We start from the raw sequence: 55015 nt of genomic DNA, 5'->3' as shown, positions 1-55015 counted from the left end.
TTCACGCGCAGGGCCGCGAGCTTCGGCGCGTTCTTCGGAGTCGACACGACGATCTCCGACCCGTTCCAGGCGAAGATGATGGGGATGTTGCGGGGTGTGCCGTCCGTGCCGACGTAGGCCAGGCGGGTCATGTCGCGGGCCAGCAGCTCCTGACTGAGCGGCCGGTTCAGCACCTCAGCGATCTCGTTCGGTCGCATGGCTCATCCTCCAAGGTCGCGCGGCCCCTTGCGGGCCGCTGTGCCCCTGGGACGGAGCCGCCACGACATTCTCGACATCGGCCGCGTCCTGATTTTCAAGAACTCGCTCCAGCCCCTCTGCGGTGGCCTGGGTTAGGCGCAATGCCGGGTAGTTAAGGTCCGGGCTGGGGTGTCAAGGGATCTTGTGGTGTTGTCCGGGCATGCAGAACGGAGATCCAGTAGAACGGGTGATCTCTCACAACCATCGGTTTTCAGACTGGATCTCCGTTGGCTGCTCAGTCTGCCAGGTCGGGCCTGGCTTGGGATATCGATGTGTTCACCTCGACGGTGCGGGCGGCGGCGGGGGTGTTCGCGCCGGGTCATCTGGGTGAGTTGACGTGGTGGCTGCCGTTCGAGCTGGTGGATGCGGTGCCGGCCGAGACCGGGGCGGCCGAGCGCAGGCTGCGGCGGTTGCCGTCGCGTGTCGGGGTGTACTTCGTGCTGGCGCTGGTGCTGTTCCCCGGCCTGGGATACGGGCGGGTGTGGGGGAAGCTGGTGGGGGGCCTGCCGCCGATGCCGGTGCCGTCGGTGAAGGCGCTGCGGGATCTGCGTCGCCGTCTGGGCGAGGCGCCGTTGCGGGTGTTGTTCCAGACGCTGGCCGGGCCGTTGGCGCAGCCGGCGACGGTCGGTGTCCGGTTCGGGAGATGGCGGACGGCGTCGTTCGACGGCTGCCGGTCGATCAAAACCCCCGACTCGGCCCGCAACGTCGACTGGCTGGGAAAGGCAGGCTGCGTGCGGGGCGTCACCGGCTACCCGATCCTGACGTTGATGACGCTGGTGGAGACCGGCACCCGGGCGGTGCTGGGCGCGACGTTCGGTCCCTGGGCGTCAGAGACCGACCAGGCCCGCAAGCTCACCCACCTGCTCAAGCCCGACATGCTGGTGCTGGCCGACCGGGGCCTGGACGCCACCAGGCTCTTGGAAGACATCGCCGCGACCGGCGCGGCGTTCCTGGTCCGGCAGATCTCCAGCCGCCGCCCGCCGATCGTCGCGCACCTGCCCGACGGCACCAACCTGGCCCGCCTGGGCGCCGTCCGGATCATCACCGCGACCGTCACCGTCACCTGCGCCGACGGCACCACCTGGACCCAGCCCTACCGGCTGGTCACCACCCTCACCGATCACCGCCGCCACCCCGCAGCCACGCTGATCGGCCTCTACCACGAGCGGTGGGAACACGAATGCGCCTACCTGGCCATCCGCCACACCCTCCTGCACGGGCGGGTGCTGCGCTCCACCGACCCCATCGGTGACATCGGCCGCGCCGTCCTGGCTGACCTCAACCCACCCCGCCGCCCCCGCGTCAGCGCACGCAAAGTCAAGTCCGCCCTGTCCCGCTACAACAAAGCCGACCCGCACCGGCCACTCACCAGCAAAAGGATCACCGACATCACGACAAACAGCACCCCGGCCGCCACCTTGACAGCCAGAGCAGGACCTTAACTACCCGGCATGGGGGTTAGGCGTCGCGTGTGTGTAGTAGGACGGTGCCGGCTGCGAGTGCGGCGGCGGCCCAGGCGGCGGTGACGCCGAGGCCGGCCCAGGGGCTGAGGGGCAGGTTGTGGAGATCGGTGGTGGCTTGGCCGGTGAGCCCCGCGTTCATCGGCCCGATTCGCTGGAGCAGACGCTGCCAGTACGGATCGCCGATCACCTGGGAGAGGATGGGGAGAAGGTAGGGCAGAAGCAGGCTCTTCGCCACCGAGGCGATCCTGAACGGGATGCCGCCCGACATCTGCCAACTGATCATGGGGCACGCCAACATCAACACCACGATGGGCTACAAGAAATCTCGGGAATTGCATCAGACGGGCGCGGATCCGCAGGTCGCCAGATGAAGGAGTTCTCCGGATAGGTACGGCGAAGGAGCGGTCTATGCCTTCTGGCCTGAACCGATTGCAGGATGCTCCCGTTAGATGCATGATCCGACCTTCAAGCGGTGGTGTTTGGGATGCTCCGGAAGGTCCAGAGCACCCCAAGGCCACAGGTCAACCGTGGTGCCGCGCCTGCAAGCAGCGCTGGGCCACCTGCAGCCAGTGCGGCGAGCTTGCGCCGATCCGCGGCGGCACCCGAGCCGCTCCGCTCTGCGCCCGGCGCACCAGACCCGACGAGACCTTCTGGAAGAGCTGCGCCACCTGCGGCCGGGCCGACCGGATTAACGCGGGACGATGCGTTCGCTGCGCCGTCGAACAGCGCCTTCGTGCCGAGCTCGGCGACGCGTCCGGGCAAATCGACCCGCGCTTCGACAAGCTCTTCGCCGCGCTCACCTCCTCCACGCGACCGACCACCGTCGACCGCTGGCTCAACCGCAGCGCCGCCCCGAGAATTCTCCGAGCTCTGGACGACACGGACCTCACCCACCAGGCCCTGGACGGCCTGCCGGCCGGCAAGGCCGTGCAGCATCTGCGCAGTGTCCTGGTCGCGATCGGCGTCCTGGAGCCTCGCGACGAGCAGATGGTCCGCCTGGAGAGCTGGATGACCACGGCCATCACCGCCCGACCCGACCCGGACGAGCAGCACCTGCTGCGTCGTTACGCCATCTGGCACGTTCTTCGGCGCCTTCGCCGCCGCACGGTTGCCGGTGAGACCACCCACAACCAGCTCTCGACGGCACGCCAGCAGGTCAGGGCCGCCATCGTCGTGCTCGATTGGCTCACCGCCCACGATCTCACTCTGGCCACCTGCACCCAGAAAGATCTCGAAGCCTGGATCACCAGCGACGAGGCCACGCACCGCCGCGAGGCGGGCCATTTCATCCGCTGGGCGACCAGCCAGAAGCTGACCGACCTCACCTTCCCCGCGACCAAATGGGGTGGTCCACAGCAGGCACTCGACGCCGAGAACCGCTGGGAACAGGCCCGTCGCCTCCTGCACGACGACGCCGTGAAGCTCGAAGACCGGGTCGCTGGTCTCCTCGTGCTCCTCTACGCCCAATGGCCCTCTGCCATCAGCCGTCTCACCCTCAACCACCTCGATCTCCACGGCGACCAGGTGAAGCTCCACCTCGGCCGCGAACCCCTCACCCTCCCCGAACCCCTGGCCGGCCTGACCACCCAGCTCGCGGCCACCCGCCGCGGACACGCCGCCATCGGACACCAAGAAGCATCGCCCTGGCTGTTCCCCGGAGGCCAGCCAGGCCGCCCCATCAGCGCCGCCCAGCTCACCGAGCGGCTCCGCCAGATCGGCATCCAGCCCGGTCGAGCACGCTCCACCGCCCTCTTCCAGCTCGCCACCGACCTGCCCGCCGCGCTCCTGGCCCGCCTGCTCGGCATCCACATCAGCGTCGCAGTCGCATGGCAGCGCGCCTCCGCCGGCGACTGGACCAGCTACGCAGCAGAGATCAGCCGCAGAAAGGCCACCGCCGATGAATGAGACGTGGAAGTTCGAGGAGTTCCCCTCGGCGCTGACCTCCCAGACAGCCGTCGAGCAGCTCCGCACCCGGATCAACGAGGGACAGCTCGAAACCTGGCTGACCAGTTCTTCCGGCCGCCTGCTCGCCATCGTGACCAACGGACAACGAGCAATGGTCATGCTGCTCGATGACGACGCCGACCCAGGCCAGCACGCGGTCGACCCGGCAGCCGACGGAAAGAGCGACGGCTTCGTCCTCGCCAACGGACAACACGACGAGTACGCCAACAAGGACACCATTCCGCTATCGGAAGCGCTCCGGATCGTCCGCCACCTCGTCGACGAGGGCAACCCGCCCAGCGACGTCACCTGGGCGATCGACCGGTGAGATCCGCACACCGGCAAGTCCGCCTCGCCCCTCCGAGTCCAAGGCATTCGGACAGTTGCGATATCTGACGTCGCCAGAGCACGTCACCGGCACCCACGTCGAAGATGCCTGGCTCGCCGGCCAGCAGCGCGCGGCCACCCGGTTGGAAGGACTACGGCGATGAAGTGGAACCTGCGGCTCGCGGCCGCCAACCGCGGCATTTGGAAGGCCTCCGAGCTCCAGCGGATACTCGCCGAGCACGGCCTGGTCATCAGCGCCGGGAAGATGTCTGGGCTCTGGTCGGGCGAGCCCGCCAGCATCAAGCTCGACGACCTCAACATCATCTGCGCCGTCCTCGGCTGCGGGGTCGAGGAACTCCTCCTCCCGCAGCCGGAGAAGGTCCAGCGGGTCGGCGAGCAGGAGCAGCAAGCTTCCGCAGTGGCGACGGGCGGTCCGGCCGTGACGCCCAAGCGCCGAGACGGCCGATCGCTCCCGCCGGTCTGAAGTGCCGCCGCGAGAGTTCCGGAAAGGCCCCGCCAGCTGCATCGACTGCCTGGCCTGGGGCGTCCTGAACGGTCGACGCTGCGCCGCCTGCACGCTCTGGCGGCACAACCGGCACCGTCACGAAGACGGCTGCTGCGCGGGCTGCGGACGACGGGAACTGCTCCGCAAGGGCTACTGCCGGATGTGCTGGAACCAGGCACGAGCAGAGGCCGTCGAGATCAGAGCCGCCGGAGACCGACGACAGAAGATCATCGCTTCCACCTTCCTCGATCAGGTTGGAGCCTTCCACCAGCTCTTCTTCGCCGGAATGCACCGTCAGCGGGGCTCGGCGACCACCTCCGAGCGCAAACAGGAGCGGCGCGGCCGACCCCGCCGGCAACCGCCTCCGCCAGCCGGGCAACCGGCACTCCGATGGACCCAGCCGAAACTGTTCGAGGCATCCCGCGACTTCACCCGTTTCAACGAACGCACCGATGCCGACCCCGACAACCCCTGGCTGGCCTGGGGTGTTCACCTTGCCCACCAGATCGGCGAGACCTACGGCTGGCGGCGCGGCACCCGCCTTGGCGTTCATCGCGGCCTGATCATCATGCTGTCCTCGCACACTACCGGCGATCTCGTCCGCTCCTCCGAGTTGTTCCCCGCGATGCGGGCCCTGGATATCAGCGTCGAACGCGTCGCCGAAGTCCTGACCGCAATGGGCGTCCTCCTCGACGACCGCACGTCGTCGTTCGAGACCTGGCTGGAGCGCAAGCTCGACGGCCTGACCGACGGGTTCCGGCAGACCACGAGGACTGGCTGCGCGCCATGCGCGATGGCGGCCCGCGCACCAAGCCACGCAACCAGGCCACGGTCTGGACCCACATGGGCTACATCCGTCCGACGCTTCTGACCTGGTCGCAGCGCTACGACCATCTCCGGGAAGTCACCCACGACGACGTTCTTGCTGCTCTGGACGAACTGACCGGCTCCCGCCGATCCAACCTGCTGGTCTCCGCCAGGTCCCTGTTCGCCTTCGCCAAGAAGACCGGAAAGATCTTCCGGAACCCCACGAGCGGGATCCGCGTCGGCCAGCACACCTACGGCCTCGCCCAGCGGTGGGACCAGGACGACGTCGATCAGGCCGCCGAAGCGGCCACCACCCCGGCCGCCCCGGCTGGTCCTCATGCTCGCCGCCGTTCACGCCGCCCGGACCGGCGCCATCCGCGCCCTTCTCCTGGACGACGTCGACCTCGGTAACCGGCGCCTCAACATCGCTGGCCGCTCCCGCCGGATCGATGAGTTCACCCACCGAACCCTGCTCGAATGGCTCGACCACCGGCAGACCCGCTGGCCGGGCACCGCCAACCCGCACCTGCTCATCAATCAGATGAGCGCCCACGGCACCGGCCCGGTCAGCACCATCTACTTGGCAAAGCCCACCTTCGCGGCAAGACCGCGACCTTGGAACGCCTCCGCGTCGACCGGCAACTCGAAGAAGCGCTCGCCCACGGCCCCGACCCGCTTCACCTCGCCGCCGTCTTCGGCCTCGACCCCAAGACCGCCATCCGCTACGCCGAGAACGCCCGCACCCTCCTGACCGCGGCAGCCGAGGGACAAAGCCCCACCGATGGCCCGCATGAGAAGTGAGGCGCCCAGCGGACAATCTGCTGGTCAGCCCCATCATGATGGAGGGATGAGAATCCCGTACCACAGCGCCGGGGACCAGGTCCCGTCGCCTGCTCTCGTGGCTGCTTGGTTCAAGATCGAGGACCTGGCGACAGAACAGGTTCCCCTCTGGGCCGCTCATTGGATCGCTGACGGGAAGGACGGGGAAACGCTTCGGATCTTGGCAGGACTGGACGGATCCGACCCCCATGAAGTTAGAGACACCCTCGTCGCAGCTCTCGCAGACACCGGAACGCCGATTCCCTCCGACCTCCCGGAAGCCATCACGACCGTCTATCGCGATCTCGCTCAGCTCCACCTCGCCGGAAAGATCAGCGCCGAGCAGCTGATCTTCAAAGTCGCGCGGCTCGTCTCCAGTTCCGACCTCGCCGACGAGTACTTCGACCAACCCCTGGGAGCCGCCTACGGCTTCCACTACGAATGGACCTGCGGATGCGGTCACTGCAGCACCCCCGAGGAACTGCAGGAACCCCTTCGTGAAGCATGCATGGCGCAGATCAGCCAGCACCCGAACCAGCAACCCAGCGGTTGACGGACAAGCCATATCCACCAGTTCATACGAACCCAAGGGTCAGAACCAGCCACGAAGCCTGAACGTCCCTCAGTTCATCCTGAAGAACCTTCAGTTCGCCTGAACTCTGGGACTTCAGCGCAATACCGGCTGATCTCCTCGCCGAACGCGACGATGTCGTCGTAGGTGATGGCGGAGATATCGGGGTCGCCTCGCCAGAGCAGGAGCCGCGAAAGCGCCCAGGTCAGAGACGACCTGCCGGTGACGGGCCGATACCCCAGCTCCACGATCCGCTCGATGTGCCGCTCGAACAGCCCCATGTCCAGACCCAGCCCGGCGGCCACGTTCGGGTTGAAGAGGCTGTTGAAGTTACGGCTCAGCACGTAGGCCGCGTCCAGCGGTATGCCGTGCGCCAAGCTCAGATAGACGATGTAGGGGCCGGTATCTTGAGAGGGCCCAACCCGCTTCCCGGGTTCGTGCACGACTCGATCGTGCAGGTCCAGGCGGACCAGGAGCGGTTCAGCGAACCAGGCCTCAAGGTCGGGCCAGTGCTTGAGGAACCGGTCGTAGAAGTAGCGGCGAGATTTGATCGACTTCGGCGCGCCGGCGAAGACGTCCTTCACCCAGGCGAAGTACTCCTCTCGCGGGGCATGCTCGCGCCTCCGCGGCGACGCAGGCAGCGCGGAAGCGGTCACCGGTTGTCCTCCAGCGCCTTGGTGTACTCCGCCAGCACGGCCTCGTCAGAGACCCGGGTGTAGACCTTCACCGACTCCGGCGAGGCATGCCCGAGCCGCTTTTGCAGCGACAGTTCACGCATGCCGCCTTCCCACATCGCCGTGGCGTGCGTGTGCCGCAAAGCGTGCGGGGTCGTCTCCGCGGTTCGCAGACCCAAGCTGTCCATGTGGCGGGCGAACAGCTTGACCAGGGCGTCATAGCTGAGTGGCGGCCGCCTGGACCCGTTCCCAGCCGGGCTGGCGGCGCTCGCGCATCTGGGCGGTCACCAGCTTGCGCCTCATGCCACTGGCCAAGCGAAATGATCTGTGGGTGGTCCTTGTTGACTGAACTACGTCCGGAGTTTTCGCGCGAGCCCGAGCACGCGGTCAGCCGCGATTATGAATCGTTCTTTGAGTCGACGCTATTTTGTCGGTACGTACGAAAGTCAGTATTTCCTCGGATGTATTACGCGGGGCCGCAACAGATAATTTGATCATCTTCCCGCTGAGTCAGTGGTGGATGAAGTCTTCCAGTCATGATCGATCTGTTGTTCCGGTTCACGTCGAGGAGTGAAATGATCACGATTAAGGATAAGGATCTCATTGCTACCGACGGTCCTCCTGCGACCTTCGGTCGTATTTATGCTATTCTCCAGGCCGAGTTCGAGCTAGCGGTCTTTTCTGGCGTCGACACCGTAGTGATAACGACGGGGAAGACGCTCGCGACTCTCCTGCAGGTCGACCCCGTCACGACTGAGACGCTGCCTCCCTTCGACGAGGACGGTTTCGAGGGGGTGATCCAGGATCTGCATCTGAGTCGCGTGTTCGTGGGGTGGACGACCGAGCACGGCGGCACCCTGCGGCTGCGCGTGGTGTTCGAGGGTGAGGGGGTGGAGGTGCGTGGCGGCGTGGCCGACATCGACTTCGACTACCTGCACCTGGATATTTTCATGATCCCGTCGCTGGACGCCTCGGGCACCGTCGTCTGGACCATCGACCGGGGAATCGAGATCGACTTCAAAGGTGGGCTGAGCGGTGCGCTACGCGAGCTCATCGAACGCAAAGTGCTGGAGAGCCCGTTGGCCGCTTCGCTGGCCGAATCGCTCGACGGACTGAGGCCCGAGCTCAATAGACTCCTAGAGCTTCCTTTGACCGGTGGTATTTCCTCGATCGACGTCGACGAGGGCGAGGCGCACTTCGACAATGTCCAAGTCGGACAGCGCCGCATCGATGTCGTTTTCGACGCCGTCGAAATCCATGACGACACGGACGGGAGCGGACAGGGGGAACTCACTTTCGCCGCGACGGTGGAGGGCATCGACACCGGATTCTCCGCGACCGTGAACGCGGGGAGCGGGACACTGGTGCCGCTCGAAGGCCCCGCCTGGCGGATCGGTCTCACCGTGCAGGATGAGCAGCCGGTCTCGATGCGCTTCGAAGCCTTGGACACCGACCCCAATCGGTCGGAGTCGCTGGGCGTGATCAATATCGATCTCGACACCGGCACAGTGCCGGTCGTGCTGCGCCTGGACGGGCCGGGCCGCCGCTACACGGTGCTGATGAGGTTGGTCGTGCCGGGCGTCGTAGCGCGCCCGCCGAACACTCGCCATCTCCGGGTGTCCGTGCCGAGCGCCACCGTGGAAAGAGACCTCGACACCTCCGGGAAGGGTGAGGTGCAGTTCTGGGCGCTCATCGCCGACCAGCCGACCGCGGTGAGCGTTGAGCAGAAGGTCAAGGGCACCGACAACCCGGAGGTAACCCTCAGCGCCCCTGGCGGCGGCCCTCTGGAAGTGGAGCTCTTCCTGCCCGGGGGCGAACCCCTGGAGATGCGCGTCGTCGGCTGGGACAACGACCCCGGCCAGCGCGACTGGATGGGCGATGCCAGGCTCACCATTCCTGGCGACGCGATCGTTGCGGGATCCAGTCAAGTGGAGTCGGACTCCGCGGACTTCATCGCGACGATCGAGATCGTCGATCTCGATGAGCCGGTCGAGCCGGCGTCACCCCCGACAGTACGCCGGCTGGTCATCTTCGACAGCCTGACCGTCCGCAACGGACCTGGTACGCGCCAGATCCTGGCCACGGCGACGGCCAACGGGGTCGATCTGGGCAACACGCACCTGATCGACACCTCTTCCGGGACGACGGTTCCGCTCGCCGGCAGCCAGTGGCGCGGCGTGATCGCAGTCCCCGTCGACGAGGCCCTCGACCTGGCGGCGAGAGTCGTGGACTCGGGCCAAGATCTCGGTGAGGCGCTGCTGACGCTCGGCGTCGGCGACGACTACGGCCTGGGCTCGCACACGATGGTCGGGCCGGACGGCCGCTTTGAGTTCCGGCTGCACGTCCTGGATGCCGCCGTGACCCTGCCCCGGCTGGTGGTGTTCGAGAGCCTGACCATTCCCGACGACCACGACTGGGGCAATGCGGGCGAGATCCTGGCCACGGCGACGGCCGGCGGCATCGTCATGGGTGACACAGAGCCGATCGACGTCTCCTCCGGCACGACCCTCCCGCTCGTCGGCGGCTCATGGCGCAAAGAGATCGCGGTGATCGTCGGCGGCACCCTGGACCTGACGGTCAAGGTCGTGGACGTCGACGGCGGCGATGACGACCCGCTCAGTGAGTGGGAAATGGCATGGGACGCCGACGGCGCCTACGGCCTGGGCTCGCACACGTTGGGCGACTCGGCCTTTGAGGTTCGGCTGCGCATCCTCGATCCGGCCCAGGACACCGGTGATGTCCAGGCCACGGTGCGCTTGGAGAAGGTCGAGATCCTGGACGACCACACGGCCGTCGGGCCCGGCGAGTTCTGGGGCATCGCGTCGGTCAACGACTTCCCGGTGGGCAGCGGTGACCGGTTGACCGCGGGGCGCGGTGACACGATCGTGCTGGACTCCGCCCAGTGGAGCCACTGGGCCTCGCTCGATGAAGGTGAACCGCTGGAGGTGTCCTTCGAGGTGGTCGAGGCCGCCGACGACGACCACGTCAGCCTGGGCACCGCGACCGCGCACCTGACCTACCCCTGGCCCGCGGGCACACAGGTGGCGGCCTCCGACGAGGGCGACTTCCTGCTGCACTACCGGGCCTACGACACCGTGCCGACCGGCGCGAACCAACTGAACGTGACCTTCCTGGAGATCACCGTGCTGGACGACGGCGACTCGGCGAGCGAGGGCGAACTGCGCTTCTCGGCCACGGCCAACAACGAGGAGAGCGGCCTCAGCGTGCTACAGAAAGCACGACGAGAAGAGCCGCTGCTGCTCATGGGCGAGCTGTGGACGCTGCAACCGCGACTGGCCGCCACCGACCGGCTCACGATCGGTTTCTCGGTGTACGACGAGGACGGCGACACCCTCAAGCTCCTCGACCAGATGACTCAGCGCTTCACACTCGCCGACGACTGGGGACTGGGCGACCACACCGTCACCTCACCCGACGAACGCTTCCGCATCCGCTACACAATCGCCGGAACCGATGCCGAGTCGCTGCCCGACCTTCCCCGCCGCTACCCCCTGCTGGTCGAGTTCACCTCCGTACAAGTCGACGACGACGGCGACAACGCGGACCGCGGCGAGGTGAGCTTCACCGGCCGCATCAACGGGACGACGGTCCTGCAGACCCCCGAATACAAGGTCCGCTCGGGCGACACCGTGCCCCTGGGCGAGCCACTGGCACCGCGCATGGTGTGGGCGGCGCTCGACCAAGACCTCACCATCGAACTCACCGCATCCGAACGCGACAACGGCGACGACACACTGCTGGGCACCAGCCGGCGCGTCCACCGATTCGATGACGGATGGGATATCGGCTCCCACGAAGTACGGGCACCGGGCAGCGCCATCACCTCGGCCTGGCGGATCGACGCGGCCGACGGGCCCCGCATGCGGGTGAAGTTCCTCCAGGTGGACATCCTGAAGGACCACGAGCCCGCCGGACGCGGCGAGCTGATCTGCCAGGGACAGGTCAACGACGTGTCCACCGGACCGAGCCTGGAGATGAAGGCCGGCAAAGACGACAGCCTCTTCCTCGGCGGGCCGAAGTGGCGCAAGATCGTCTCCTATTCCACCGAAACCCCCAAGGTCGACATCACCTTCACCGTCACCGACCGCGACGGCCTGTCGGGCGACGACCTGCTGGGCACCGTGCGCTACGACGCCACCGACATCCTCCACTCCGAGCACGGCTTTCCGAGCAAGGTGTACGAGGTTCCCGCCGACACCGACCGCTTCACACTGTTCTTCCTCGTCCAGAAACTGGCATGACCGAGCACCTCGACCTGGGCTTGGAGACCGGGCGCACCGCATGACCTCCGAGCCTTCGTCTTCCCCCGGCTCACCGGGGGAAGGCGCCCGGCAGGGCCGTTCCCGGGTGCGCGGGCTTGTGGCGTGAGACCATGCCACAACAAGCGTCCCGGACCTTGGTGAGGGATCGGGGGGAAGCGGAAGAGGCCCGGTTATGACCCTTTCGTCGGGCGCGGCGCCGCTGGATCCGTTGCCCGCAGGCGACCGCCCGCGTGTGCCGCTGGGGTCGCCGCTGATCACCATCACCGCCCGCCGCCAAGGCTCCTTGGTACATCTTGACCTTGCACGGTGAGCTCGACATCGCCAGCGCCAGCGACCTGCAGGACGCATTGGATCAGGCCGTGGCTGCCATGGACCTGCCCTACATCGCCCTGGACAGCTCTCCGCTCGCCGGGTAGCCCCGGTGCATTGCTGCACCGGGGCCCCCTCAGAACCGTGCGTGCCACTCGTCGCGGCACACGGCTCAGGCAAGCCCCGAAGGGCGGTTCAGGCTGACTGTGCGGTGCTCCTGCGTTGGCGGGCGCGGTGCCCGCGGTGGCAGGAGGCGTGAACGAGGCGGGTTTGGTCACCGTCCGGTGGGCCGGGTCGGCCGTGATGCACGAGATAGTCGGCGGCAATCGCGGGCTTGACGACCTGGAGCCACCACCGTTCCCACTGGTCGGGGGATTGCGGTGGTTGCTCGGCGGTCAGCAGATGGCCTCCGCAGAGTGGGCAACGTGCGTCCTGCCTGGTGAGCAGCCGCAACGTATACCTATCGACGGGCGGTTTGATTCGCTTGCGCCGCGCGGCCCAATAGTCGGCCTGGGCGGGGTCGTCGGGAGACGCCGCGCCCACGACCAGGACGTGCCGGACAATGTTGGTCCAGGCGAACTTGGGCAGATAGGCGCCGTGGTCCCGGTCGCCGACCCAGCGCCTCGGCTTGTTCGGGTGGTTGTGGCGAGCCCATTTGTAGGTGAGCCGCCACATGTAGTTGTCCAGAGCGGTAAACACCCTGGACGCCACCACACTGCGGTAGTACGCGGCCCAGCCCCGCACGATGGGATCGAGCCGGATGATGACCGCCTGCGCGTTCGAACCGCGCAGGCTGCGCATCTCGGCCGCGAGCCGCAGCTTCAACCGCCTGACCGCTGCCGCGCTCGGTTTGGTCATCAGCTTGCCGTTGGGATAGCGGCGGATGTTGACCCCCAGGAAATCGAACCCTCGCGTGAGGTGCACGATTGTGGTCTTGTCTTCGTTGAGACCAGACCCCGGGGCTTCAGCCACTCGGCGAGCCTCACCTTGACCTGCTGCGTCTGTTTCTGGCTGTGACAGAGCGCGATCATGTCGTCGGCGTATCTGACCACGATCGGGCAGCCCGCCACCGTCTCCCCGGCGTGAACGCCGTCGGTGCGGTAGCGGACTCCAGCGGCCTCCTCAAGCCCGTGCAGTGCGACGTTCAGGAGCAAAGGGCTGATGACTCCGCCCTGTGGGGACCCCTCCTCAGTGGGGGAGAATCCCTTGCCCGCTTCGAATACCCCGGCCTTCAGCCAGTCCCGGATCATGTCCCTGGCGGGGAACGATCCGAGTGCCTCAAGCAGCCGGGAGTGGTCGATGCGATCGAACGCCGCCGCCAAGTCCGCATCCAGTATCCAGGCCCGCTTCGCGGTCTTCTGGCACGTGGCCTGAAAGATGGCCTGGATCGCGTCCTGGCAGCTGCGGCCCGGCCGGAACCCATATGACCGAGGTTCGAACCGGGCCTCCCACTCGGGTTCCAGCGCGTTGCGGACCCGTGCCTGATGACACCGGTCCACGATCACCGGGATTCCGAGCGGGCGCAGCTTCGCGCGATTTCCGGCTTTCGGAATGTGCACCCGCTTGACGGCGCGGGGCTGCCAGGTGCGGATCGTGGCGTGCACGCGCCCCGCCATCTCCGCCCTGTCAGAGGAGGTCAAATTGACCACCCCGTCGATGCCCGCCGTCTTGCGGCCAGCGTTGCGCTGCGTCACCTGCCGCACGCTGATCAGCGTGTTGGCGCGGCTTCGCAGCATCAGCTTCTGCAGGTTCCTGGCCTTGGGCCAGTCGCCTTCCTGAACCGCCTTGAAGATCCTGCCTCGCAGCCGCCGTACTTGTTCCTCGGCCACCCGCCAGTCGATGGTCTCCCACCTGCTGGCGTCCAGCTCCAGGAGCAGGCCCTCCCGGTCCGTTCACCTTGTTCCGCACGCCTGAGACGCGGCTGGGATCGGGCGTCCTCTGTACCCCGAGGGCAACGGTGTCCACGCGGCCGGGTTCGGTGCCCGGACCGCCGTTCGCCGCCTTGCAACGGGCTGGCCCCTGCTCATCCCGGACTACCGTCCCGCCCCGGGATGTGGACATGACGAGGCATCAGCGAGGATTCACGGTCGTTCGCCCCTCCAGCCTTCCCCTCACCTGTGCCCCCGGACGGAACGGAGGCCCTTGGGCTTTTCCCTGAGCTTCGAACCCCGCAGTTACCCGCAGCCCACGTCAGGGCGGGAACAGGTCTCGGACACTGACCCGGACTACGGTCTCGACATCGTCGAGCCTCCTTCCTCGCAGTCACTCAAAGCGTGCGACCTCATGTCGCAACCGAACGTGTCCCCAGCCGCCAACTGGACGACCGACCGAGGTCACGGGCTGTACGCGCCGCCGGGCCTCCGGGTGGATTCCGGTTCGGGCATGGCGGGATAAGACCGGCACCAGCCGCTCGGCCACTCCCGGCTAACTGATCGGCAGTGTGAGGAAGAACGACGTCGGTTCAGGTCAGCGCGATGCGGCCGCGGGACGGCGGGTGCTCGCATCCTGAACGTTATGTGAGGTAGTCGATTACCGAGAGCTACTTTGCCTCTGGTTGCGCGGACCCGAGCGGAGGGCCAGCAACCATGCCCATGATTGCGTTGTGTACTCATTCGACCGCTGTCCGTGATACTCCGGATGTTCAGGGTGGCCTGGGTAGATGCGCGCCTCTGTCACGTTCTGGAAGGGAACGGGATGTGTCGGCTGGAGTTGTCGTCTCGCTCGGTGGAGGGACTGCTGGTGGTGCAGGCTCGTGGGCAGGTGGATGTGGCGCACTGCCGGCGGCTGGATGAGTTCCTGGCGCAGGCCCGCCGGCGTTCTGGGCCTGTGGTCCGGAGTCAGCGCGGGCGTCACTGCTGGGCTCAACCTGGCCAGGGTGGTGAACGTGCATACAGCAGTCGCCCTGGGGATCTTCGCGGGCGTTGGCACTGCCGCCCTGGTCGGGTTGATGGCCGCAGAACTTCTCAACTCGCTCGTGAAGAAGTGATCAGCCCTGGGTGACGACGATCAAGATCACCCGTCGGTCAGCATCAGGCTGCTCAGAGCCAGGTCACTCGGGTGACGACCACGCGGTGTTCGTTGATCTCGTGGTGTTCGATGATCACGTAGCTGGCGAGTCCGTGTCCGGCTCCGAACGGATGTGTCCGCACGTTCGCGCCGGCGGGGTTGTCGGGGTTGTACTGGGCGCCGCTCCAGGGCGCCAGTTCCAGTGTCGTTCTCAGTTCCAGGTAGGCGGCCAGGGCTGCGGGGGAGAGGACCGAGAGTTCGGCGAGAACGTCTTGGGTCTCCTCGACGCGGTAGATCAACGTCCGCCCTCGAGATCGGCGATACGCCGCCTGATCATCTGTGTGGCGTCGACCGTCGGCACCCGCTCGCCACGCAGCAGGGCCTCAAGGGTGTCGCGAGCGATGCGGTGCTTGTCCGGATCCATCGAGAACACCGCGATACGCCGCCAAGCCTCGATGAACTCGTGAACGGGCGCCAGATCCAGATGGTCGGCCGCGGTGTTCATCGCCCGCCGCAACCCAGAGTCGAACCCAGCACGGTCCTCAGGTAGCAGCGCCGCACGGATCGACTTCAGGTCTTTACCTGGCGGCGTGGAAGCGGGTTCCGGCGCGCTGGCGGTCATGCCCCACAGTCTATGACTCGCCCACCGAACGGATGCGACCTCGGTCGGCGGCGATGCCGCTGCCAAAGACAAACCTTCTGTGGCCAACTTGACGTAATCTCTATATCGAACAATCGACGATATATCGTCGTGCTGTCGTTACGGCTGGCGGGAGGAGCAGCCGTGCGCCTTTGCGCCTTTCTGGAGCGCGACAACGGGCTGAAGCGCGACATCGTCGGGTCGTGGCTGGTGTTCGTCTCCGCTGTGCTTGGTCAGGAACCTGGAAACAACCACTCAGAGGCACGCTAAGGCGATCTGGGAACAGCCACCCTGCGAAGTCGGAGGTAGCACGGACCATGAAGGCAATGAGTATCCCGGCGTTGACAATGCCCTTTCCGCGTCGCGGCGCATCTCCCGCGATGGACACGGTCCTTGAGGACATGTGGGCATGGCTTGACCGCTTCGGGCTACCCGGCACCCAGGCGATGCACGACCAGCTGACGCGCACGTCTCCGCAACTGACCACTGCCCTGTACTACCCGAATGCCGATGCCGCCCATCTCCGGCTCCCCGCCCGGTACATGGCCTGGGGGTTCATCGTCGATGACCTGCTCGATGACACGAACCTGGCGCATGACGCGCAAGCGGCGGCGGCGTTCATCGATGAGCTGGTCGGCGTCGCCTGGGGTACCTGTCGTCCGTCCAGACCCGCCGGGCACGCGTTCGCCGATGTCATGGCCGACTTGTGCCGCGATCGCACCCCGGGCTGGCGCACAGCGCTGGCCGAGGGGAACGCTGCCTGGCTGGCCACCTATCGTGTGGAGGCCGAGGACAGAGACCGGCAGATGAGCTTCGGGGACTACCTTCCGCACCGGCGCTCCAGCGTGGGGGAAACCATCTTCTTCCACCTTCACGAGTACGTGGCGGGCATCGAACTCCCCGCCCAGGTGCGCGAGCTTCCCGCAATGGCCCAGGCCCGGGACCGCGGCTCGGAGTGGATCGGCCTGTACAACGACTTGTACTCCGCGGGCAAAGAAGCAGTGGTCGACTACCCGTTCAACGCCGTCCACCTCCTGCGGCGCCTCCATGGCTGCTCCGCACAAGCCGCGGCCGGCATGGTCGCCGCCGTGCTGGACGGGCTGATGGACCAGTTCGAGGCGGCTTGCGCCTGCGCTGCCGCCCAAGTGCGCGCCATCACCGACGACCGGCGTGTCCTGGCCGACATCGAGGCGGTGCTGGACGGTTACAGGTGCCTGCTGAGGGGCAACTTCGACTACCACCCCAGCACCGACCGGTACAGCGATGTCGACGCCTACGCGGCCGACGGCCCCACGAACGGTGGGGCCCCCTGGAGCGCCACTGCGCTGACGCCAGGCACGACCAACAACCGCACGCGGCACGAGACGAAACCTTAGGTCACGGGTCGAGCAGCCCCGGCGCCCCGCTGTCTGCCTGAGCCCATCCAAGGTGCCTGTCCGTGCGCCTGTCTCGAGGCAGGATGGCGTCGTGGACGGCGTCGCCGTCATCCCCTTCGTAAATCACGCCGATGTCGACGGCGCTGTCGGCCCGGGTCGTGGATGTAGCTTCAGAGCGGCGTGCGGTGGACGAGGCAGGGGGCTCCCAGACATACCAGCAACAGCGCCTGACCTGCGTTCTGAGGATGCGTGAACACGGTGTGCACCGCAGTGCACCACCACCAGCCCAGAGTGGCGCACATCCAGCCGTACCAGCCTGTGACCAACTTGACGTAATCGTACTTATCGATCAATCGCCGATATATCGTTCTTCGAGAAGTGTGGGACCTGTCGGCAGCGCCGTTGGTCTGGTGACGTCCGGGATTGGCCGACATGTGCTTGATGCGGACCGCCGGTCCAGGGAGCGACGTTACGTTCGGCGCATGGGGCATGACAGGGGTCATCTGGCGCGGTGGGCTCGTGGATGGCGGCAGCGACCGAACATGGTACGGCGGGGCTGGGCAAGGCTGCGCAAGCGGCGCGCTGCCCGGCAGCGGCAGATGCAGCCACTGCAGGCGGGATTGTGGATGCTCGCGGCAGCCACGGCGGCAGCCGCGGCGATATGGGTGACCACGGCGTGGCTGCTGGGCACAGCTAACGACGCCACGGCGGGCACCGAGCGGGCCAAGGTCCGCGTCGACGCAGTGCGCACCGGCTTGGCCGCCGGCGCCGGCGCGGCCGCGGTCGTCACGTTGGGCCTGGCGTTCCGCCGTCAGGAGCACCAGGAATACGACACCGCTGAGCGCCGCGTCACCGAGCTCTACAACGCCGCCGCTGAGCAACTCGGCTCCGACAAAGCCCCGGTCCGCCTCACCGCCCTGTACACCCTGGAACGCCTGGCCAACGACAATCCCGCTCACCGGCAGACCATCGTCAACATCGTCTGCGCGTATCTCCGGATGCCCTACACCCCGCCCAAGACGTCCATCGGCCCGAGGGAGGAGCCGCACGCTGCATCGCGCCGCTACCACACCGCCCGCGCCGCCACCCGCGCCGGCACCTGGCCCGCTGCCCCACAGCCGCCTACCGCTGGACCCGACCCACACGAGGAACACCAGGTCCGCCTCACCGCCCAGCGCATCCTGCACACCCACCTGCACTGCGACGCCCCCGAGCACTGGACCGGCCTCAACCTGGACCTCACCGGCGCGACCCTCATTGACTTCGCCCTGACCGAGTGCACCCTGACCCACGCCGACTTCCGCGCGGCGGTGTTCTCCGGGTACGCCCTCTTTGATAAGGCGACCTTCTCCGGGTCCGTCTTCTTCGACGAGGCGACCTTCTCCAAGGCCGCCAGCTTCGAAGAGGCGACCTTCTCCGGGTACACCACCTTCAGCAAGGTGGCCTTCGAGTACGCCGTCTTTGACAAGGCGACCTTCTCCCGGTCCGTCTTCTTCGACGAGGCGACCTTCTCCGAGAAGGCCAGCTTCGAAGAGGCGACCTTCTCCGGGTACACCATCTTCGGCAAGGTGACCTTTCCGGGAAGGCGACCTTCAACCAGGCGACCTTCTCCGATTCCGCCAGCTTCATGGAGACGACCTTCTCCGGGGCCGTGGACTTCAACGAGATGGACGTCGGACCGGTGACGGTCGAGCTGGACGGCGCTCGGGTAGCCGACGCTGGAGACAGCCACGCGCTGCCGTCGGGGTGGCGGATCGAGCCAGACGGTGATGGCGGCGGCAACATCGTTGCTGAAGCAGGCTCGCCCGCCTGAACCTTGGTCACCGAGACGGCGGCTCGCTAGGTGCCTGGCTATCGGGGCGGTAGAGCGCGCCGTAACCGAAGCGGTGGAGGTATGGTCCTGGCCATTTGGTGTCGGCGGACGCCACGACAACGGCTGTTGCCCACGCGAACCGTGAGCATCATCGCCGCTCCCCAGAAGCTTCATTCTGGTCTGTGGCGGGAGTGGCGAGAGAGAGACCCTGGGTGGTCAGCCAGGCCTGGACGTCGGCGAGCGCGAACGTCGGCGTGTCCAGGTGCGTCGTCCCGACGGGCGCGGGGAGTCGTGATGGCACCGTCGCCAGTCAGATGTCCGTCCGGGCTGAGGGGTGGTTCTCCAGGCGGCGGTCACCCGTTTTCATGATGGCGGCGCCGATTCACGCCGGGCGAGCTCATTCGGCAGCCCGCTGGGACGGCCTCGGCCAGCCGCTGCCGACGGCAGGCCAGCTTTCGGCAGCGGAGGCGTCAAATGATCGTCGGGCTGGTGCGGCGGGCCCCGGCATGCGCCCGTGTGATCGGTTGACTTTCTATATGGACACTAGTCGGGCACGGCGCGCGTATTCGACGGGGTTCCTGTCGTCTGCCCAGGCCAGGGTGATCGGCCGATGGAAAGTCCGGCTGCTGGAGGACCGGCCGGTGCAAGCGCCCGGGTGGCAGCAACAGCAGGGCAGGCCACCGGCGTCGTTGTCGGACACGCTCGCGGTCGCGGTCATCGAACTGTTCACCGACGCGCTGCCCGATCCGTTCACGGTCGCTGCCTACGCCGCGCGGACCCGCCGCCGTCACGAGCTGGACCTGGCGCGGGGGCGGGTTCCCGAGCATCCGCCGGTGGCGTTCTACCTGCCACCGCGGTTTACCCAGCGCTACGACGGCTTCCTGGACAAGATCTTTGAGGATCTGTGCGGGGCCTACGCCGCCGAGCTCGCCCAGGTCTCCCAGCAGTTCGTGATCACCCCGGCGCCGGCGGTGCTGGCGGCCGAGGTGTACGAGCGGCTCGGCACGGCAGGGATCTCCTCGTCCTGGTATCGCCGGCGTGCGCCCGGAACGCCGTACCGGATCCCGGCCGGAACGCTGGCGCGCATGGCGATCGACCGGTGGGCCCGCAGACCGGTCGAGCAGGTGGTCCTGGCCGCCGTCAGCTACGCCACCGCCGTCCACCAGCAGCCGCACCGTACCCGCCGCGACATCCGTGCCTGATCGCCGAGCGCGCAGCAACTTTCCATATAGAAAGCGACCAAAACTCGCTGGCCGAGCGAGTCAGTCCCCGGTGGGCGGCGCGCTGACCTGGCGGGACGAGAGCGGTCACGGCCGACTACCGCGCTCTTGAGGAGTGGCTACGCGGGATCGACACCACTTCGCCATTGAGTGCTTCCTGAGCCCTGGAATCATGGGGGCAGTGGAAGACGATCAGCCCCTTGCCGTGTTCATGGCAGCCGTGAACGTCGGCGACATCCTCACCGGCACCGTGACCAAGGTCACGCAATCAGGGGCAACAGTGCTCCTCGATGGCTTCGCCGGCGATCCGGTCGGCGTCATCGGCTCCCTCGCTCTTTCCTGGCAGTCCTTCCACCGATCGGCTGGTGGGATCCTGCAGGCCGGCGACCGGGTCTCCGCCGAAGTCATCGCCGTCGATCCCCAGAGCGGGCGGGTCCTGCTCTCCCGGGCAGCGACCGAGAACCCCCAGCTCTGGGCCTTCCTCAAGGCACTGCATCCGGGACAGCGCCTGTCCGGCACCGTCGCGGTCATCGAGCGATTCGGCATCTTCGTCGATCTGGACGACGGACCCAAACATCCCGTCTTCCCCGGCGTCGGCTTCGTCACCACGCCCGAGCTGTCCTGGCGCCGGTTCGAGGACCCGTCCGAGATCGTCTCCATCGGACAGCACATCACCTGCGAAGTCCTCGCTTTCGACACCACCAACGGTGAGGCCCGGCTGTCGCTGCGTGCCACCCAACCCGATCCCTTCCAGCAGTTCGCCCGCGACACTCACGTTGGGCAGACCCTGCACGGCCAGGTCACCAAACTGGTCCCCTTCGGAGCCTTCGTCCGCGTCGCAGACGGCATCGAAGGCTTGGTCCACCTCAGCGAACTCTCCACCACCCCCATCGAAACACCCGACCAGGTAGTCCAGGAAGGCGACGAGATCACGGTCATCGTCACTGACATCGACCTGCCACGGCGCCGGCTCGCCCTATCACGCCGCCGCTGCCCTGCACCCCAATAGGCACGCCGACACCATCACCCGCGACACGCGGAGGACCCAAGACCAACAGGCTCAAGCAGTCACCATCCGTCACCAGGCCCCCAAGCCCGCCGCCCAATCAGCCAATCAAGATCAGTTCGGTTAAGCATGCGTCCGATGCTCGATGCTCCGGGTCGAGCCCGCCGAGCGTCCCCGACTGATGCCTGGTGGGCGTCGACGGCCGGCGGCCTACTGCGGTTCCCCGTCCTGTTCATCGGCGAACCGGGCCATGTACTCGTAGAACGCGTCGTCGTCGTAGTCGGGTTGGACGAGATCCGGCAGCAGGTCGTCCGCGTCGGGGTCGAGCGCCTCCGAGTGGCCGAGCACCCACCCGAGGAACTCTTTCGCCTTGCGGAGGAGTTCGCCCTCGCGAAGCCATATCCCGAATTCCAGGTTGCTGCGTGATTCTGTGGTGCCATTGGCGCTGCCCAGCCACAGACGCTGAGGTGCGAAGCCGGTCACATCGGCGGAGCCAAGATCATCTTCGTCGTGCCACCACAGCTCACCCAGCAGCAGCATCTTGGTGTGCAGGATCGGCACCAGGTGATCGTCGGTCTTGCGGAACCCGAGCGTCCGGATCGCTGGCAGATGCAGACTCTGCATCGGGGTGAACGGACCGACGATGGGCGGCTCCCCGTCGTCTCCGCGCAACACCAGAGCCTGGAGTTCGGGCAGGGCGTAGGCGGGGAACCCGGATTTGTGTTCGAGCAGCGGCTGGAGCTTGTCCAGCTTGGCCTGCTGGCGCTTAATGACCTGTGGCCTCGTGCCCCGCACCTGTTTGGTGATCACCACGCTGGCGTGAGGGAAGTCCGCGATCCGCTGAATGAGCTCGGGGTCATCGAGCCACATGAACGCGCCGAGTACCGCCGGGCCCAGGGACCGAAATCGGGGCTCACGTTCTGCGGTGGCACGGAAGTCGTCGATGCCGGCGATGAGCCGCGCCAGGACGTCGGTCCCGAAGTAGCCGCTGGAGCGGTTGTCTGGCCCGAAGGTGAAGTCGCCGCCGAGGTTGAAGTGAAAGGGGAACGATGCGGCTGACGAACTCATGGGGCACCTCGATTCATCTGGCCAGAGTGCCGGACGTTCATGATCGCTAGCTAGACGTTTCTCTCTCGGGCTCGTGACTCGCGCCCGCAAGGACTCAGGTCGGCGGGGGCCGGAACATCACGACGTTGTCGGGAGCCGCGGCCGGCATGGGCGGCGGCGTGGGCTTGTTGTGGGTGAGGACGGCGCTGGCGAGGGTCAGGTTGGTCACCAGTTGCCGCAGTTCTTGGAGTTCGGCGTTCTGGTTGGCGATCGTCGTCTTGAGCTTGGTGATGGTGGTGCGCAGTCGCTGCTCGTCTTCTGGGATCAGCTTTTTCTCGACGCGGTTCGTCAACCAGCTCTCACGACCCCACGGTCACCAGCACGTGGTCACCACTAGTGAGGGTGCGGGGGTCGACACCGACCTTAGGCAGGGTGCCGTTGCCTGTGAGGGTGTTGGAGTCGACACCGACCTTGGGCAGGGTGCCGTTGCCTGTGAGGGTGTTGGAGTCGACACCGACCTTGGGCAGGGTGTTGGCGGTACTGGTGACGCCCCTGACGGGGTCGACGCCACCGACGGTGAGGAGCTTAGGCGGAGGCGGCGGGGCTGCCTGAGCAGGAGTGGCCAGCACGATACTTCCCAACGCGGGAAGAACACTGACCGCAATGACGGCGATGAACCCGCGAACACGGTTCATGACATGCCTCCTGAAGGGTCGGCCGCCAGCTTGCCGGACAATTACTCTACGCGTATGAATGCTTACCCCATGGCCTGACTTTCGGCTCTGTTCAGTCCTGCGCGCCGTCCTGGTCGCCATCGAGGCCGGGCGCATCCGGGCCCCGCAGCGGGCGCAGGGGTGCCGGCAGGCCGCACCGTGGCGTACCGCGTCGCCGGCGCGGCCCTCATCGCCACCCCTCGCGCGACCTCGGCCGAGCCTTCGTCCTCAGACACCAGCGAGACGACCATGGCCGCGGCCGTCACCACAGCGGCGCGCGCAGCGACTTCCTCCAGTGCCCCCACAGCGCGGTCACCTCTAGAGCCGCGCCGTGCTCCGGGCTATGCCGACACCGTCAGATCCCATAGCTCACCGCCGCTTTAGGGCCAAGATCACCGATCTAAAACAGTCGCAAATGTCCCTGCGGGGACGCCCTCCAGGCGTGAAAATCGGGGGTGGTGGCTGACCGCTGACGTCGAAGAAGCTTGGTGCGCGATGAGCCCGTCAGACAGTCTGACGCTGGGAGCCGTTTTTCCGGGGTCCTGCATTGTTGCTTCGAGCACGCGATTCCGCCTCGTACGTCCCCTGTCGGCTCCCGCGGTCAGCTCCACCGGAATCCGATCACCCACCGCGCCAGGACGGGACGATCTGCCGTGGAGGAGATCACTCAGGAGCCGGTTGAGATAGTGCAACGAGTCGCGGCACTGGACATCGGGAAGGCCGAACTGGTGGCGTGTGTGCGGGTGCCGCACGACCACGATCCGGGTAAGCGCCGGCAGCAGGTGCGTACCTATCCCACCAGCACCCCCGGGCTGCTGGAACTACGGGACTGGCTGGTGTGCCAGGGCGTGACCCGGTGCGTGATGGAGGCGACCTCGACCTACTGGAAGCCGCCGTTCTACGTGCTGGAAGACGACGTCGAGTGCTGGGTGGTGTCGGCCCGCGAGGTCAAGAACGTGCCCGGCCGGCCCAAGACCGATCGGATCGACGCGGTCTGGCTGGCCAAGCTGGCCGAACGCGGCATGGTGCGGCCCAGCTTCATCCCGCCGCCCTGGCAGCGCGAGTTGCGGGATCTGACCCGCTACCGCCGCACCCTGGTGCACGAACGCACCCGTGAGAAGCAACGGGTGGAGAAGCTGCTGGAGGACACCCAGATCAAGATGTCCTCGGTGATCTCCGACCTCTTCGGGATGTCGGGGCGGGACATGCTGGAGGCGCTCATCGCCGGGGAACGCAACCCCAAGGTGCTCGCGCAGATGGCCCGTGGCCGGCTACGCAACAAGATCAGCGTCCTGCAGGAGGCACTGACCGGGCACTTCCGTGACCACCACGGGTTCCTTCTGCGCATGATGCTGGACCGCATCGACGCCATCACCGTCCAGGTCCAAGTCCTGACCAGCCGAATCGAGGAGGCCCTGACCCCGTTCGCCGCCCAGCTGGCGCAACTGGATGAGATCCCCGGCGTCGGCCAACGCACCGCACAGGAGATCATCGCGGAGGTCGGCGTGGACATGGACCGCTTCCCGACCGCCGGGCACTTGGTCTCCTGGGCCAAGTTCGCGCCCCAGACCAAGCAGTCCGCTGGCAAGAACCGCCCGGCCGCCACCGGCAAGGGCAACCCCTGGTTGGCCGGCGCCCTGGGCGAAGCCGCCACCTCCGCCGCCCGCAGCTCCACCTTCCTCGGCTCGCGTTACCGGCGCGTGGTCAAACGCCGCGGCAAGGGACGCGCCCTGGTCGCCGTCGGCAACTCCCTGCTGACCATCACCTACCACCTGCTATCCGACCCCGACGCGCACTTCACCGAGCTCGGCGCCGACCATCACGACCGGCTCGCGCCACAACGCCGCAAACGCCAGCTGATCCGTGAGCTCGAACGCCTCTCCGGCCAGAAGGTCACCCTGGAGGAGGTCGCCTGACCAGACCGTCACGCTGCCCGGCTCCGCCGGGCGCTGCCGCCTGCCCAGCTGAGCACCGATTTTCGATTCAGCTTCTCAAGCTCAACGACCAAGCCCAGCGCACCGTCCTGCGCAAGGACCCGTTCCGCTCCGTCGACGAACGCGTCGACAAGCTCATCGCCAGCATGTGACACCCGGGTGGTCGGCGCCGCCCGCACAACGACCGAGCCACGAGCCGCAGCGGTCGGCGCCGCAGGGGAGTGCCGCCGCTACAGAATCCGATACATCCGGTGGTCGATGCGGCCCTGACCGTATTCGCCGTAACCGACCACGACCACTCCGCACAGCCAGGAGTAGCGCTCATCGGACGTCTCGAACCTCGGCGTCGGTCGCACATAACTCTCGTCGACCGACAGCCGCTCCCCGCCCGCCAGTCGCCGCCGGCCATCGGGCGGGAACCGGAGCACTCCGTTCGACTCGTAGTGGATGAGGACACCATCATCAGTGCGCAGGGTCGCGCGGACGTCCATGCGGCTGATCCCGTCGTCTCCCAGCCACACCCAGTCGCCGCCTCCGGGCAGCATCTCGCCCCGGAAGCCCGACCCGGCGAAACGGCCGCCCTTGGTCACGAAGGTCATGCGGGTGCCGAGCGGGGTCGAGATCAGCTGGCCCGGCTCCAGATCGATGCTGAGATCGCAGAGATGCTCGACGGGCAACGCATCGAGCAACGCCCGGTCGAACAACGGCGTGGCGGTGTCGGCGGCGGTCACGCGGCACCGCCCTTGAACGCGGCCTTCAACTCGGCGAAGTCGAAGAAGGTGTCCTTGCGCGCGACGAGACCGTCGGACGCCACCTCGACGACGTCGAGGCAGTGAACGCCCCGACGATCTTCGCCGGGCCGCTGGAAGGTCAGCGTCCAGTCCAGAACCCAATGGCCGCTGCCGAACAGCACGCGCCGCTCGTCGAAGCCGAAGCCCGGGTAGAGCTCGAAGACGTTCGCGAACTCACGCCGCAGGTCCTCGCGGCCATGGACTGCTGCACCGCGGCCGTGGGCCTGGAACTGCGAGTCGGGGGTGTGCAGAGCGACGATCGCGTCGACGTCGTGCGCCTCCCAGGCGGCGAAGTACCGCTTCGCGATCGCGGGAAGATCCTGGGTCGTCATGGCACTCCTCAGATCGGATACGCCGACGCTAAGAGATACGATCGTATGTGTCAATACGTACGATCGTATGACCCAATACGATCGTATCCATGAGTCGAACGGGCGACGCACGCCGCGGCGCGATCGTCGATCGCGCAATGCACATCGCATCCGTCGAAGGCCTCGAGGGCCTGACGCTCGGACGCTTGGCGGAGGCCCTGCACACCAGCAAGAGCGGCATCCAGACCCTCTTCGGCACCAAGCAGGAACTCCAACTCTCGATCGTCGCGGCCGCATCGCAGGTCTTCGAACGCGACGTCTCGCTGCCCGCCGAGCGGCAACCCGCCGGGCTCGCGCGACTGCGGACGCTGATGTCGTTGTGGATCGACTACCTGGAGACATTCGAGGGCGGATGCCTCTTCGTCGCCGCCGCGAGCGAGCTCGACGGCCGGCCGGGACCCGTCCGGGACGCAGTCGCGGACGCCGTCGCCCGAGCCGACGCCCTGCTCCAACGCGACCTCGAACTCGCTGTGCGCCTCCGGGAGCTTCCGTCAGACACAGACATCGAGCAGCTCGTCTTCGAACTGCACGCCATGGTGCTCCAGGCGAATCACAACCGCCAGCTCCTCGGCCGCAAGGACGCCCTGACCCGCGCCCGCAACGCGGTCAACCGCCTCCTGGACGCCGATCAGCAAACAAGCGACGAAGCGTAGCCCAGCCGGCAATCCGCCCCATCCCAACCAGCAAAGCCCCACGCACTCGGCATTTCGTCCTATACCAGACAGAATTACACTTCTGTCTGGTTTCGAGTTGACGTCTGCGGGCGTTGAAAGTCCGTAAGTGGTCAGTGGTTCTACGGATGGTGCGGTCGGTGGGCCGGTTTGACGATGTGATTCACAGCGCAGATCTCCCGGGAGGAAGCATGGAACGCGCTCTGCCGTCGGTGGCCGTGCTGGTCGATCAGGATCTGCCGGAGCCGACCAGCTACCGGGGCCAGCACATGATCGCGTTGCCGGTCGACGACGACGCCTGGCTGCGGTATCACGGGATCACCTACTGGCTGTCGCCGTTCACCGACGGGTCCGTCGGCTGGTGCGAGTTCGTGCTGATCTCCGACGACGGAGCGCCGCAGCTCACCATGCAGATCTACGACGAGAAGGGCAGCTGGCACAGCACCAGCGAGGCCCCGTCGCCGCCGGACGCGCCGGGGACGAACACCCGGAGCCTGATCCTCAAGGCGCTGCAGAACCCGGAGGGCCCGGACACCGACGGGCCCTGGATCATCATGTTCCCCGGAACGTCCATCACACTGCGGTTCAACTACGTGGGCAGCGCCGGCGTCAAGGACGTCGTGCTGCCGCTGGAGCTGGGCGGACCGGTCGCCGACCTGCTCAACAAGCGGCGGCTCTACATCAAGCTGGAGGAACGGCCGCTGGCCGACACGCGCTTGACCGCGCGAGACCGGGACCGGACCGGGGAGAAGACCCCGCTGATCTACCTGCACGGCTACGAAGACCCCGACACCGGGCACGAGACGATCGGCACCCGGCTGCCGCCGTTCGCGCTCACCCGGGAACGGATCGGCTCAGCTTGGAAGGCGGTCCAGGAGACAGGGCACTTCTCCCCGGCGATATTCCCCAACGTGACCACCGGCGGCGACGAGGCCGCCCGCGCCGGGGTGCTACGGGCGGTCAAGGACCTGGACCAGGCCACGGTGGTGCAGGAGATCAGCGCCGGTTCCCGCCTGGTGGTCAGCCGCGCACCCACCGGCGAGTACGGCTACCGGTTCCTGAACGCCCCCGAGCACTGCCGGCCGGGGCTGGTGCTGGTCGAGCACTACCGGCTGTCCTCGTTCCCGGCCCGCTACGGGCCGGGGCGCACGATCAAGACGTTCTCGCTGCTGCCCGGCGAGCGCACCAGCATCCGGGTCAGCACCTACAAACGCTCGTCCGAGAGTACGCAGAAGACGTCCTCGATCCTGGACTCGGTCAGTGACGAGTCCGAGAGCGAGTTCGGCCGCACCGTCAACTCCGAGCAGTCCAACCAGACCAATGCCAGCAAGACCTTCGAGTACCGGGCCGAGACCCAGGCGCAGGCGCAGGGCAACTGGGGCTGGGGCAGCGCCAGCGTCAGCGTTTCGGGCGGGGTGTCGGGCAGTTCCAACGGCGCCCGTGAGGAGCTGACCAAGAACATCACCAACGCGGTCAGCCAGAACACCGCCCGCGCCTCGGCCAAACGGGACGTGCAGATCGACACCAGCCTGGACGTCAAACTGGAGGAGGGTGAGGAGTCGGCGGTCGAGCGGACGCTGGAGAACATCAACGTCAGCCGCACCCTCAATTTCGTCTTCCGGCAGATGAACCAGGAGTACGTCACGCTGCTGCACCTGGTGGACGTGCGGGTGGCGTTCTTCAACGGGCACGCCGAGTCCCGCGACGAGGTACCGCTGGCCGAACTGGACCGGCTGCTGGCCGACTGCCTGAAGCCGAAGCCCGCCGACGATCCCGAGGCGCACGATCACATCGCCGAGGTCCGTGAGCAGGTCTTGGCCGCGGTGCGCGGCATCACCGACCATCAGGGGACGCAACGGCCTGAGATCCTGCGGTCGGCCGGCCTGGACGACAAGGGGCCGTTCCAGATCGACGCCGGCGTGACCTCCACCTACACCGCCCCCGACGGCCGCGAGCACACCGTTCCCGGCGTCATCATCGGCGTCGAGCAGCACGTGCTGCGCACCGACGGCGTGGTGGTCGACTCCTTCCTCGGGGATGGCGACGCGCTGGACACCTACTCCACCGGCCTGCAAGAACAAGCCGTCCGCGCCCGCGAGATCGACAACGACCGGCAGCAGGCCGAGAACGAGAAACTGCGGCTGGCCCTCCAGCTCATCCAAAAGGGCGACACTGCCGGCGTCGACCTGTACCGGCGGCTCTTCCCGATCCCGCAGATCGTCAACCAGATCGATCACGCCGCCGTCAACGCCACACCCAACGGCCAGCAGAGCACAGCCGACACCATGACGAATTGATTGCGTTCGCGCCGCCCGAGGAGCCGTACAAGAACGCATATGGCAACGCCGTGAGAGAGCACTCAATGAGGTCGTCCGACGTCTGGTTTTGGCCTGGCGCCGCTGACCACGAGGTCGGCGTCATTATCTCCGGCGAGGACCTCATCGGCCGATGCCGGTCGTGGGACGGTGGACAGGCCGACCCCGGTATCTCTGAAAGGCTCCCGCTGCAGTGGGCCGTGAATGATTTCGGCTGAGTGACGAGTGGGCCGTCCGAGGCGACGCAGGTAAGACAGATGAAAAGGATGCCTCAGTGGCTATCGCAATCACGGGTTACCCCGGCCCTTACTGGATCATCGATGAGTGGATCCGCCGGTACCTGCTCATCGAGCATAGAGCCTCCGACACAGTAATCGATAGGCTGGCTGTGTGGGCGAAGGCCCGCGAAGTGAGGAAGTTCGCCCGCTGGCAGGACGCGATCGAGGGTGTGGTCAGGGAACTCGACAAGGAAGCTCACGGAGAGGGCGCGTCTGGCGATACTGCTCTTGCTGAAGGCTCGCTCGGCAAGAGCGAGAGCGTCCTCGGCAAGAGCGAAAGTGCCCTCGGCAAGAGCGAGAGCGTCCTCGGCAAGCGCCCCCTTGAAAAAGACGCCCCCGGCCAGGCGGACAAGGACGCCCGTGAGTTGGTCAGGCGCGCCAAGTACATCGTGCAGGATGCGATGGATCTCACCGGCGCAAACAGCCTGGACGGTATTGGCAAGTACGAGAAGGACATGAAAGAAAGCTCCGATTTGCTGCTGGAAGCGGCTTCACGACTGTCGCTGCAGCAGCGCAACGCCATCACCCGCAGCGACTTGGCAGTTCTCCTCAAACAGTCGAAGAGTAGACCAATGGAAAACTGGCAGGAGCCCATAGCGCTCCATCTGGTACATCACCCGATGCTCGTCGACCGGCGACCCCAGGTGCTGCTGGCTGATACGCATGAGCTGCACCAAAGGCACCTCGACCGCCTTAAAGATAAAGAGCGGAGGGCGGCTTCCTGCGAGCTCAAAGCGGTCGTCACCACCAGCCAGGACAAGCCCATTCCCGTGGAAGCCCTCTTCGCGACCAACAGCGGAAAGAACGAAAATACCCTCGTTGAGTTCAAATACACTCCCCCTTCAGGAAACGAGGTGATCGCAAGAAGTATCGTCTCCCCCCGGACTCTTGAATTCACCTCGTTCGCGGTGACCGCGAACAGCGAGGAGCGATCCCCCACACCACGACTGTACGATGCTGAAAAGAAACTTTTTGAGGCCGTGCGCGAACGGTTGAAGGATGTGTGCACCGAATGGAAATACCCCATGCATCTGGTGACCGGAAGCCTGGTCATGGCGACTGAGATTCGGATGTGCACGTCTTGTTACATGGTCGCGCTGCAGTTCCTGAGCTACTTCCCCGGTCTGAACGTAACCGTCAACAAGACAAAAGAGCCGCGAAGTTGAGTTTTCGAGACGGCCGGCCGGGACGCCGACGGTGTGGGACCGCATGGCCGTGGCCCCAGCCTGCGACCGTTCTGCCACTCTGGCTCCTCAACGCCGATCGATGCGCGCTTTCGGCTCGGCCTTCAGATCGTGGGTCGCGCCGGGCAGCGCCCGACACCCACACGGTGGTGCCGTCCGGACGGCTATGACCTGCAGATTCACGCCATGCTTGTGGTGCTTCCCGGAGTAGAACAGCCGGTCGGCGGCCACACGGCCGATCAGGACGAGGGCGCCGTCCAGCAGCAGGTACGACAGTCCGTCCTTGGCAGCGTTGCGCAGCGCTCGGTCGAGCTTGGGAGAGCGGGCGGCCAGCAACTCCCCCAGCTATGCCCCTGCAGCATCGCCGCGGCTATGCCGCAGACCTTCACCACGGCCTCCCGACCGGCGACATCAACCGGTCCGAAAGTTCCCCGCACTACAACGCCGTGCGGGTGCGCGCTGCTACCAGCTCCGATCCGCCAGGTTCGAGCTGGTGGCTCTCCTGAGGAGCGTTCAGCCGCTGGTTCCTCAGGTGTGCCTTTCCGTTCTGATCCACCTCGTCGTAGGCAGGACTGCTTCCCGTCCTCCCGGTACCTCCCGGTTCAGGCTGCTCTCTGCTTCACCCGGCCCGCTGTGGCAGGCCAGGGGCGGTGTCCTTTCACCACCGCGCGGTTCGTCAGCGCCTCGTGGCGCTCGATGTCGGTGACCCATGGCTGGTTGGGTGCGTTCCGGTGGAAGTCCGGGTCGACCAGGTCGGCGGCGGTGGGCAGCTGCGGGACCGGGCGGCGGGCGCGGCTGTGGGGCAGGCCCTTGATCCCGGCCTGGCGAATCGGCTTCTCCACGGTGCCGTGCCCGACGATGATGCCGCGGGCCGGCCTGAGTTCGGTGCGGATGCGGGGGGCTGCCGTAGATGCCGCTGGAGGCGGCGTGGTCTGCGCGATCGCGTCGGTCAGCCACGCTCGCCGGGTGGCGCGTGCCGAGGGTGGCCGGCTGCGCCAGGCGTAGAATCCTGACTCCGACACCTGCAGCACTCGGCAGCAGGCGCGGACCAGCAACCCTTCGGCGACCATCACCGCGATCGCTTCGAAGCGTCTTTTGGTGCACCGCCTCTCTCAGCAGCTCGGCGGCCCGCCTGGTGACGGCCAGCTCGCTCTCCAGCTCGGCGATCCTCCGGCGGGCGGCCACCAGGTCACTGTGATCGGTTAAGGTCACACCGGGTTCTAGCCTTTGGTCGATGCGGTCCTGCCGCCAGTTGTAGATCGTTTGATCATTGAGCTACAGGTCCTCGGCGATCTGCTGAACGTCCGTCCGGCAATGCCTCAGAAGAATCATCCGGCCGATAAGCGTGATTCTGTTTTTGCGGCATGCGGCTCCTGCAGCGCCCTCTGGGAGGACGGGTGGCGTGGCCATGCAGGTCATGCTGTCGAAGCTCTGCGGACGCCACCGGGCGGGCGGCGTCCGCAGAGGATGTTAGGCGGTCAGTTTTGCTCCCTCTTGCGAAAGATGTCGTTTACCCAGGCGGGACGGAGAGAACTGGGATCGGCGTTCGTCCACTCGGCCTTTTCCACGATTTCGAAGAACTGGCGCATCCCTGGTTTGAGACCGGTGTTCTTCGTGCCGGGGGTGACGATGACCGCTTGGCTGGCGGTGAGACGTCCGGTCGTCCGGTCGATGAACATCTGCCACTCCAGCGTCCCGTACGCCGTGTCCGTCGTTCGCATCGCGATGGCTTGCTTCTTCCGGCCGGTGGGGTCGGTCGCCGTCACGACGCGGACGCCCTCGATGCTCGCCAGGATCCGGTACGTGGCGACCCGTACCCGGTCGGACACCGGCCTTTCGAGCAGCAGCGTCGACGCGCTCGTGAACAGGTAGAGGTCCGGGCGCTTGAGCCGTTCGTGGTCGAACTTGGTGGCGTAGTTCAGTAGCCACGCGCGCAGCTTGGGCGGGTCGGCCGGCAGCTTGCGGGCGGTGGACACGTCGAAGTCGGGATACGCGCCCTCATGGGTCGCCGGACCTCGCTGAGCCGGGCCAGGCAGTTCGACGTCGCGTTCTGGCAGGACCGGACGGCCGTCCTCGCGCTCAGGGCCGCTTGGGCCGTGCGTCGTGGGGGGACCAGGCCGGCCGTCCTTGACCCACAACCTGCGGTCCTCGGGGCTCACCGGCTTCACAACGATCTCCGAGTCCTCATCTTGCCAGCCCTCGGAGGAGAGTCCCTTGCCCAGCGCATTCTCAGTCGTCCCGGAGATGCTGTAGGAGCCGCAGGTCACCTCGAGCGTGTAGGGCCCGTGGGCGGATCGCACGACGGCCGTGCGGCCCTCGACCAGATGCGTGTACCAGAAGCGCCCTTCCTTCATGTCTCGTTCTTTCGCGTCGGCCGCCGCGAGCAGGAAGTTGGCCGCGGGGCCGCTCTGTCCTGCCAGTGGTTCCGGGTGGTAGAGCGGGCGGTTGCTCCACTGGAGGTATCCGCCGGCCGCCGCCAGCGTGATGAGGGTCGCCCCGGCGATCAGCGGCACGCCGAAGCGAGGACGTACCCACCATGCTCGTGGCGGGGCCTGGCGCTCGCCCGCTCTGACGGCCTCCAGCACGAGCCGGCGCGCCTCGTTCTTCGTACGCGCCGAAGCGGGGCGCTCCTCGGTCAGCGCGTCGCTCAGCATCTTCATCTCGTTCATCACTGTCCCTCCCCCAGAGGATGGACGCCCCCAAGCGCCTCGCGTATCTGCTTCTTCGCCCTGCTGAGCCGGGAGCAGACCGTCCCGTACTTCACACCGAGTGCCTGCGCGACCTCCGGATAGGTCAGGTCGGCTAACGCGACCAGCAGCAGTACGTCCCGCTCCCCGCTGGACAGCTTCGCCAGCGCCGCTCCCAGCGGTGCTTTCACCGCGGAGGCGGACACTCGCGCCGCCACCGTCTCCTCGTGGCCTTCCTCTTCGGGCGCCTCTCGTTGCAGGCGGGCCATCGCCTGGTACCGGCGCACCTCGTTGCGGCGATGGCGGCTGACGAGCCTGGTCGCGATTCCGTACAGCCAGGCCCGCACCGATCCCTGCTCGGGATCGAACCGGTCCTGCTTGCGGAACGCGACGAGGAACGTCTCCGCCGTGATGTCGTCGGCGGCGTCCGCGCCGAGCCGACGGTCGACGTAGCGGTGGATCTCGTCGTAGTGGTCGTCGAAGATCGCGGCGAACCGTGCCTGCGGTTCCGCAGGTTTGTCGCGCGGCCGTCTGAAGACCTGGATAGCGTTCACATTCCTACTCGCCCTGAAGCCCGCAAACCCTTCCCAGGCGCCAACGCCGGCATCTGCGCCCTCCCCCGTCGCGCCTGCTGAGGCGAAACCCGTCCATCCCACCTGCCGACCATGATCGAGTCATCCGGCGCACCGGACAAAGCGTCCTGCCGCCACCGATGGCGGACGATCCGCCGCTCGGCCCCCGCCGCCCTCACCGCGCTCCCGGCGCACGTCGCCGAGGCGTACGAGAGGCAGGCGCGTAACGGGCCGTGTTTCGTCTGTGCCTTTCTCGCCGGGCGCCCCGGCTACGCACACCAGACGATCTACGAGGACGAGGAGACCGTGGCCTTCCTGGATCGGTGGCCCACCCTTGCCGGCAAGGTTCTGGTCGCTCCCAAGGCGCACATCGAGCACGTCGTCCGCGATCTCAATGAGGCCGCCTACACGAGACCAGCGCGATGGCGGCCCGCTTGCGCCGAGCGCTCCGCGGACAGTGACCGTGGCGCGGCGCGGGCCTGCCGCTTCAGAGCGCCGGTTTAGGCGTTACCTGGAGGCGGCGCCCCGGGCGATCATCGGTCTATGGCGTGGAGCCGTGCAATACGGACGGCAGTTCCGTCCTGGAGCGGATGCCGAGTTTGCGATAGGCGTTGCTCAGGTGAACCTCGACGGTCTTCGGAGTGATGAAGAGAGTCTGGGCGATCTCCCGGTTGGTGACGGAACGCGCCGCCATCTCGGTGATCCGTTGCTCGCTCGGGGTGAGGCTCGCCAGGCCGGTGGGCGAAGCCCTGTTGTACCTGTACGCCCCGGTCGCGCGGAGCTCGATCTGGGCTTCACGCGCGAGCGGTTCGGCGCCGCAGACGGTCGCGATGTCGATCGCTTGACGCAGAGGAGGACGAGCCGCCGAGCGCTGGTTCTGACGTCGTAGCCGGGACCCCAGCTCCATGAGCGCCTTGGCGTGCTCGAGACGATGCGGGGACGGGGCCAGGAGGGCGATCGCCTCCTCGATCATCGCCGTTCCCTCGGCGCCGGACAGGGAGCTCAGGAGGCGTAATGCTCTCCCCAGCGGGCCGGGCGTGCCCCAGGCCCTGGCGAGGCCGACCTCTTCTTCGGCGTAGGCGATCGCTTCGGGAAGGCGGTGGAGCGCTCGCAGGCAGAGGGCGGCCTGCGAGCGCCACGGGAGGATCGCGGGATTGCGGCCGCCGTGCGCGGCGAACAGGCGGCCCGCCTCCAGCGCGGCGTGCAGCCCTCGCTCGTGGTCACCGCGCAGGTGGAACAGCCGGCTTTGAGCGTGCAGGCAGTAGTACAGGGGGCTGGCCGGGGGTGCGCCTTCGCGCATGCCGCTCCAGTCCAGGGCGGCTTCCGCGGCGTCGAGCAGGCCCTGTTCGATGAGGATCTCCGCGTGGAACGCCCCGCTGAGCGGACGGCTCGCGTCCACCCCGGCACATTCCACGGCCCATATCGCCTGCGTGGCGTCGGCGTGCGCTTCGGCCAGCGAGCCGCGCAGGAACCAGGCGAGGGAACGGTAGGTGTAGGCCACAGCCATGGAGGAGACCGCGCCGCGCCGGTGGATATGGGTGGTGGCCTCGTCCAGCAGCGCCGTGCCTTCGTCGAGGTCTGCCAGGAGGAGGACGTGGGAGGCGGTCCACAGCCGTCCCGCGTCGTGGAGATACCATTCCGGGCCGGACAGTGCGCGTCTGGCATGGAGCTTGGCGTCCGGGTCGCCCGCTATGGCCTTGAAGAAGGCGATCACCGCGTCCAGCGGTTTGCCGCAGCGCCCGTCGCGCGGCGGCGTCGCCGTGGCCTGGACGAGGCGCTCGCGCAGGTCGCCGCGTTCGGGGAGGAAGGCGGCCAGGATGCCCAGATGCGCCAGCGCGAAGCGGCGCAGGTCGGTGTCGCCAGGCGGGGCGTTGGTGAGTATGTCGTTCCACAGCTGTTCGGCTACGTCCGTGCGACCCGCCAGAGCCAGCGCCATGCCGAGCCGGCAGGCCGTCTCCGCGCGGTCTTCGAGCCTGCCGGCGGTGGACAGGGCGGCCCTGATCGCCTCCGTCAGATACTCCATGGACCCGGCGACGTCGACGAACAACGCGACGTCGCCGGCGCGGCCAAGGATCTCCAACCGCCTGTCGACGGTCAGCGGTTCGAGCAGGGCACGCTTGAGGTAGGTCAGCGCGATGTCCGGGGCGCCCTGATCGAGTGCGTGGGAGGCGGCTTCGTCGAGGACGGCGTAACCGTCCGCGACCGAGCCCGGCGGGCTGCCCAGCAGGTGCGCGGCGACACGCTCGGCAGGGGCTCGCCGGCCGATCAGCGCCGTGGCGATCCGGGCGTGCCACATGGCCTGCTCGATCCGCGGGATCTGCGCGAGCACACCCGACCGGACGATCGGATGGGCGAAGGAGGTGCCATGGCCGGGTTTGAGGAGTCCCGCCTCCGCGAGCCTGCCCGTGGCCTCGAGCGCGGTGCGCAGGTCGAGCCCGGCGACGGCGGCGGGAAGGTCGGCATCGGTCTCCTCGTCCAGGAGCGCCAGCGCGTAGGCCAGTTGCCGCTCGGGCTCACCGAGCAGGGCCAGGCGCAGCCCCACCGACTTCACGACCGCCTGGGCGCCCAGGTCACCGACGTGCGGGATCCGCTCGACCTCGGGCGGCACCCCCTGGCCCTTCATGATGTCGACGAGTTCATGCAGGTAGAGCGGGTTGCCGCCGACATGGCGGTGGAAGGCGAGGGTGAACTTCTGATCGACCGGACGCCCGAACGCCTCCTGCAGGAGGCGCTCGGTGGCGTGTTCGGTGAGCGGTGCCGGCCGGAGCACCCTGGCCGACATGGCGGAGGCGCTGAGCAGCCGGTTGAGCAGCGCACGGTCCTCACCTTCCGGCCGCAACGCCATGATCAGGCCGACGGGGAGCCCCTCCAGCCGGGGAATCAGGTAGGAGAGCCATCGCAAGGAGGGGTCGTCACACCAATGCAGGTCATCCATCACCAGCAGCAGCGGCTCCCTCGCGGCGAGGTTCACCGTGAGCCAATACAAGCCGTGCAGCGTGGCGAACGACGGGCTGACGGTCTCCGAGTCCGGCACGTGCGAGCCGACGACGAGCCGCGCGGGGGAGGCCGCCCCGGACAGCAGGTCGTCCTGGTCGTCCGGGCCGGATTCGGCCACGCATCGCTCGAAGAGCTGCCGGACGATGCCGAAGGAGAAGTCCTGCTCGAGTTCGGAGGAGTGCGCCGACAAGACGCGTAGTCCGCTGGTGCGGGCGTGTCCGCGAGCGTCGTTCAGCAGTTCGGTCTTGCCCAGCCCCGCGGCGCCTTCGATCACCAGGAGGCCGGAGCCGCCGGCGGCCACATCGCCGACAAGCCGGGTGAGCGCGGCTCGTTCGCCAGCGCGCTCCAGCAGGCTGTCCTTCTCAGACATGGCTCGACCGTTCGTGGCCGGACTCCGCCGCATGCACGCGCTACTTTGCGGCCCGACACCGGAATTGTAGTTGTCGAAAGTCTTGGGGTCCCGACCCACAACGTGGGGCTCAGCGCCTCTCGCAGCAGGCGGCCCCGATCGCATCACCAGCGACGGCGGCCAGGTCTTCGTCCGGTTCGGGAACCGGGTACGGGTGGGCGAAGAAAACCTTGGGGTCGGTGTAGGGGTTGCTCCCTGATGTTCGGGCACCGCCGAACGCCGAATCTTGGTGGCGGAAGGCAATCCCAATCCTGATGGAGAGAACACGATGTCTACGACGTCAACGACCCGACGCCGTGCCGCCCGCGCCGGTTTCGGTCTCGCGGCCGGCCTCGCGCTCGCCGGCGCCGCCGCCCTGCCCGCCACCGCCGCCGTCGCGGCCACCGCGGCGAACGCGGCCGACGCCGCTACCGCCGCCACCGCGGCCAACACCGTGACCTTGGTGTCCACCGCGAAGGTGTGCGTCAACGACCCGGCGATCAGCCAGGTCATCTGCGACGCCCCCACCTTCAAGGACACCCTCGGGGTCGGCTCGTCCAACGACCACACCGTGACCGTCCAGGGCACCCGGTTCGAAGTCAAGGTCAAGTACCGGGTCCTCGCCCCGGCCTCCGGCCCTCGGACGCTGATCGTGAGCCAGCAGCTCATCTACAGGGCCAACGGGTCGACGGCGAACTCCGTCCTCAAGCCGGTGACTCAGCCGTCAGCAGGCGTGCCCCTCAGCACGACCACCCCGTTCACCTCGGAGTTCTCCGAGGACATCAACGTCGGCAGCGGCGACCTGTCCACCCAGCCGCCCCACCCGGCTAGCGGCAGCGTGGCGATCACGGGCTTCATGACGAGTCCGTGACCTCCTCATCCAGCGTTCTTCGGCCAGGACGCCCGGCTCACCTCCGAGGAGTTGCCCCGCCCTGCGGGGACGTGACCATGCGCCAGGACGGCGGCGACGTTCGTGCTCGCGCCGCCGGCCACCGGCCAGGCCGCGGCCGCGCGCGGTGGCGCGTGACCAGCCACGGCACACCCGGCAGCTAGGCGATCTTCAACGGAGCAGCTGGCCATCGAAGGGCCGGGGTGCCCGCTGCTACAGCGGGCACCCCGGCCCTTCCGGCATGCCCCTTAACTCGGTAGCGACTACCGATCCGCGCGTAGGGCTCTCGGCACAAAGCTTCTGGATGTCCGCACTGCGAACACCGTCACCCGTGGCGGGTCCTGTCCATCCAAGGAAAGCAGCGAGCATGACTTCCATTTCAACGGCGTGGTCGTGCACCGGTTCGAGAACGTGCAGAACGGCCTGGTGATGACCGCCGACGGCACCGCCCCGAAGACGCTGATCAGAACCGCGCCGCTGAACGGCGGCCTGTCGCCGAACCAGCTGTACCGCACGCAGTGAGGCCGACATGGCGCGCGCGTGAGGGCCCCGCACCTCACCGACCCCCTTGGGGCCTGCCCTCATATTGGCTTGACAGTGTGTCCAGCCAACATCCATGCTCGATTTAACTGTACACAGTGTTCTATGAAAGGGTTCACCGAGATGACTGGCCTGCCAGTACTCCAACGTCTTCTCACCACGCTGGCGATCATCGTCGCCGGGTTCGCGATCGCGGTCCCGGCGAACGCCGCATCGACCACGTCCGTCCATGTCAGCAGCAGCACGCTGTTCATCGTCGGGACGTCCGCCGGGGAGACCGTCAACATCGAGTTCCAGTTCGGCCTCCTCACGATCGACTCCAGCTCGGGGATCACCGCGGGAGCCGGGTGCTCTTCCCAGGGGACGACCGCGGTCTCGTGCTCGACGAACGTGCAGTTCATCGACGCGAGCACGCTCGGAGGCAATGACACGGTCAACAACAGGACCTCGTTGCAGTCGTCGGTTCGAGGCGGCGGCGGCCTGGACACCCTGAACGGGGGGTCCGGCCCGGACGGGCTCAACGGCGGCGCCGGGGACGACACCCTGATCGGCAACGGCGGCGTGGACGTCGCCAACGGAGTGGGCGGGTTCGACACCTGCAACGCCGAGACCGAAAGCAACTGCGAAGCCTGAGCAGGTGCCGGCTGGGGTGGATCGTCCGCCCCAGCCGGTTTGCCCAGCCACCGACAGGCGGCTTCGGGCGGGTAAGCGGCGACAGCACCCCTCAGCCTCGTGGTGGTCTGCCGCTGGACGTCAGGCGCCCCGGCCGCGTGCAGCCGGGGCGTCCGGCGTCCGGCACACGGCTCGCTCGGCCATGTCCACCAGGATGTCGGCGGCCTCGTCGACCGTGTGGCCGCGGCCGGTCACCAGCAGGTCCAGGCTCTCGAAGCTCGTCAGCACCCACAGCGCGTCGACCGCCCCGTCGACGGTGAGCCCCTCGCGCAGCTCACCCTCCCGCTCGAGATGCTCGGCCAGGCTCTGCATGCCGGCCCGCCGGTCGATCTCCATGTGGCGTACGGCGCCGCCGGCGGACTCGGGGTCCAGCCGGTCCATGGCGTGCAGCACGCGGTAGACCGCCAGCTCCTTGCCCTTCATCCGGCTGGCCGCCCGGATGCCCTCGCGCAGATGGTCACGCGCGTCGGTGGCACCCACCGCCCGGCCGAGCTCGCCCAGACCGGTGCGCTCCCAAAGATCGGCCACGAACGCGTCGAACAGGCCCGACCGCGAGCCGAAGTCGGCGTAGATCGTCGACCTCGACACCTCGGCCAGCTCGGCCACCCGGCCCAGGCTGGGCTGCTCGGTCGGCGCCTCGCGCAGGCACTGGCCGACCGCGTCCAGGATCCGCCGCCTGGTCTCCTCCGCGGCCTTGGCGCGGAGCACCTGCTGATACTTGCGGGGTGCCATGCCCCCATCATGCCAGATTCATCGGACAAACAGTCTGCTCAATCGCCCTGCCGCCTGCACACGACAGCCACGACGACACCGAACCGGACCGCGTCTACCGCTCCGGCGCTCGCGCGATCAATTCTCTATGCGGCCACCGCCGCCGCCCAGCCCACCGGTATAGGAGCGCGTGCAGCTCTTGACCGCGGCCTGCGCGGCCGTTGCCGGGACGGCGACGAGCGCCGCGGCCGTGACCGTTGTGAGGACGGCGGCGAGCCCGCGACGTGTTGATCTCTTCATGGTCACTCCATTGACGGGGCCCTCATGGTCCGTCCCGCACCCGCACCCGACAAACGCAGCTGAAGTCCGTATCCGGCCGCGAGCGGAGGAGCGACTCGTCCCGCTCTCGGGCGGGCTCCGTCCGGATGCCGACTCTGATGATCTCCGTGCGGCGAACGATCTAGATCATCTAGATTGCCCTGGTTCGAGATTGTTCGACCGAAGGATTCGCAACCTATGAAGATCCGTCTCCTCACCGCCGCCGCCGCGTTCGCGGTGGCCGGGGGTGCGTTGGCAGTTATCCCCGCGACCGCCGACGCGGGCATCGCTCAGGTCGCCGCCGGGCAGGCGTCGGTGAGCGCCGCCAAGGTCACGAAGTTCGATTTCCGCCAGGGCTGGGGAGTCGCCTGGGGTACAAAGTCCACCAAGGTGGTCAAGGGCCGCATGTCGGACCAGCGCAACGACGGCATCTGCATCCAGGCCCGCGTCGCGTGGTCGGTCAAGAAGCGCGGCAAGTTCCGCGTCTTCGACCGTGACACCAAGAACGTGTGCGGCGCACTGGCCGTGGCGTTCCAGGCCACGCCGGGCGACGGGGGCCAGAAGCGCAGGGCCGATCGAGTGACCGTCGCGTTCGTTCCCGTCAAGGGCGGCCTCGGCTGACTCCGAGCAGCACCGATGAGAGGCGGGTCCCGGATTCCGGGACCCGCTTTTCCCTTGCCAGTGCACGGTCAACGGAATGCGGCCAGCGCGACCGGCTGCCACTTCCGCCACGTGGCAAGCCGTTCCTCGTACTCGGCCGCGACCGGCTCGAGGGACGTGCCGAAGAAGATCCGTGCCGGCGGGTCGTCGGTGTCGGCCAGTTCCAGGATCGGCCCGCGCGTCGCCTTCGGGTCTCCGAGGTCCCACTCGATCGCGGTGGCCGCGCGGACGTCGGTGTAGTCGGGGTGCTCGGCGCTGGCGCGGACGCTGCCGCCGCCGAAGTCGGTCGAGTACGGGCCGGGTTCCAGGCAGATGACGTCGATGCCGAAGTGCGCGACCTCCTGGCGGAGCGACTCTGACAGCCCTTCCACCGCCCACTTCGACGCGTGGTAGCCGCCGATGCCGGGGAACGCCCGGACGCCGCCCTCGCTGGTGACCTGGATGATCCGTCCGTGGCCCCGGGCGCGCATCAGCGGCAGGACCCCTTGCGTCACCCACAGTGTGCCGAAGAAGTTGGTCTCCATTTCGGCGCGGATCTCGGTCTCGGTGAGTTCCTCGACCATGCCGAAGTGGCCGTAGCCCGCGTTGTTGACGATCACGTCCAATGTGCCGAAGCGCTCGGCCGCCTGGCGCACGGCGGCGAAGACGGCGGCGCGGTCGGTGACGTCGAGCCGCAGCGGCAGCACGGCGTCGCCGTACCGCTGGACAAGAGGACGCAGGTGGTCGAGGTCGCGTGCGGTGGCGGCGACCCGGTCGCCTCCCGACGTCGCGACGCGGACCGTCACGCTGCATTTCCCCACCAAGGAGGACCTGCTCTTCGCCGACGACCCGTTCGCCCCGCGATCATTGGCGGCCCGCCTCGACGCCCGTCCCGGCGCCGCCCTCGACGCCGTCGGCGAGTGGATGCGCGACACGATGCGCGCCCTGGACGAACGCGACGCCGACCAGGGCCGCGAGCCCGGCGAGACCTGGTCCCTTCGCGTCAAACGCGCCAGGCTGATAGCCGAGGACGAGGACCTTCGCGGCACCGCCCGCGCGAGCTACTACGAACTCGAACGCCTCATCGCCGCCGCCGTCGGCAACGACGCGGGCCTCCCGCCGAACGCGCTGGCGCCGCGCCTGACCGCCTACACGGTGGTGGGCGGCCTGCGCGAGCTGTACATGACCAACGAGGCCCGCCACCCCGCCACCGAGGAACTGCTTCCCCTGGTAGACCGCGTACTCGACTTCGCCCGCGCAGGCCTGGCCAACTGCACCGGCTAAGATCATCCGGTGCTGCTCAGGTGGAAACGCCATGTGACCCGCCACCCCCTGCTCGGAGCCGTCGAACTGACGCTCGCCTGGCACGCCGTCCTCCTGCTGGTCGCCAAGGTCCTGCTGCCGCCGCTCGCGCCGCGGTGGTTCCCCGCCCTGGGGGCGACGATCGTCAACGTGGCGTGCTTTGGCGCGGTCATGCTCGTGCTGTGGCGGTGGGGCTGGCTGCGCAAGTCCGGCGTGGCCACCTTGGGACGCCGCTGGTGGCTCGCCGCGCCCATGGCCCTCATCGCGTGCTCCTACGCGCTGGCCGGCCTGGACGGGAACACCACCCTCGTCATCAGCGGTCTCGTCTCGCTGATGTGGGTCGGGATCAACGAAGAGGTCCACAGCCGCGGCCTCGTCCAGCAGGCCCTCAGCCCCCTCGGACCGGTCCGCGCCGCGATCTGGGTCGGCGCCCTTTTCGGGGTGGGACACCTCCAGAACTACCTGTTCTTCGGCCGGTCCCTGGACGACACGCTCTGGCAGATGCTGTCGGCCGGCCTGTTCGGCTTCTGCTGCGCCGCGCTGCGGTTCGCGATCGGCTCGGTGTGGCCGATGGTGTTCGTCCACGGCCTGGACGACTTCATGCAGATCCACTCGCCGGGCTCGGTGCCCTGGTGGTGGGAGGCGTCGGTGTACGTCTTCCACGCCGCATTCGGATTGTGGCTACTACAGCGATACGGCGCGCAGAACGACGACAAGCCCAAACCACTGGCAACGTCAACAACCTAAGTCACCCAGAGGGCACCCTCGGCCGACGCTCGATAACTAGCCTTACGTCAACCTGAAGGTCTCGAATCGCGGATCTTGGGTCGGGCACCGTCCAGTCCGTGACCGAGCGGGTCCTAGTCACTTGTCCGGTACCGAGGAAAGGGCGGCCTCCCTACCGTTCCCGATAGATCTCCCCACTGATCGGGACGGATAGAACCGCTGTGAAACTTATAGAACACCTCGAGACCGCAGTCGAGCTGACGTCGGTGAGTAAGCACTACGCGCACGGTGTCATCGCGCTCGACGACGTGAGCGTCGGCTTCCGCCAGGGCACCTTCACCGCCGTGATGGGCCCGTCCGGCTCGGGCAAGTCGACGTTGCTGCAGTGCGCCGCCGGGCTGGACCGGCCCACCTCAGGTCGGGTGGCGGTGGACGGCAGGGACCTGACGACCATGAGCGAGCGAAAGCTGACCCTCCTCCGCCGCGACAGGATCGGGTTCGTCTTCCAGTCGTTCAACCTGCTGCCTTCGCTCACCGCCGCCCAGAACGTCGGGCTGCCGCTGCGGCTGACCGGCCGTCGCCCCGACCCTGAGCTGGTCGGGCAGAGCCTGGACGCGGTCGGACTCGCCGACCGTGCGGGACACCGCCCCACCGAGCTGTCCGGCGGGCAGCAGCAGCGGGTGGCCATCGCGCGGGCGCTGGTGACCAGGCCGGCCGTGCTGTTCGGGGACGAGCCGACCGGTGCCCTGGACACCAACACCAGCAAGGATGTGCTGCGCCTGCTGCGCGGCCTGGTCGATGTGCACGCGCAGACGATCGTGATGGTGACTCACGACCCCATGGCGGCCGCGTACGCCGACCGAGTGCTGTTCCTGGCCGACGGCAGGATCTGCGGAGAGCTCCCCGACCCCACTGCCGAAGCCGTGGCCTCCCGGATGCTCCTGCTGGAGGAGGCATGCTGACCATTGCCTTCAGCACCTTGCGTACGCGCATGGTGTCCTTCGTCGGCACATTCCTGGCCCTGGCACTCGGCACGGCGCTGATGGCCGCGATGGGCCAGGTCCTCGCCACCACGGTCGGCTCGCCGGAGAGGGAACCGCAGCGCTACGCCTCCGCCCCTGTCGTGGTGGTGCCCGATGGCCGGCTGAGAGTCGACGGCCGTCTGGGCGAGACCAGCGCGCCGCTGGCCGCGCCGCGCGGCCTGCCGGAGAGCCTGGCCGGGCGCTTCCCCGGCGCGGTCACGGACCGGGTCTTCACCGCGCGGCTCGCCGGGGGCCCCGCCGCTGTCGGCCGCCCGTGGTCCGCCTCGCGCACCGCGCCCCAGCGACTCCTACGCGGCGGCGCGCCGGCCGGATCACGGGAGATCGTGGTGAGCGGCGGAGCCCGCGTCGGCGACCGGGTGCGGGTGGTGACGGCCGCGGGCGCGGAGCCGTACACGGTGGTGGGGCTGACGACCGCGCCGGGCACCGTGTTCTTCAGCGACGCGGAGGCCGCCAGGCTGTCGCCACGGATCGACGCGCTGGCGCTGTGGCTCCCGTCTCAGGAGGTGCACGCCGCGGTCGGGTCCGCCGCCAAGGTGCTGACCGGCCAGAATCGGGCACTCCTCGACCCCACCAGAAAGAGCGACGAGCAGGCGAGGAACAACGCCGGCACGATCGTCGGCATCGCCGCCGGGTTCGCCGTGTTCATCGCCGTCTTCGTGGTGTCCTCGACGTTCGCCTTCGCGGCGGCGCAGCGCCGGCGCGAGTTCGCCCTGCTGCGTACCGTCGGCGCCACCCCAGGCCAGGTGCGCAGGATGCTGTACGGCGAGGCCGGCATCGTCGCCCTGCCGGCGGCGGCGCTCGGCGCCATCGCCGGCCCCTTCCTGGCAGGCCCGATTCTGGACTGGCTGGTCGGGCTGGAGATGGCGCCGGGCTGGCTGGCACCGAGCACCGCGACCTGGCCGTCCCTCGTCGCCTTCGCGACCGGCGTGGTGGTCGCCTTGTCCGGGGTGGCGCTCGCGGCCAGGCGGGCGGGACGGGTACGTCCGGCGGAGGCCATGCGCGAGGTGGCCGTCGAGCCGCGGGCGATGACGTGGGGCCGCTGGGCGGTGGGCGCGGCCCTGGTCGGGACGGCGCTGGTCAGAATGGCCATGACCGCCATCGGTGACCCGGCGAAGGCGACGAACAACAAGTCGTTCATGCCGATCGTGATGCTGCTGGTCGCCGGTGCGGGAGTCCTCGCCCCCGCCCTGGTGCGGCCGGTCACCCGGCTGCTGGCCGCCTCGCTGAACGGCCTGCGCGGTGCGGGCGGCGTCCTGGTGCCCGCCGCCGCGGCGGCCTCCGCCCGGCAGACCGCCGCGGTCGCCGCTCCCGTGCTCATCGCCGTCGGCCTGGCCGCCGCGCTGCTCGGTGGCGCCGCGATGACCGACGCCACCAAGACCGCGGCGCAGGCGGCCCCGGTGCGCGCCGACTACCTGGTTCTCCCCACCGGCACGGCAGGCCTGGACCGCCAGCTCGTCGAACGCCTGCGCGCACTTCCCGGCGTGGACGTCGCGGTCACGGCGCCGACCAGCGTCTACACCCTCGAAGGCGACGCCGTGCTCATCCAGCGCCCCGCCGAGGTCGTCGACCCTGCCCGCCTGCCCGCCGTACTCGATGTGCCTCTGACGGCGGGGTCGCTGACCGACCTGGACGACGACGGCATCATCGTCTCCAAATCCTGGGAGAGGAAGCTCGGCGCGAACGTAAAGGTGTGGCGTGCCGACGGAAGCGAAACCTCACTCAAGGTCGTAGGAGTGCTCGGCGTCGACGCACAGTCCGATTCCTACGTCACCCGGGCGAACGCCCGCTCCGCACCGCCGACCACCGCGTACGCCAAGCTCCGCCCAGGCACGTCGCCGGCCACCGTCCAGGCGGCACTGGAGCGGGCAGTCTCGGGGCACAACGCGCGAGCCGTCGCGAAGGCGGGCTGGGTGGCGCAGGCCGGAGAGCAGCGCGGCTCGGCCAGCAGGCTCGGGCTGCTCGTCGTCCTCGGCATCATCCTGGCCTACACCGCGATCGCGCTGGTCAACACGCTGCTGATGGCCGCGTCCGGCCGTGCGGCCGAGCGCGACGCCCTGCGCCTGCTCGGCGCGACCCGCGGCCAGGTGCTCCGCTACACCGCGGGCGAGGCCCTGCTGGTCGTCGCCGTCGGCGTCGTCCTGGCCGCGGGTGTGGCGGTGCTCAGCCTGGCCGGGCTGTGGGCCTCCCTGACGCAGCTGGCGGCACCGATCGCGATCAGTCTGCCGTGGCCCTCGATCGCCGCGGTGGCGGGAGGGTGCGCGCTCCTCGGCGTACTCGCCTCGATCGCGCCCGCCCTGCGGCGACGACGTTAGTCCTCACCCAGATCGAGTCTGGCCAACTCCACCCTGGAGGAGACGCCCAGCTTGGGAAAGGCGCGGTAGAGGTGGTAGCTGACGGTCTTGGGGCTGATGAACAGGCGGGCGCCGATCTCCTTGTTGGTCAGCCCGGTCACCGCCAGCCGGACGATCTGCAGCTCCTGGGGAGACAGGTCGTTCCGCCTGTCGGCGTGGACGAGGGCGGCGGCACTGTCGCCGGCGGCGCGCAGCTCCGCGGTCGCCCGGTCGGCCCACGGACGGGCCCCGAGGCGCTGGAAGATCTCCACTGCGATCCGCAGGTGCGTGCGGGCGTCCTTCTTGCGGCGCTCCCGGCGCAGCCACTCGCCATAGAGCAGCTCCGTCCTGGCCCGCTCCAGGGGACGTTCGCGCGGCCCGTGCAGCCGCAGGGCGGTCGTGAAGTGCGGCTCCTCCCCCGACAGCAGGGCCCTGCAGCGCGCCAGGACGGCGTCGGACCAATCCAGCCTGGCAGCGGCGGCCCACTCGGCGAACCGGGCCAGCGGTTCCGCCGCCCGGCCGGGCTCACCGGTCCGCACAGCGGCCTCGACCTGGTCGGCGGCGAAGTAGACGGCTTGGTTCTGGTGGCGCACCGGCCCGGCCTGCGCCTCCTCCAGCCGGTCGAGCACCTGCGCGTGCCGACCGCGGCTCAAGTCGAGCATGGCCAGCGCCCACTCGCCCCAGGCCATCCCGTGGGCGATCCCGGTCAGCGTGAACTGGTCCCGGCACCGTACGGCCAGCTCAGCGCAACGCGCCTCGTCGCCTTGCACGGCGGCCAGCCAGGCCAGGACGCCCTCCGCATAGCCGGTCCGGTGGGGCTGGCCGCTGTCCAGCGCGATCCGCAACCCCTCCTCTGCGTCGGACATGGCGTTGCGGAACCTGTTCAGGTGCAGCTCAGCGGAGGCCAGCGTCGCGTACGCGATCGGCAACCACCCGGTCGTCCCCAGGGAACGGCACTCCTCGACGAGGGCGGCGCAGATCTCCTGCTGCGCGGTGAAGTCGCCGACGAGCCCCGCGACGAACGCCGCGTTGAGGCGCAGGCCATAAGACCCCCGTTCGATCCGCCTCGCGTCGGCCACCAGCGGCCGCATGGCGGGCAGAGCTCTGGCCGGGCCTCGGGTGAGCGACTCCGAGCGCGCGGCGACAGCCGTCACAGCGGAGTCCAGCCCGTGCTCCGGGCGCAGCCGCAGCGCGTGCAGCCGGTTCGTGGCCTCTTCGAGCAGTTCAGGATCGCCGAGTTGCGAGGCGTTGCGCGCCGCGTCCACCAGCATGAGCCCGGCCGCGCCCGGATCGTGCTCGGCGATGCGCGCCGCCCCCGACAACAGCAGGTCGTGCGCGGTGTGGGCCGACCCTCGCTCGAAGGCGATCCTGGCCCGCAGTCCGGCCAGCCGCGCGGCGGGACGGGGGGCGTCGACCAGGCGTGCCGCGCGCTCGGCCAGCTCCTGGGCCCGCTCGGGGGATCCGGCGTCCGCCGCGGCCACGGCGGCCTCGGTCAGCCGCCTGGCGAGCTCAACGCGACCGGCGGTCAGCTCGGCGGCCCGTTCGAGCGCCGCCGCGGCGGCCGCGTGTCCCTGCCGTTCCCTGGCCCGTTCCGCGGTGCGCTCCAGCGCGGCCGCCGCGTGCTCGTCGGGGCCGAGCGCCGCCGCTGCCAGGTGCCAGGCCTGCCGGTCCTCCTGATCGTGCAGTACCTCGGCCAGCGCGCGATGCACAGCGAGGCGCTGGTCCAGGCTGCCCGCGTGCAGGGCAGCGGCCCGCATCAGCGGGTGCGTGAAGGTCACCGTGCCACCGGCGACCGTGACCAGACCCTCGGCGCCGCCGAACGCCACCGGGCCGGCGCCCAGCAGCTCGGCCGCGCGCAGGACGACACCCAGGTCCCCCGCGCCCTCGATCGCGGCGACCAGGATCATCAACCGCGTCTGCTCCGGCAGCACGTCGAGACGGGCCCCATAGGCCTCCTGGATGCGGCGCGGCAGGGGCGTGGGCGCGAGCCGGTCACCAGTACGGGGCAGCTCGATCAACGCCAGCGGGTTCCCGCCGCTCTCCGCGAGAACCCTGGTCCTCACCGTGTCGGACAGATCGGGGTCGCAGTCGCTCAGGAGCGCGGCCGCGGCCGCGGGGGTCAACGGGCGCAGCCGGCGTTCCGGCAGGCCGGGCGCGTGGAAGCCGTCGCGCGAGGCGAAGATGAGCGCGATGCCCTCGGCGTCCAGCCGCCTGGCCGCGAACAGCAGCGTGTCGGCGGAGGCCCGATCCAGCCAGTGGGCGTCGTCCACCAGGCAGACCAGCGGGCCGTCCTCGGCGATCTCCGACAGCAGGGAGAGCGTCGCCAGCCCGATCACGAATCGATCTTCACCCCCGCCCGCGCCCAGACCCAGCGCACCACGCAGGGCCGCTGACTGCGGGCCCGGCAGGGCGTCCACGCGGGCCAGGGCGGGACGCAGCAGCTGGTGCAGGGCGGCGAACGGCAACTCGGCCTCGGTCTCCACCCCGGTGCATCGCAGGACGCGCGCGCCGGCGGCCTGGTCCGTCACATGGGAGAGCAGCGCGGTCTTACCGATCCCCGGGTCTCCATAGATCACGAGAACCCCGCTCCGCCCGGCGTGCGCACCCTTGAGCAGCTCGTCAACAGCACGCTGGTCGTCCTCCCGGCCCCGGAGCATGGGAAGACCTTAACGAAGACCACCGCCAGGCTTGCCCCTGCAATATGTGCATATCGCCAGGCTGTGGAGGGTGGCGGCGCAGATGGTCAGGCGAGGAGAAAGGCGGCTGCACAGGCCGTCGGGTGCGCGAGTTCAGGGAGCCCCATGGGCCGGAAACAAGCCGGTGCCCCGTTCACGGAAGGAGATCGAGACCTCCGGGCCCGAATATCCCAGGTATCGGGTGTCAACACGGGTCAACCGGCGATCGACGTCGGCATCGATGATCTGCCCGCCGGGCAGCGCGACCGGTACCTGCAGCTGGCGGTGTTCACCGGCCGCGGCCCGTTCTCCATCGCCGCCGCGGCCGCGTTGTGGCCTTCGTTCACCGACTCACAGACGCGCGAGTTGCTGGTCGAGCTCAGTGGCCGATCCCTGGTGATCTGTGAACAACCTGCGCGTGAAGCTTGCCGAACTCAAGACCGCCCACCAGGCCGCCGAAGCGCAGATCAAGGAGATGTCCGACCGGCTGCAGAACCTGGCGACGCCGAGTTGGCCGACGCCGAGCGTCTCGCCGTCCATCATTGACATGCGGACCGGTACGGGTGCGCAGGCCGTGGACAGCCTGGAGGGACCTCCAGTTCGAGTGGCGCCGGCGAGCCCACGGCTGAGGGACCGGGCTGACGTGCGGGAGATTGTGCATACCGCATTCCTGCAGGTCCGTTTGTGCTGCGCGCGGTTTGGCGCTGATCGCCACCGCGCCGCCGTGCGGTGCTCGCCTTCGGATCACGCTCTGGCCTGCTCTAGATCCGCACTACCGCCGCGATGGCGGGGCCTCGCGCCGTTGACCTGGCCGCGGGTCGAGAGGGGAAGCTGTCGTTGGAACGGAGCGGGCGCCGTCGCAACGGCACGCTGGTCGCGCACTGGAGCCTTGTCGCTCGGGTCCATGCGGCCGGTGGAAGCGGCATCGCTGCGGCGCGATGGCCGAGGTGGCCCATCTGGTCGCCGGCGGGCACAGCCTTCGACGGTGCTGTGCTGATAGCGGGTCGGCTGAAGAGCGGGGACCGTTTCCTCGTCGGCGACACTGAAGGCCCGGCCCCCTGCCTATACGGACCGGGTGTGATCCGCGACTGCTTATCTCGGTAGTCATCACCGACGTCCGGCATGGCGGCGCCCCGGAGACTGGCGAAGGTCGAATCCCACGCCAGACGAAAGGAGCCAACCATGGGTCTGGTCCGACGCACGACCGGCCTGGCGCTCGCGGCGACGCTCGCCGCGAGTCCAGCCGTCGTCATCTCGACATCGCCTGTGCAGGCTCGGTCCTGCACCTTCTCGAACACGCTGCGCCACAGCGGCGGTTCGATCCTCGGAGCCCGGCAGATCTTCTGCGATCCCGATGACACCGAGGGCTCGTACCTGCTGGTCACCGTCCAGCGTCTGATCAACGGTGTCTGGGTCAACGTCGCTTTCGCCGACGGCGACGCCGCGCTCTACCCGTGCCCCGGCACGGCGCTGACGTCCTACCGGCTCAAGGAAGTCACCAGCAAGAAGATCACCGTCGCCTGCGGCTGATCTCATCCGATCTTCGCTCGAAAGGTTCTCAGATGTCTTCATCCCTGGCCCGTGCCGCCACCGTCGGCGTCCTGGCCGTACTCCCGCTGACCGGTGCGCTCGCCCTGAGCACACCGGCCGCGCACGCCGACAAGTGCACGGAAGTGCTCACCTCGCTGGAGTTCACCGGCACCCATGTCGCCGCGGAGAAGTTCCGCATCTGCGAAGGCGGAGGCGTCATCCCGCTGTCGGTCACCATCCAGCAGAAGGATCCGTCCACCGGCCTCTGGAAGACCGTCGCCAGCGGCGTCGGCGGCGCCGCCTACGCGTGCCAGGGGAGCTCTCCCTCCAAGCGCTACCGCCTGGCCGGCGGCAGCAGCGCAGGCGTGCTGATGCCCTGCGCCTGACCCTTTGGCCTACTCGGCTGCCCGCCAGTACCCAGGGCATTTGGCGGTACGGCTGGCGGCCGAGTGCCAGGCCCGGTTCGGGCGAGCGCCGCAGCGGCTGCTAGTCGACCAAGCCGAAACGGCCGCTCTCGAAGGCATCGACACGATCTCTCATCCCGGCAGACGCAGCGGACTGCTCACCACTACCGCCACAGCCCTGGTCACCGCGCTGCCCCGCCACCGCGACACCCTCACCGATCGGCAACCTGATCCGCGCACCGCGGCGCGTCGCCTGCTCGCCCGTCTACTCACCGATCCACACAGCTGGGACGCCGCCCTCCCGGTGCTGGGCGAGATCGCGCCCCACGCAGTCGCCGACATCTACCTCAGACTCACTCGCCTGTGGTGAACCAGCAGCTCACCTCCCCCACCGCAAGCAACGCTCGGGTCTGAACGGCGGTACTTCCCGCTGGACGGACCCGATCAGGCCGGCTAGGACGCCGTGGCTCGTCTCTGGAGAGAGCCTGGGACAGCTCGGCGGCGAAGATCACCAAGGACTGTCGCATCTAACCATGCCTCCTGGAGGCTGCACCGGCCTCCCAGGCTGGGACGTGCTGGGAACCGGGCTAGGTCTGGCTGCGTAAATGAGTTTGGGGAGCCACGTGCAGGTGGTCTCGACAGCCAAGCGATCAATCCCGCTTTCGCGGTAGGGAGGTCGATCGCGTAGTCGAGGTCGTGACCTGCGCAGCGCGTAGACACCGGGTTTCGGTTGTGGATAGCCGCGTATGGCCTGGGAGAACGCGATGTCGCAGACCCTGCGGAGCACAGATTCCGTCCGGTGTGGCCCGGCTGGTGGCCGCTCGGGTCACTCCTCGGTGTTGTCAGCCTCCTTGGCCTTGGTCTTCGCCGACGAGGCCTGCGAGGGTCTCGCCGAGGCCACTGAGGGCCTTGGGCAGGCCGGTGGGCGCTGGGGGAGCGGGCGCGGCCTGGGCCGAGCCGGTGAAGGCGGTCAGCGTCAGCGCGACGGCGGCCACAGTGGTGGCCGTGGTGACGCTCGCGGTCCGGATCAGCGTGCGGGGGGTGCGCATGAACAGCTCCGATCACGATAAGCGTTCGGTTAATTACTGTATGCCCACCGAAGAGGTGGCAACCCGTACGGCCGCCGGGTGGGGAGGAGCCAGCGGCGTACCGGTGAATCACGCCGGATCTACCTTGCGGCTCGCCGTTGCTTGAGGAGCTCGGGGCCGAGATGGTTTGCGTCGTGATCGACCGGGAGGCCGCCGACCCGCCCTGCCCGGCCCGGTCGGGCGGGTGGTGAGGGTGCTTGGGCAGGCGGCTCCGCAGTGACGGCGTCACCTGGACCGACGTCGCACAGGCCTGCCAGGTCCGGATCGCTGACGCGCAAGCCGCTCTGGGTCACACCGAGGACGACCACGCCGAAGAGGCCACACAGGGCAAGGAGTAACAACACTGGTCCCTGTCACCGGCAGCCGGCGGCTTGTGGCAACCTCGTTGACTCTCGCCCGCTACCGCGCAAAGGTCGGAACGCCAAGCTGGCAAACCCCGGCAATCCATCAAAGGCTGGCTTCGAATCTTCGACCTGCTGGTTCCAATCCTCAGGTGGTCTCGGGCACGAGTTGTGACCCTGGCCCACATCGGCGGGCCGCGGTCGCTATGGTCCGTTTTGTGGAGAGCGAAGTCCCGTCGCAGCAGGACACGGCCCGGCTCAGGCGGACCGCCGCGAAGGTGGGGGCCGCGGCCGTCCTTGGTGTGGTCGTCCTTGGTGTGGCCCAGAGCGGCTTGCACGTCGGCGATCCGGACCTGGCAGGCCTGTGCAGCATCTCTTTGGGCTTCTCGGAATTCAGAAATGCATGGCGGACAAACAGCTTCTCCGCTCTGCGTAACCGCGCGCATGAATGAAACGCTGAGGTACAGACGCCCTCAGGAATACCGCGCACCCGGCGCCACCGGATCCGAGCGGATCATGTTCACGTGGGCGGTCGCCGAAGCGGCTGCGGGCTGTTCCTAGCGGGCCCGCAGCCAGCGATGGGCGTAGGCGTCCAGGCTCACTCGGACACGTCCCTTGGCAGTGGTCTCGGTCGTCCAGTCGTCCAGCAGGTCGGCCAGTGTGCGGGAGTCGTCCAAGCCCGGAATGTCGAGATCGATGTCGATAGGGGTGTCCGCGAAGTTGTGCAAGGTGACCAGTACGGCGTCCTCTGTACGGAACTCGATCGCCAGCACGGCGGGCTCTCCGGTGTCCAGGACGGAGTACTCGCCCCAGGCGAGCTCCGGAGTCTCGCGGTAACGCTCGGCCAGCACACTGGTCCACGACAGCAGCGAATCCGGCCGGCCGCGTTGGTCGGCCACGTTGACCTGGTCCGGCCCGTACCGGCCGGTGACCACCGGGCCCGGGAAGCAGGACGGATCGGCGGTCGAGAAGCCGGCCGCGGACCCGGGTCGCCACTGCATGGGGGTACGGACGGCGAGCCTGCCCTTCCCGTCCAGGTCCTCGCCCATGCCGATCTCTTCTCCGTAGAACAGAACCGGTGTGCCCGGCAGGGAGAACAGCAGGCTGTAGACCATCTTGATGCGCCGCATGTCGCCGCGGAGCATGGGAGGCAGCCGCCGGCGAAGACCCCGCCCGTACAGTCGCATCTCCTTCTCGGGGCCGAAGGCGTCGAAGACCTCCTGCCGTTCCTCGTCGGTGAGCTTGTCCAGCGTCAGCTCGTCGTGGTTGCGGACGAACGTCGCCCAGTGCGCGTCCCGCGGCGCGCGCGGACGGTCACGCAGGGCTTCGGCGAGCGGGCCGGTATCGCCCCGGGCCATCGACAGGTAGAACTTCTCCATCCCGACGAAGTCGAAGCACATCGTCAGTTCGTCGCGGTCCTCACCGTAGAAGGGCATGGTCTCGGGGTAGGTGAGGTTCACTTCGCCCAGCAGTACCGACTCGCCGTTGCGGCGGGTCATGAACGAACGCAGATCGGCCAGGTACTCGTGCGGGTCCGGCAAGCGCCCGGCATCGGGCTGATCGGTGGTCTCCAGCATGAACGGCACCGCGTCCACGCGGAACCCCGACAGGCCGAGCTCCATCCAGAAGCCCACGATCCGCGCTATCTCGTCGCGCACGGCCGGATTGGTGATGTTGAGGTCGGGTTGCTGCTTGTAGAAGCGGTGGAAGTAGTACTGGCCCGTCCGTTCCTCGTACTGCCACAGGCTGTTCTCCTCATCGGGGAACGTGATGCCCTGGGGCCCGCCCCGCGGCGGCTCGTCGGCCCAGACGTACCAGTCGCGGTACGGCGAGTCGCGGTTCTCCCGGGCACTGACGAACCAGGGATGCTCCACCGAGGTGTGGTTGACCACCAGGTCGGCGATCACCCGGATGCCGCGGTCACGGGCCGTCCGCATGAACTCCACGAAATCGCCGAGCGTGCCGAGCCGGGGGTCCACGCCGTAGAAGTCGACGATGTCGTAGCCGTCGTCGCGTTCCCGCGTCGGATAGAACGGCATCAGCCAGATGCACGTGACGCCGAGCCGGTCGAGGTAGTCGATCTGCTGGGTGAGGCCGCGGAAGTCCCCGCATCCGTCGCCGTCGCCGTCCTTGAACGTCTCCACGTCCACGCAGTAGACGAGTGCGTTCTTCCACCAGACGTCCGAGGTCCGCGTCAGCTTCATCGCGGGCCCTCCGCCAGCTGGGGCAGCACCTTCGCGCCGAACACATCGATGAACCGGTCGAGTTCCTGCCCGACATGGTGAAGGTAGATGCCCTCGAAGCCGAGCTCGGCGTACTCCTGCAGCCAGGCGGCGTGCCGGCCGGGGTCCGCCGAGACGTTGACCACCTGGGCGACCTGCCGCGCCGTCACATGCTCCGACACCGCGTCGAAATGCTCGGCCGTCTCCAGGTCCCAGCACACAGGCGGCGCGAACACGTTGCTGCGCCACTGGTCGTGCGCGATATGGGCCGCCTCGTCCTCGTCCGGCGCCCAGCTCAGATGGACCTGAAGGTTGACCGGCCCCCGGCCGCCGCTGTCGCGGTAGGCGTCCACGATCCGGACGAGGGTCTCCCGCGGAGCGTTCACCGTGATGAGCCCGTCCGCCCAGCCGGCACACCAGCGGGCGGTGTCCACGCTCACCGCGGCACCGACGAGCTTGGGCACGGTGTCCGGCAGCGTCCAGAGCCTGGCCCGATCGACGCTCACCAGACCGTCATGACTGACCTCCTCCCCCGCCAGCAGGGGGGCTTACCCCTGAATGTGGACACCGGTTTCAGACGGCGGTTGCCAGGCTACCTGCGGTTTTCTCGTAGTTGATCGGTGATGTCTGGCCGAGC

At 68.1% G+C, this 55015-nt stretch carries 59 protein-coding genes and 2 pseudogenes (1 of these 61 cut by a window edge); 36 read left to right on the top strand and 25 right to left on the bottom strand.

Going from position 1 to position 55015, the window contains the following annotated elements; all coding sequences use genetic code 11:
- On the bottom strand, window positions 1–197 hold the start of the coding sequence (locus ACGFNU_RS49985; protein WP_392603901.1) for a pyridoxamine 5'-phosphate oxidase family protein. Its footprint begins 304 nt before the window's first position; 197 of the gene's 501 nt are visible here — the first part of the coding sequence; it begins with the start codon at window positions 195–197; its stop codon lies off the left edge, out of view.
- Between the two features lie 312 nt (window positions 198–509).
- On the opposite strand from ACGFNU_RS49985, the gene ACGFNU_RS49980 reads away from it, so the two are divergent.
- Entirely contained in the window at window positions 510–1679 is a 1170-nt protein-coding gene (locus ACGFNU_RS49980; RefSeq protein WP_392603899.1) for a transposase domain-containing protein, read from the top strand.
- 16 nt (window positions 1680–1695) lie between these two features.
- On the opposite strand, the gene ACGFNU_RS49975 is transcribed toward ACGFNU_RS49980, so the two are convergent.
- The gene (locus ACGFNU_RS49975) at window positions 1696–1983 is read right to left on the bottom strand and encodes a hypothetical protein (RefSeq protein ID WP_392603897.1); all 288 of its coding nucleotides are present in this window, start codon (window positions 1981–1983) and stop codon (window positions 1696–1698) included.
- A gap of 125 nt (window positions 1984–2108) precedes the next feature.
- Here ACGFNU_RS49975 and ACGFNU_RS49970 point away from each other — a divergent pair, with 125 nt between their 5' ends.
- The 7 genes from ACGFNU_RS49970 to ACGFNU_RS49940 all read left to right on the top strand — a co-directional run bounded on the left by ACGFNU_RS49970 (window position 2109) and on the right by ACGFNU_RS49940 (window position 6655).
- Window positions 2109–3605, top strand: coding sequence for a hypothetical protein (locus tag ACGFNU_RS49970; protein ID WP_392603895.1), 1497 nt, complete (start codon window positions 2109–2111; stop codon window positions 3603–3605).
- A complete protein-coding gene (locus ACGFNU_RS49965) occupies window positions 3598–3972 on the top strand; it encodes a hypothetical protein (protein ID WP_392603893.1) in 375 nt (124 codons plus the stop codon). Before ACGFNU_RS49970 ends, ACGFNU_RS49965 begins: the two co-directional genes overlap by 8 nt.
- 159 nt (window positions 3973–4131) lie before the next feature.
- A complete protein-coding gene (locus tag ACGFNU_RS49960; RefSeq protein ID WP_392603891.1) occupies window positions 4132–4455 on the top strand; it encodes a helix-turn-helix domain-containing protein in 324 nt (107 codons plus the stop codon).
- A gap of 181 nt (window positions 4456–4636) precedes the next feature.
- The gene (locus tag ACGFNU_RS49955) at window positions 4637–5347 is read left to right on the top strand and encodes a hypothetical protein (RefSeq protein ID WP_392603889.1); all 711 of its coding nucleotides are present in this window, start codon (window positions 4637–4639) and stop codon (window positions 5345–5347) included.
- Complete coding sequence (locus tag ACGFNU_RS49950; protein WP_392603887.1) at window positions 5320–5694, top strand: hypothetical protein; 375 nt, start codon at window positions 5320–5322, stop codon at window positions 5692–5694. The genes ACGFNU_RS49955 and ACGFNU_RS49950 overlap by 28 nt, the downstream gene beginning before the upstream one ends.
- Window positions 5695–5898: 204 nt before the next feature.
- Window positions 5899–6084 (top strand): hypothetical protein, encoded by a 186-nt coding sequence (locus ACGFNU_RS49945; protein WP_392603885.1) that lies wholly within the window; start codon window positions 5899–5901, stop codon window positions 6082–6084.
- A gap of 46 nt (window positions 6085–6130) precedes the next feature.
- Window positions 6131–6655 carry a hypothetical protein gene (locus ACGFNU_RS49940; protein ID WP_392603883.1) on the top strand — a complete coding sequence of 175 codons (525 nt, stop codon included), beginning with the start codon at window positions 6131–6133 and terminating at the stop codon, window positions 6653–6655.
- Window positions 6656–6729: 74 nt separating this feature from the next.
- On the opposite strand, the gene ACGFNU_RS49935 is transcribed toward ACGFNU_RS49940, so the two are convergent.
- Both ACGFNU_RS49935 and ACGFNU_RS49930 read right to left on the bottom strand, forming a co-directional pair.
- Entirely contained in the window at window positions 6730–7329 is a 600-nt protein-coding gene (locus ACGFNU_RS49935) for a hypothetical protein (RefSeq protein ID WP_392603881.1), read from the bottom strand.
- A pseudogene (locus tag ACGFNU_RS49930) lies at window positions 7326–7574 on the bottom strand (tyrosine-type recombinase/integrase); the annotation flags it as partial. The pseudogene ACGFNU_RS49930 and the gene ACGFNU_RS49935, both read right to left, overlap by 4 nt.
- A 309-nt stretch (window positions 7575–7883) precedes the next feature.
- On the opposite strand from ACGFNU_RS49930, the gene ACGFNU_RS49925 reads away from it, so the two are divergent.
- Together ACGFNU_RS49925 and ACGFNU_RS49920 are read left to right on the top strand one after the other, a co-directional pair.
- Window positions 7884–11609 carry a hypothetical protein gene (locus ACGFNU_RS49925; protein WP_392603879.1) on the top strand — a complete coding sequence of 1242 codons (3726 nt, stop codon included), beginning with the start codon at window positions 7884–7886 and terminating at the stop codon, window positions 11607–11609.
- 314 nt (window positions 11610–11923) lie between these two features.
- On the top strand, window positions 11924–12046 hold the full coding sequence (locus ACGFNU_RS49920) for a hypothetical protein (protein ID WP_392603877.1): 123 nt from the start codon (window positions 11924–11926) through the stop codon (window positions 12044–12046).
- Window positions 12047–12134: 88 nt separating this feature from the next.
- Here the strand turns inward: ACGFNU_RS49920 and ACGFNU_RS49915 are convergent, their stop codons facing one another.
- Together ACGFNU_RS49915 and ACGFNU_RS49910 are read right to left on the bottom strand one after the other, a co-directional pair.
- Window positions 12135–12863, bottom strand: a complete 729-nt coding sequence (locus ACGFNU_RS49915; RefSeq protein WP_392603875.1) for a group II intron maturase-specific domain-containing protein — start codon at window positions 12861–12863, stop codon at window positions 12135–12137.
- Entirely contained in the window at window positions 12797–13780 is a 984-nt protein-coding gene (locus tag ACGFNU_RS49910; protein ID WP_392603947.1) for a reverse transcriptase domain-containing protein, read from the bottom strand. The genes ACGFNU_RS49915 and ACGFNU_RS49910 overlap by 67 nt, the downstream gene beginning before the upstream one ends.
- Before the next feature lie 947 nt (window positions 13781–14727).
- Here ACGFNU_RS49910 and ACGFNU_RS49905 point away from each other — a divergent pair.
- Window positions 14728–14925 (top strand): hypothetical protein, encoded by a 198-nt coding sequence (locus tag ACGFNU_RS49905; protein ID WP_392603873.1) that lies wholly within the window; start codon window positions 14728–14730, stop codon window positions 14923–14925.
- A 52-nt stretch (window positions 14926–14977) separates the two neighbouring features.
- Here the strand turns inward: ACGFNU_RS49905 and ACGFNU_RS49900 are convergent, their stop codons facing one another.
- Window positions 14978–15244 carry a hypothetical protein gene (locus ACGFNU_RS49900; RefSeq protein WP_392603871.1) on the bottom strand — a complete coding sequence of 89 codons (267 nt, stop codon included), beginning with the start codon at window positions 15242–15244 and terminating at the stop codon, window positions 14978–14980.
- Window positions 15241–15567 carry a DUF6247 family protein gene (locus ACGFNU_RS49895; RefSeq protein ID WP_392603869.1) on the bottom strand — a complete coding sequence of 109 codons (327 nt, stop codon included), beginning with the start codon at window positions 15565–15567 and terminating at the stop codon, window positions 15241–15243. The genes ACGFNU_RS49900 and ACGFNU_RS49895 overlap by 4 nt, the downstream gene beginning before the upstream one ends.
- Window positions 15568–15911: 344 nt before the next feature.
- On the opposite strand from ACGFNU_RS49895, the gene ACGFNU_RS49890 reads away from it, so the two are divergent.
- The 5 genes from ACGFNU_RS49890 to ACGFNU_RS49870 all read left to right on the top strand — a co-directional run bounded on the left by ACGFNU_RS49890 (window position 15912) and on the right by ACGFNU_RS49870 (window position 21003).
- The gene (locus tag ACGFNU_RS49890; RefSeq protein WP_392603867.1) at window positions 15912–16961 is read left to right on the top strand and encodes a terpene synthase family protein; all 1050 of its coding nucleotides are present in this window, start codon (window positions 15912–15914) and stop codon (window positions 16959–16961) included.
- A 626-nt stretch (window positions 16962–17587) separates the two neighbouring features.
- A complete protein-coding gene (locus ACGFNU_RS49885; protein ID WP_392603865.1) occupies window positions 17588–18646 on the top strand; it encodes a pentapeptide repeat-containing protein in 1059 nt (352 codons plus the stop codon).
- Window positions 18589–18774: a hypothetical protein gene (locus ACGFNU_RS49880; RefSeq protein WP_392603863.1), complete on the top strand. Its 186-nt coding sequence runs from the start codon at window positions 18589–18591 to the stop codon at window positions 18772–18774. Before ACGFNU_RS49885 ends, ACGFNU_RS49880 begins: the two co-directional genes overlap by 58 nt.
- A 641-nt stretch (window positions 18775–19415) precedes the next feature.
- Window positions 19416–19976 carry a hypothetical protein gene (locus ACGFNU_RS49875; RefSeq protein WP_392603861.1) on the top strand — a complete coding sequence of 187 codons (561 nt, stop codon included), beginning with the start codon at window positions 19416–19418 and terminating at the stop codon, window positions 19974–19976.
- Window positions 19977–20166: 190 nt separating this feature from the next.
- A complete protein-coding gene (locus tag ACGFNU_RS49870; protein ID WP_392603945.1) occupies window positions 20167–21003 on the top strand; it encodes a S1 RNA-binding domain-containing protein in 837 nt (278 codons plus the stop codon).
- A 207-nt stretch (window positions 21004–21210) separates the two neighbouring features.
- Here the strand turns inward: ACGFNU_RS49870 and ACGFNU_RS49865 are convergent, their stop codons facing one another.
- The 3 genes from ACGFNU_RS49865 to ACGFNU_RS49855 form a co-directional block, all read right to left on the bottom strand.
- Window positions 21211–22068 (bottom strand): hypothetical protein, encoded by an 858-nt coding sequence (locus tag ACGFNU_RS49865; protein ID WP_392603859.1) that lies wholly within the window; start codon window positions 22066–22068, stop codon window positions 21211–21213.
- Window positions 22069–22162: 94 nt separating this feature from the next.
- On the bottom strand, window positions 22163–22399 hold the full coding sequence (locus ACGFNU_RS49860; protein WP_392603857.1) for a hypothetical protein: 237 nt from the start codon (window positions 22397–22399) through the stop codon (window positions 22163–22165).
- Window positions 22400–22406: 7 nt separating this feature from the next.
- Window positions 22407–22742, bottom strand: a complete 336-nt coding sequence (locus ACGFNU_RS49855) for a hypothetical protein (protein ID WP_392603855.1) — start codon at window positions 22740–22742, stop codon at window positions 22407–22409.
- Window positions 22743–23446: 704 nt separating this feature from the next.
- Between ACGFNU_RS49855 and ACGFNU_RS49850 the strand changes: the two genes are divergently transcribed.
- Complete coding sequence (locus ACGFNU_RS49850) at window positions 23447–24676, top strand: IS110 family transposase (RefSeq protein ID WP_392603853.1); 1230 nt, start codon at window positions 23447–23449, stop codon at window positions 24674–24676.
- A 248-nt stretch (window positions 24677–24924) separates the two neighbouring features.
- On the opposite strand, the gene ACGFNU_RS49845 is transcribed toward ACGFNU_RS49850, so the two are convergent.
- Window positions 24925–25425 (bottom strand): DUF3237 domain-containing protein, encoded by a 501-nt coding sequence (locus ACGFNU_RS49845; RefSeq protein ID WP_392603851.1) that lies wholly within the window; start codon window positions 25423–25425, stop codon window positions 24925–24927.
- Window positions 25422–25817, bottom strand: a complete 396-nt coding sequence (locus ACGFNU_RS49840; RefSeq protein WP_392603849.1) for a nuclear transport factor 2 family protein — start codon at window positions 25815–25817, stop codon at window positions 25422–25424. Before ACGFNU_RS49840 ends, ACGFNU_RS49845 begins: the two co-directional genes overlap by 4 nt.
- Window positions 25818–25906: 89 nt before the next feature.
- On the opposite strand from ACGFNU_RS49840, the gene ACGFNU_RS49835 reads away from it, so the two are divergent.
- The 4 genes from ACGFNU_RS49835 to ACGFNU_RS49820 all read left to right on the top strand — a co-directional run bounded on the left by ACGFNU_RS49835 (window position 25907) and on the right by ACGFNU_RS49820 (window position 30286).
- Window positions 25907–26509 (top strand): TetR/AcrR family transcriptional regulator, encoded by a 603-nt coding sequence (locus ACGFNU_RS49835; RefSeq protein WP_392603847.1) that lies wholly within the window; start codon window positions 25907–25909, stop codon window positions 26507–26509.
- Between the two features lie 209 nt (window positions 26510–26718).
- Window positions 26719–28824, top strand: a complete 2106-nt coding sequence (locus tag ACGFNU_RS49830; RefSeq protein WP_392603845.1) for a hypothetical protein — start codon at window positions 26719–26721, stop codon at window positions 28822–28824.
- Window positions 28821–29060 (top strand): hypothetical protein, encoded by a 240-nt coding sequence (locus ACGFNU_RS49825; protein WP_392603842.1) that lies wholly within the window; start codon window positions 28821–28823, stop codon window positions 29058–29060. The genes ACGFNU_RS49830 and ACGFNU_RS49825 overlap by 4 nt, the downstream gene beginning before the upstream one ends.
- 56 nt (window positions 29061–29116) lie before the next feature.
- Window positions 29117–30286 carry a deaminase domain-containing protein gene (locus ACGFNU_RS49820; RefSeq protein ID WP_392603840.1) on the top strand — a complete coding sequence of 390 codons (1170 nt, stop codon included), beginning with the start codon at window positions 29117–29119 and terminating at the stop codon, window positions 30284–30286.
- Between the two features lie 117 nt (window positions 30287–30403).
- Here the strand turns inward: ACGFNU_RS49820 and ACGFNU_RS49815 are convergent.
- The 4 genes and pseudogenes from ACGFNU_RS49815 to ACGFNU_RS49800 form a co-directional block, all read right to left on the bottom strand.
- Window positions 30404–30643: pseudogene (locus ACGFNU_RS49815) on the bottom strand (transposase family protein); the annotation flags it as partial.
- A 263-nt stretch (window positions 30644–30906) separates the two neighbouring features.
- Window positions 30907–31326 (bottom strand): hypothetical protein, encoded by a 420-nt coding sequence (locus ACGFNU_RS49810; RefSeq protein WP_392603838.1) that lies wholly within the window; start codon window positions 31324–31326, stop codon window positions 30907–30909.
- 456 nt (window positions 31327–31782) lie between these two features.
- Window positions 31783–32973 carry a hypothetical protein gene (locus ACGFNU_RS49805; protein WP_392603836.1) on the bottom strand — a complete coding sequence of 397 codons (1191 nt, stop codon included), beginning with the start codon at window positions 32971–32973 and terminating at the stop codon, window positions 31783–31785.
- Window positions 32973–33545: an RNA polymerase sigma factor gene (locus ACGFNU_RS49800; protein WP_392603834.1), complete on the bottom strand. Its 573-nt coding sequence runs from the start codon at window positions 33543–33545 to the stop codon at window positions 32973–32975. The genes ACGFNU_RS49805 and ACGFNU_RS49800 overlap by 1 nt, the downstream gene beginning before the upstream one ends.
- Before the next feature lie 111 nt (window positions 33546–33656).
- Here ACGFNU_RS49800 and ACGFNU_RS49795 point away from each other — a divergent pair, with 111 nt between their 5' ends.
- A complete protein-coding gene (locus tag ACGFNU_RS49795; RefSeq protein ID WP_392603832.1) occupies window positions 33657–34067 on the top strand; it encodes an HIT family protein in 411 nt (136 codons plus the stop codon).
- Between the two features lie 37 nt (window positions 34068–34104).
- Here ACGFNU_RS49795 and ACGFNU_RS49790 read toward each other — a convergent pair whose 3' ends face one another.
- The gene (locus ACGFNU_RS49790; RefSeq protein ID WP_392603830.1) at window positions 34105–36930 is read right to left on the bottom strand and encodes a helix-turn-helix transcriptional regulator; all 2826 of its coding nucleotides are present in this window, start codon (window positions 36928–36930) and stop codon (window positions 34105–34107) included.
- 307 nt (window positions 36931–37237) lie between these two features.
- On the opposite strand from ACGFNU_RS49790, the gene ACGFNU_RS49785 reads away from it, so the two are divergent.
- From ACGFNU_RS49785 to ACGFNU_RS49775, 3 genes are all read left to right on the top strand, one after another.
- Window positions 37238–37819 (top strand): hypothetical protein, encoded by a 582-nt coding sequence (locus ACGFNU_RS49785; protein WP_392603828.1) that lies wholly within the window; start codon window positions 37238–37240, stop codon window positions 37817–37819.
- A gap of 405 nt (window positions 37820–38224) precedes the next feature.
- Window positions 38225–38359, top strand: coding sequence for a hypothetical protein (locus ACGFNU_RS49780; protein WP_392603826.1), 135 nt, complete (start codon window positions 38225–38227; stop codon window positions 38357–38359).
- Window positions 38360–38500: 141 nt separating this feature from the next.
- Entirely contained in the window at window positions 38501–39010 is a 510-nt protein-coding gene (locus tag ACGFNU_RS49775; RefSeq protein WP_392603824.1) for a hypothetical protein, read from the top strand.
- Between the two features lie 120 nt (window positions 39011–39130).
- Here ACGFNU_RS49775 and ACGFNU_RS49770 read toward each other — a convergent pair whose 3' ends face one another.
- A complete protein-coding gene (locus ACGFNU_RS49770) occupies window positions 39131–39781 on the bottom strand; it encodes a TetR/AcrR family transcriptional regulator (protein ID WP_392603822.1) in 651 nt (216 codons plus the stop codon).
- 117 nt (window positions 39782–39898) lie between these two features.
- On the bottom strand, window positions 39899–40060 hold the full coding sequence (locus ACGFNU_RS49765) for a hypothetical protein (protein WP_392603820.1): 162 nt from the start codon (window positions 40058–40060) through the stop codon (window positions 39899–39901).
- Window positions 40061–40276: 216 nt separating this feature from the next.
- Here ACGFNU_RS49765 and ACGFNU_RS49760 point away from each other — a divergent pair, with 216 nt between their 5' ends.
- A complete protein-coding gene (locus ACGFNU_RS49760) occupies window positions 40277–40699 on the top strand; it encodes a hypothetical protein (RefSeq protein ID WP_392603818.1) in 423 nt (140 codons plus the stop codon).
- A 68-nt stretch (window positions 40700–40767) separates the two neighbouring features.
- On the opposite strand, the gene ACGFNU_RS49755 is transcribed toward ACGFNU_RS49760, so the two are convergent.
- Window positions 40768–41523, bottom strand: a complete 756-nt coding sequence (locus tag ACGFNU_RS49755; protein ID WP_392603816.1) for an SDR family NAD(P)-dependent oxidoreductase — start codon at window positions 41521–41523, stop codon at window positions 40768–40770.
- On the opposite strand from ACGFNU_RS49755, the gene ACGFNU_RS49750 reads away from it, so the two are divergent.
- From ACGFNU_RS49750 to ACGFNU_RS49735, 4 genes are all read left to right on the top strand, one after another.
- Window positions 41477–42001 carry a hypothetical protein gene (locus ACGFNU_RS49750; protein WP_392603814.1) on the top strand — a complete coding sequence of 175 codons (525 nt, stop codon included), beginning with the start codon at window positions 41477–41479 and terminating at the stop codon, window positions 41999–42001. The two genes, ACGFNU_RS49755 and ACGFNU_RS49750, sit on opposite strands and share 47 nt — an antisense overlap.
- 9 nt (window positions 42002–42010) lie before the next feature.
- On the top strand, window positions 42011–42766 hold the full coding sequence (locus ACGFNU_RS49745; protein ID WP_392603812.1) for a CPBP family intramembrane glutamic endopeptidase: 756 nt from the start codon (window positions 42011–42013) through the stop codon (window positions 42764–42766).
- Between the two features lie 245 nt (window positions 42767–43011).
- The gene (locus ACGFNU_RS49740) at window positions 43012–43707 is read left to right on the top strand and encodes an ABC transporter ATP-binding protein (protein WP_392603810.1); all 696 of its coding nucleotides are present in this window, start codon (window positions 43012–43014) and stop codon (window positions 43705–43707) included.
- Window positions 43701–46100 carry an FtsX-like permease family protein gene (locus tag ACGFNU_RS49735; protein WP_392603808.1) on the top strand — a complete coding sequence of 800 codons (2400 nt, stop codon included), beginning with the start codon at window positions 43701–43703 and terminating at the stop codon, window positions 46098–46100. The genes ACGFNU_RS49740 and ACGFNU_RS49735 overlap by 7 nt, the downstream gene beginning before the upstream one ends.
- Here the strand turns inward: ACGFNU_RS49735 and ACGFNU_RS49730 are convergent.
- Window positions 46097–48775 (bottom strand): AAA family ATPase, encoded by a 2679-nt coding sequence (locus ACGFNU_RS49730; protein WP_392603806.1) that lies wholly within the window; start codon window positions 48773–48775, stop codon window positions 46097–46099. The two genes, ACGFNU_RS49735 and ACGFNU_RS49730, sit on opposite strands and share 4 nt — an antisense overlap.
- 144 nt (window positions 48776–48919) lie before the next feature.
- Here ACGFNU_RS49730 and ACGFNU_RS49725 point away from each other — a divergent pair, with 144 nt between their 5' ends.
- From ACGFNU_RS49725 to ACGFNU_RS49710, 4 genes are all read left to right on the top strand, one after another.
- Window positions 48920–49339, top strand: a complete 420-nt coding sequence (locus tag ACGFNU_RS49725) for a hypothetical protein (RefSeq protein ID WP_392603804.1) — start codon at window positions 48920–48922, stop codon at window positions 49337–49339.
- 636 nt (window positions 49340–49975) lie between these two features.
- A complete protein-coding gene (locus ACGFNU_RS49720) occupies window positions 49976–50323 on the top strand; it encodes a hypothetical protein (protein WP_392603803.1) in 348 nt (115 codons plus the stop codon).
- Between the two features lie 32 nt (window positions 50324–50355).
- Window positions 50356–50709, top strand: a complete 354-nt coding sequence (locus ACGFNU_RS49715; protein ID WP_392603802.1) for a hypothetical protein — start codon at window positions 50356–50358, stop codon at window positions 50707–50709.
- 40 nt (window positions 50710–50749) lie between these two features.
- The gene (locus ACGFNU_RS49710) at window positions 50750–51097 is read left to right on the top strand and encodes a hypothetical protein (RefSeq protein ID WP_392603801.1); all 348 of its coding nucleotides are present in this window, start codon (window positions 50750–50752) and stop codon (window positions 51095–51097) included.
- Window positions 51098–51569: 472 nt separating this feature from the next.
- On the opposite strand, the gene ACGFNU_RS49705 is transcribed toward ACGFNU_RS49710, so the two are convergent.
- Window positions 51570–51776 (bottom strand): hypothetical protein, encoded by a 207-nt coding sequence (locus ACGFNU_RS49705; protein WP_392603800.1) that lies wholly within the window; start codon window positions 51774–51776, stop codon window positions 51570–51572.
- A gap of 236 nt (window positions 51777–52012) precedes the next feature.
- Here ACGFNU_RS49705 and ACGFNU_RS49700 point away from each other — a divergent pair, with 236 nt between their 5' ends.
- Together ACGFNU_RS49700 and ACGFNU_RS49695 are read left to right on the top strand one after the other, a co-directional pair.
- The gene (locus ACGFNU_RS49700) at window positions 52013–52153 is read left to right on the top strand and encodes a hypothetical protein (RefSeq protein WP_392603799.1); all 141 of its coding nucleotides are present in this window, start codon (window positions 52013–52015) and stop codon (window positions 52151–52153) included.
- A 221-nt stretch (window positions 52154–52374) separates the two neighbouring features.
- Window positions 52375–52608 (top strand): hypothetical protein, encoded by a 234-nt coding sequence (locus ACGFNU_RS49695; RefSeq protein WP_392603797.1) that lies wholly within the window; start codon window positions 52375–52377, stop codon window positions 52606–52608.
- A gap of 105 nt (window positions 52609–52713) precedes the next feature.
- On the opposite strand, the gene ACGFNU_RS49690 is transcribed toward ACGFNU_RS49695, so the two are convergent.
- On the bottom strand, window positions 52714–54360 hold the full coding sequence (locus ACGFNU_RS49690) for an alpha-amylase family protein (RefSeq protein WP_392603796.1): 1647 nt from the start codon (window positions 54358–54360) through the stop codon (window positions 52714–52716).
- Entirely contained in the window at window positions 54357–54917 is a 561-nt protein-coding gene (locus ACGFNU_RS49685) for an LLM class flavin-dependent oxidoreductase (RefSeq protein ID WP_392603943.1), read from the bottom strand. Before ACGFNU_RS49685 ends, ACGFNU_RS49690 begins: the two co-directional genes overlap by 4 nt.
- Window positions 54918–55015: the final 98 nt, after the last annotated feature.

The organism is Spirillospora sp. NPDC048911 (assembly GCF_043198015.1).
Classification (GTDB): Bacteria; Actinomycetota; Actinomycetes; order Streptosporangiales; family Streptosporangiaceae; genus Spirillospora.
The sequence above is the reverse complement of the archived record's forward strand: the minus strand, read 5'-3'. Positions and strand labels throughout refer to the sequence as shown.

Excerpts from the sequence above, each read along its gene's own strand:
- ACGFNU_RS49705 (WP_392603800.1), bottom strand. The coding sequence starts at position 51,776 with ATGCGCACCCCCCGCACGCTGATCCGGACCGCGAGCGTCACCACGGCC.
- ACGFNU_RS49720 (WP_392603803.1), top strand. The coding sequence starts at position 49,976 with ATGGGTCTGGTCCGACGCACGACCGGCCTGGCGCTCGCGGCGACGCTC.
- ACGFNU_RS49785 (WP_392603828.1), top strand. The coding sequence starts at position 37,238 with ATGTCTACGACGTCAACGACCCGACGCCGTGCCGCCCGCGCCGGTTTC.
- ACGFNU_RS49925 (WP_392603879.1), top strand. The coding sequence starts at position 7,884 with ATGATCGATCTGTTGTTCCGGTTCACGTCGAGGAGTGAAATGATCACG.
- ACGFNU_RS49835 (WP_392603847.1), top strand. The coding sequence starts at position 25,907 with ATGAGTCGAACGGGCGACGCACGCCGCGGCGCGATCGTCGATCGCGCA.
- ACGFNU_RS49885 (WP_392603865.1), top strand. The coding sequence starts at position 17,588 with ATGCTCGCGGCAGCCACGGCGGCAGCCGCGGCGATATGGGTGACCACG.
- ACGFNU_RS49730 (WP_392603806.1), bottom strand. The coding sequence starts at position 48,775 with ATGCTCCGGGGCCGGGAGGACGACCAGCGTGCTGTTGACGAGCTGCTC.
- ACGFNU_RS49960 (WP_392603891.1), top strand. The coding sequence starts at position 4,132 with ATGAAGTGGAACCTGCGGCTCGCGGCCGCCAACCGCGGCATTTGGAAG.
- ACGFNU_RS49790 (WP_392603830.1), bottom strand. The coding sequence starts at position 36,930 with ATGTCTGAGAAGGACAGCCTGCTGGAGCGCGCTGGCGAACGAGCCGCG.
- ACGFNU_RS49890 (WP_392603867.1), top strand. The coding sequence starts at position 15,912 with ATGAGTATCCCGGCGTTGACAATGCCCTTTCCGCGTCGCGGCGCATCT.
- ACGFNU_RS49970 (WP_392603895.1), top strand. The coding sequence starts at position 2,109 with ATGCCTTCTGGCCTGAACCGATTGCAGGATGCTCCCGTTAGATGCATG.
- ACGFNU_RS49805 (WP_392603836.1), bottom strand. The coding sequence starts at position 32,973 with ATGAACGAGATGAAGATGCTGAGCGACGCGCTGACCGAGGAGCGCCCC.
- ACGFNU_RS49840 (WP_392603849.1), bottom strand. The coding sequence starts at position 25,817 with ATGACGACCCAGGATCTTCCCGCGATCGCGAAGCGGTACTTCGCCGCC.
- ACGFNU_RS49880 (WP_392603863.1), top strand. The coding sequence starts at position 18,589 with ATGGAGACGACCTTCTCCGGGGCCGTGGACTTCAACGAGATGGACGTC.
- ACGFNU_RS49940 (WP_392603883.1), top strand. The coding sequence starts at position 6,131 with ATGAGAATCCCGTACCACAGCGCCGGGGACCAGGTCCCGTCGCCTGCT.
- ACGFNU_RS49690 (WP_392603796.1), bottom strand. The coding sequence starts at position 54,360 with ATGAAGCTGACGCGGACCTCGGACGTCTGGTGGAAGAACGCACTCGTC.
- ACGFNU_RS49760 (WP_392603818.1), top strand. The coding sequence starts at position 40,277 with ATGAAGATCCGTCTCCTCACCGCCGCCGCCGCGTTCGCGGTGGCCGGG.
- ACGFNU_RS49725 (WP_392603804.1), top strand. The coding sequence starts at position 48,920 with ATGGGCCGGAAACAAGCCGGTGCCCCGTTCACGGAAGGAGATCGAGAC.
- ACGFNU_RS49765 (WP_392603820.1), bottom strand. The coding sequence starts at position 40,060 with ATGAAGAGATCAACACGTCGCGGGCTCGCCGCCGTCCTCACAACGGTC.
- ACGFNU_RS49895 (WP_392603869.1), bottom strand. The coding sequence starts at position 15,567 with ATGACCGCCAGCGCGCCGGAACCCGCTTCCACGCCGCCAGGTAAAGAC.
- ACGFNU_RS49865 (WP_392603859.1), bottom strand. The coding sequence starts at position 22,068 with ATGAGTTCGTCAGCCGCATCGTTCCCCTTTCACTTCAACCTCGGCGGC.
- ACGFNU_RS49715 (WP_392603802.1), top strand. The coding sequence starts at position 50,356 with ATGTCTTCATCCCTGGCCCGTGCCGCCACCGTCGGCGTCCTGGCCGTA.
- ACGFNU_RS49735 (WP_392603808.1), top strand. The coding sequence starts at position 43,701 with ATGCTGACCATTGCCTTCAGCACCTTGCGTACGCGCATGGTGTCCTTC.
- ACGFNU_RS49795 (WP_392603832.1), top strand. The coding sequence starts at position 33,657 with ATGATCGAGTCATCCGGCGCACCGGACAAAGCGTCCTGCCGCCACCGA.
- ACGFNU_RS49775 (WP_392603824.1), top strand. The coding sequence starts at position 38,501 with ATGACTGGCCTGCCAGTACTCCAACGTCTTCTCACCACGCTGGCGATC.
- ACGFNU_RS49855 (WP_392603855.1), bottom strand. The coding sequence starts at position 22,742 with ATGAACCGTGTTCGCGGGTTCATCGCCGTCATTGCGGTCAGTGTTCTT.
- ACGFNU_RS49770 (WP_392603822.1), bottom strand. The coding sequence starts at position 39,781 with ATGGCACCCCGCAAGTATCAGCAGGTGCTCCGCGCCAAGGCCGCGGAG.
- ACGFNU_RS49830 (WP_392603845.1), top strand. The coding sequence starts at position 26,719 with ATGGAACGCGCTCTGCCGTCGGTGGCCGTGCTGGTCGATCAGGATCTG.
- ACGFNU_RS49950 (WP_392603887.1), top strand. The coding sequence starts at position 5,320 with ATGGGCTACATCCGTCCGACGCTTCTGACCTGGTCGCAGCGCTACGAC.
- ACGFNU_RS49975 (WP_392603897.1), bottom strand. The coding sequence starts at position 1,983 with ATGATCAGTTGGCAGATGTCGGGCGGCATCCCGTTCAGGATCGCCTCG.
- ACGFNU_RS49870 (WP_392603945.1), top strand. The coding sequence starts at position 20,167 with ATGGGGGCAGTGGAAGACGATCAGCCCCTTGCCGTGTTCATGGCAGCC.
- ACGFNU_RS49965 (WP_392603893.1), top strand. The coding sequence starts at position 3,598 with ATGAATGAGACGTGGAAGTTCGAGGAGTTCCCCTCGGCGCTGACCTCC.
- ACGFNU_RS49905 (WP_392603873.1), top strand. The coding sequence starts at position 14,728 with ATGAGTTCCTGGCGCAGGCCCGCCGGCGTTCTGGGCCTGTGGTCCGGA.
- ACGFNU_RS49955 (WP_392603889.1), top strand. The coding sequence starts at position 4,637 with ATGTGCTGGAACCAGGCACGAGCAGAGGCCGTCGAGATCAGAGCCGCC.